This is a genomic window from Streptomyces sp. NPDC037242 (assembly GCF_055604165.1).
In genome coordinates, this window is record NZ_JBVJUY010000002.1 from 196,370 (window position 1) to 250,826 (window position 54,457).

Consider the following 54,457-nt stretch of genomic DNA (forward strand, 5'->3'; position numbering starts at 1 on the left):
TCACCGTGCAGGCCCAGGTCATGGACCTGCTCGCCGAGCTCCAGCGCGAACTCAACATGGGGCTCATCCTGATCACCCACGACCTGGGCGTGGTCGCCGACGTCGCCGACAAGATCGCCGTCATGTACGCCGGCCGGATCGTCGAGGCGGCCCCGGTCCACGAGATCTACCGCGCGCCCGCCCACCCGTACACCCGGGGCCTGCTGGACTCCATCCCGCGCCTGGACCAGAAGGGCCAGGAGCTGTACGCCATCAAGGGGCTCCCGCCGAACCTGCTGGCCATCCCGCCCGGCTGCGCCTTCAACCCGCGCTGCCCGATGGCGCAGGACGTCTGCCGCAGCGACGTCCCGCCGCTGGCGCCGGTCGCGCCGGACCGCAGCAGCGCCTGCTTCTTCTGGAAGGACTGCCTCGGTGCCTGAAGCCATCCTCGAAGTCCGGGACCTGGTCAAGCACTACCCGCTGACCCGGGGCATCCTCTTCAAGAAGCACGTCGGCGCGGTCAAGGCCGTGGACGGGGTCTCCTTCGACCTGGGGGCCGGCGAGACCCTCGGCATCGTCGGCGAGTCCGGCTGCGGCAAGTCCACCGTCGCCAAGATGCTGGTCAACCTGGAGCGCCCGACCGCCGGCGCGATCCGCTACAAGGGCGAGGACCTCACCAAGCTCTCGGGCCGCGCCCTGAAGGCCGTCCGCCGCAACATCCAGATGGTGTTCCAGGACCCGTACACCTCGCTGAACCCGCGCATGACGGTCGGCGACATCATCGGCGAGCCGTACGAGATCCACCCCGAGGTGGCCCCCAAGGGCGACCGGCGCCGCAAGGTCCAGGACCTGCTGGACGTGGTCGGCCTGAACCCGGAGTACATCAACCGCTATCCGCACCAGTTCTCCGGCGGCCAGCGCCAGCGCATCGGCATCGCCCGCGGCCTCGCCCTGCAACCGGAGATCATCGTCGCGGACGAACCCGTCTCGGCCCTCGACGTGTCCGTCCAGGCCCAGGTCATCAACTTGCTGGAACGGCTGCAGAACGAGTTCGACCTCTCCTACGTCTTCATCGCCCACGACCTCTCGATCGTGCGGCACATCTCCGACCGGGTCGGCGTGATGTACCTGGGGCGGATCGTCGAGATCGGCACCGACGCCCAGATCTACGACCACCCGACCCACCCGTACACCCAGGCGCTGCTCTCCGCCGTCCCCGTCCCGGACCCGCAGGCCCGCGCGCACCGCGAGCGGATCATCCTGACCGGCGACGTGCCCTCCCCGGCCAACCCGCCCTCGGGCTGCCGCTTCCGCACCCGCTGCTGGAAGGCCCAGGAGCGCTGCACCGTGGAGGTGCCGCTGTTGGCGGTGCCGGAGGTCTTCCCGTCGGGGCCGGCGGCCCACCCCTCGGCCTGCCACTTCGCGGCTGAGAAGCAGGTGGTCCCGCAGGCGGCTCCGCCCGAGCCCCCGCCGCCGCCTCCCACTCCGCCCCCGACTCCGCTGACCAAGGAGTAGCGCTCCGGGGCTTCAGGGTCATGTCGGCCATACGGGTGGTTTCATCCCGTACCCGGCGCAACGATGACAACGCCGGACCGGGGCGGCCGCTCATTTCTGGCCACCCCTCAGAACCCGCTCCGAAAGGCACCGGTACCACCGCAACGCGGTTTACACGTAGGCAACTTGACCGTTTCTGCCCCGAGATCTGGGGCGGGCAGCCTGGAGGCTGTGCGGCCGTGCGGGTGCCGACAGCCGGCCGGGGAGGCGTACAGACTCCCCGGCCGGCGTTTTCGTGCCCCCGGGCGTGCGCGGCATGCGCCCCTCGTGCTGCCGGAATTCGATCGATGCGCTGGTACGGATAGTTATGATCCGTAGCGCACGGTGGGTATGAGTCTGCCGAGCACGGAGTACGCGTACCGATATCCGCTCGACGTGGAGGTGAAACGCCGTGGCACTCTCGATCTCGGCCGTGGTGCTGCTGGCGGTCATCGTCTTCCTACTGGTCCGCAGGTCGGGCCTGAAGGCGGGACACGCGGTGGTCTGTGTATTGCTCGGGTTCTACCTGGCGAGCTCGACGGTCGCTCCGACGCTCGACCAGCTCACCACGAATGTGGCCAGCATGATCAGTGGCCTCAAGTTGTAGGACCCGCCTCGTAGTCTTGGCCCCATGAACGGTCTTCCCGCCCGGCGCCTCCTCCTCGTGCACGCGCACCCGGACGACGAGTCGATCAACAACGGCGTCACCATGGCCAAGTACGCGGCCGAGGGTGCGCACGTCGCCCTGGTGACCTGCACCCTCGGCGAGGAGGGCGAGGTCATCCCGCCCGGCCTCGCCCACCTGGCGGCCGACCGCGACGACGCCCTCGGCGCGCACCGCATCGGCGAGCTCGCCGCGGCGATGGCCGAACTCGGGGTCACCGACCACCGGTTCCTCGGCGGCCCCGGCCGCTTCCGGGACTCCGGGATGATGGGCGCCGAGCAGAACCGCAGGCCGGGCGCCTTCTGGTCCGCCGACGTGGACGAGGCCGCGGCGTACCTCGTGGAGGTGATCCGCGAGCTGCGCCCGCAGGTCCTGGTCACCTACGACCCGGACGGCGGCTACGGGCACCCCGACCACATCCAGGCCCACCGCGTCGCCATGCGGGCGGCCGAGCTGGCGGCGGAACCGACGTACCGCCGCGACCTCGGCGCCCCGCACACGATCGGGAAGGTCTACTGGAACCGCGTCCCGCGCTCGGTCGTCGAGGAGGGCTTCGAGCGGCTGCGCGCGGCCGGGGCGAAGGTGCCCTTCCCGGGACTGGCCGAGCCGGACGACGTGCCCGGGGTGGTGGCCGACGAGCGGATCACCGCCGAAATCGCGGCGGACGAGGCCGTCGTGGCGGCCAAGGCGGCCGCGATGCGCGCCCACGCCACCCAGATCGCCGTGGACGGCTCCTTCTTCGCGCTCTCCAACGACCTGGCCCAGCCGCTGTTCGCCCGCGAGTACTACGAGCTGGTCGAGGGCCGGCCGGGCGCCCCGGCGGGCGAGCGCGAGCGGGACCTCTTCGCGGGGGTGCAGGCATGAACGGGATGATGACCCCGGGCCGGATCGCGGTCCTGCTGGGGGTGTTGGCCGCGGGCGTGCTCACCGGGGCGGCCGGCTGGCTCGTGGTGGACCTGTGGTTCCCCGGCGGGCTGCTGCTGGCGCTGCTGGCCCTCTTCGGGCTGTTCCTGGGCGGCCGGATCGCCGTCGGGACCGGGCTCGGGGTGGGCGTGGGGGTGATCGGCTGGTTCCTCGCGTACGTGATGCTCAGCGTGCCGAGGCCGGAAGGGGACTTCCTGCTCAGTTCTGCCGGAATCGGTATGTATGCCTACCTTTTGGGCGGGGCCGTGCTCGCTGTGATCTGCGCCACGATGCGCGGTGCGGAGGATCGGCCGGTTTCGGCCGCGCGGCCCGGCAGGTGACGTGCCGTTGAACTCCGCCGGAGTACGCGTTGACGGAGGGTCGGGGGCGGCTCGGGAGGCACTTGGAAGGGGTCAAGGGGAACCCTTCATTCCCGGGGGTCAGTTGCGGGCGGGCGTCGGCCAGTATGGTGGACGGGCCGCCGAGCTGCCCGCGCACGGTATGACGGGCGGCGGAGCCAACCGGGAGAACCTGCCTTGAGTCGTGAAACTGACAGTTCGTCCTCCGGGCCCAAGGGGCACGGTGGAGCCGCTTACCCCTCGGGGACGCCGCCGTATGGAACCGGCCAGTATCCGTCCACGGACGCTTCCGCGACCGCCCCGGAGGAGAACTCTGTGACTGCCAAGCCGTCCACGCCCGATTCCGACGGGCCGAAGACCGAGACCACTCTGACGACCCGGATCCGGATCAACATCCCGGGTTCGCGGCCGATTCCGCCCGTGGTCGTACGCACACCGGTCGCGGCGGCCGCCGAGCCGGCCCCCGAGCCTGCGCCCGAACCCGTTGCGGAGCCCGAGCCGGCCTCGGCGCCGGCCGCGCAGGAGGAAGCGGCCAGCAACTGGTTCGCCCCGCGCAAGGCGGCCACGCCTCCGCCGCCGGGGGTGGGCCCGGGTGCGGGTGCGGGTGCCGGTGCTCCCGCGGGCGCGCGTCCGGGTACTCCGAGCATGGGCGCTCCCGCGATGGGCGCCCCCGCGATGGGCGCGCCCGCGATGGGTGCTCCGAGCATGGGCGCCCCCGGGGGTGCTCCGTCTGCGGGCGGTCCCGCCATGGGTGCACCGGCGATGGGCGCTCCCGCGGCGGGTGCTCCGAGGATGGGTGCGCCCGCGATGGGTGCGACGGCTGCGGGTGCTCCCGTGATGGGTGCTCCGAGCATGGGCGCTCCCGGGGGTGCTCCGACTGCGGGTGCTCCCGCGATGGGTGCCCCTGCGATGGGCGGTCCCGCCATGGGTGCCCCTGCGATGGGCGGTCCCGCCATGGGTGCTCCGAGCATGGGTGCTCCTGCCATGGGTGCGCCGACTGCGGGTGCGGCGATGGGCGCTCCGAGCATGGGCGCTCCCGCGATGGGTGCCCCCATGGCTCCGGCCGTGGGTGGGCCGGGGCGCGGTCCCGGCGGCGGCCCCTCGGGGCAGCGTCCGGGTGCCCCGGCGGGGCCCGGTTCCGGCCCGCGGTTCGACCCGGCGGGTCCCTCCGGCCCCGGTTTCACCTCGGCTCCGGCCGGCGGCGACCCGGGCTACGGCCCCGGCCCCGCCGGGCCCGTCTTCGACACCCCCGCCCAGGGGTTCGCGACCCCCGCCGCACCCGCACCCGCACCCGGCTCCCGGCCGGTCGGCGGGCCCGGGGTCGGCACCACCCAGGGCTTCCCCGCGTACGGGAACGGCCGCCCGGGCGACGCCCCGAACGGCCCCACCGGCGGCCCCGCGCTCGGTACCGTCCCCGTCGACGAGCAGCAGCCGCCCCGCTGGCCCGGCCCCGAGCTGGACACCCCGGGCCGCCCGGCCCCGGCCCCGCGGCCGGTACCCACCCGGATCACCGCCGAACCGGAGCCGGCCGCGCAGGCCCCCGCGCCGGCCAAGGCGGCCGCCACCGCCAAGCCCGCCAAGAAGGGCCGCAACAAGCTGGTCCTGCTCGGCGGCGCCGTCTTCGCCGTGCTCGGCCTGGCCTACGGCGCCGGCCTGCTCCTGAACCACTCCGACGTCCCCAAGGGCACCACCGTCCTCGGCGTCGACATCAGCGGCAGCCGCGACGAGGCCGTCTCCAAGCTCCAGACGGCCTTCGGCAACCGCGCCGCGGCCCCCCTGCAGCTCAGCGTCGGCGGCAAGCAGATCGAGCTGAAGCCCGACAAGGCCGGCCTGGTCCTGGACACCCAGACCACCGTGCGCAACGCGGCGGGCAGCGACTACAACCCCGTCACGGTCATCGGCTCGCTCCTCGGCAACGAGCGCGTCGCCGACCCCGTGATGCCGGTCGACGAGGAGAAGCTCCAGGTCGCCCTCCAGGAGCTCGCCGGCGCCGCCGGCTCAGCCACCGAGGGCACCATCACCTTCGACACCGGCAAGGCCGTCGCCGTACCCGGCAAGGCCGGCTCCACCCTGGACGCGGACGGCTCCGTCAGCCTGGTCAAGAAGGCCTTCCGCGACATGGTCGCCACCGGCCAGGCCGCCCCGGTCGAACTCCCGGTCGCCACCAAGCAGCCGGTCATCGACCAGGCCGAACTGGACCGGGCCATGAAGGACTTCGCCGAACCCGCGATGTCGGCGACCGCCACCGTCAAGGCGGGCGCCAAGTCCATCCCCTTCGGCGCCAAGTCCCTGCCCAAGATCCTCAGCATGCAGGCGGTGGACGGCCACCTCGTCGAGAAGTACGACCTCGAAGCCCTCAAGGCGACCTACGGGAGCACCTTCGACGGCGTGCTGATCATGCGCGGCAACGGCCAGAAGACGGCCGTCACCCCGCAGGACGTGGTCGGCGCCCTCGGCAAGGCCCTGCGCGGCAAGACCCCCGCGGAGCGCATCGTCACCATCGACACGAACCCGAGCTGACGCTCGCGCCCGCAGGTCGGAGTCGGAGCCCCTTCCCGGACCCCCGGGGAGGGGCTCCGTCACGTCTCCCGCATGACATCCGTCATCCGCCCTTGACGACGGTCGACACTGCCGCGCGTACCCGCGTACGGGCGAATCTTGAGCCATGACGACGACGACCGCGAAGTACTCCACGGCCGCCACGGACACCGCCTCCGGGACCGTGGTGAGCTTCCGAAACGTGACCAAGAGCTACGGCTCGGTCCGGGCGGTCGACGGCCTCTCCCTCGAACTCCACCCGGGCGAGACCGTCGCACTCCTCGGCCCGAACGGGGCCGGCAAGTCCTCCACCCTCGACCTCCTGCTGGGCCTGCGCCCCGCCGACTCCGGCTCCGTCAGCCTCTTCGGCCGCGCCCCGCGCGAGGCCGTCGCGGCCGGCCGGGTCGGCGCCATGCTCCAGACCGGCGGCCTGATGGAGGACGTGACCGTACGGGAACTCGTCGCGCTCGCCTGCGCCCTGCACCCGCGCCCGCACCCGGTCGACCAGGTCCTCGGCCTCGCCGGTGTCGCCGACATCGCCGGCCGCATGGTCAACAAGCTCTCCGGCGGTCAGGAACAGCGCGTCCGCTTCGCGCTCGCCACCGCCGGCCACAGCGACCTGATCGTGCTCGACGAGCCGACCACCGGCATGGACGTGACCTCCCGCCAGGCCTTCTGGGCCACGATGCGCCAGCAGGCCGCCGAGGGCCGCACCGTCCTGTTCGCCACGCACTACCTGGAAGAGGCGGACGCCATCGCCGACCGGGTCATCGTGCTGCACAAGGGCCGCGTGCTCGCGGACGGCACCGCGGCCGAGATCAAGGCCAGGGCCGGCGCCCGCCGGATCGCCTTCGACCTCGCGGAGGGCTCCTTCGACGAGGGCGCCCTGCGCGCGCTCCCGCACCTGACCCGCTACGAGCGGCACGGCGAGACCGTACGCCTCCAGTCCGCCGACGCCGACGCCACGGTCCACGCCGTCTACGCCCTGGGGCTCCGCCCCCGCAACCTGGAGGTCGCGGGCCTGGGCCTGGAGCAGGCCTTCATCGCCCTCACCGAGGCCGAGGAGGCCGACGCATCATGATCGACAGCGGAACCGCCCAGCTCGTCCGGCTCGAAGTCACCCGGGCCCTGCGCAACAAGAAGTACCTCTTCTTCACCGTCCTCTACCCGGCGGCCCTCTTCCTGATGCTCGGCGGCACCCTGGACGGCACGACGAAGGTCATGGGCACGGACCTGACCATGCCCGCCTTCTACATGGTGGCGATGGCCTCCTTCGGCGCCCTGACGGCCGTCCTGATGGGCAACAGCGAGCGCATCGCCAAGGAGCGGGAGAAGGGCTGGGTCCGCCAGCTACGGCTCACCGCCCTGCCCGGCCGCGGGTACGTCCTCGCGAAGACCGCCAGCGCCGGGGTGCTCTCCCTGCCCTCGATCCTGGTCGTCTTCGGCGTCGCCGCGGCCGTGAAGGGCGTACGGTTCGAGGCCTGGCAGTGGTTCGCCCTGACCGGCGCCATCTGGGCCGGCAGCCTGGTCTTCGCCGCCCTCGGCGTGGCCATCGGATACATGGCGTCCGGCGACAACGTCCGCCCGATCACCATGCTGTGCTACTTCGGCCTCTCGATCCTCGGCGGGCTGTGGATGCCCACGACGAACTTCCCGCAGTGGCTGCGCGACATCTGCGCATGGCTGCCGACCCACGCCTACGCCGGCCTCGGCATGGCCATCGAGCAGGGCGGCGCGCCGCACGCCAGGGACGTCGCGATCCTCGGGGTGTACTTCGTACTGTTCACTGGTGCCGCCGCCTGGCTGTACCGCAAGGACTCGTTGAAGGCATGACGGCCGTGAGTGGGGCGAGAAGACGATGATCGGAGTCCCGCCGCAGACCCGCCGGCACCGGATCGTGAAGTCGCTGTGGATCGGCCTGTGGCTCTTCTACCTCAGCGCACCCGTCACCGACCTGATCAGCGGCGGACACGGCACAGGGGTCCGGCTGCTCGGCGGCCTGGGCCTCGCGGCCTTCGTCGCCTGGTACCTGGTCCTCGTCTTCCGCACCGCCCGGCGGATGCCGGAAGCGAGGGTCCTGGCCTCCGTGGCGGTGCTCTCCGCCCAGGCCACGGTCCTCTCACTGACGCTGGGCCGCGAGTGGCTCGTGCTCTTCGTCTACGTGTCCATCTCCTCCGGCGCCGCGCTGCCCGGGGAGATCGCCCGCTGGACGGTCCCCGGCGCGACCGCGCTGCTGACGGCGACGGCCTTCGCGGTGCCGGGCGGCGACAAGTACCTGGCCGGACTGCTCATCCCGGCCCTGATGGGCGGCTTCGCGATGGTCGGCGTCCGCGCGATGATCCGGACCACCCTGGAGCTGAGCGAGGCGCGCGCCACGGTGGCGCAGCTCGCCGCCAACGAGGAGCGGCTGCGGATGGCCCGGGACCTGCACGACCTGCTGGGGCACTCCCTGTCTCTGATCACGCTCAAGAGCGAGCTGGCGGGGCGGATGCTGCCCGCGGACCCCGGGGCGGCAGCCCAGCAGGTCGCGGACATCGAGCGGGTCAGCCGCCAGGCGCTGGTCGACGTACGGGAGGCCGTGAGCGGCTACCGCCGGCCGACCCTGCCCGGCGAACTGGCCGGTGCGCGGACCGCGTTGACCGCTGCCGGTGTGCAGGCCGCGCTGCCGGCCGAGCTCACGGCGGAGCTGACGGAGGAGCAGGAGAGCGCCCTGGCCTGGTCCCTGCGCGAGGCCGTGACCAACGTGGTCCGGCACAGCGGGGCCAAGCGCTGCACCGTCACCCTGGAGACCCGCCACACACTGGCGGGGCCGGTCGTGGAACTGGCCGTCACCGACGACGGAGCGGGCGGCCCGGCCGCCGCCGGCAACGGCCTGACGGGCCTCACGGAACGCCTGGAGGCGGTCGGAGGCACCCTGTCGGCGGGCCCCGCGGGCAAGACGGGCTTCCGCCTCCTCGCGAGCGTCCCCCTGGGGAGTGTCGTCAAAGTGGCGTCGGCCGCCCGAAGGGCGGGCCCCGCCGGCCAGACGGGACTCTGACGACACGACCTAGGATCGGGCACATGACCCCACGACCCATCAGGATCCTCCTGGCCGAGGACCAGTCGATGGTCCGGGAGGCCCTGGCGGCGCTGCTCGGCCTGGAGCCGGACATCGAAGTGCTGGCCCAGGTCGCCCGCGGCGACGAGGTGGTGGCGGCCGCGCGGGCGCACGACGTGAACGTCGCGCTGCTGGACATCGAGATGCCGGGCATGACCGGCATCGAGGCGGCCGCGGCCCTGCGCGAGGCCCTGCCGGCGCTGCGGATCGTGATCCTGACGACCTTCGGCCGCCCCGGCTACCTGCGCGGCGCCATGGAGGCGGGGGCCTCGGCGTTCCTGGTCAAGGACGCGCCGGCCGCGCAGCTGGCCCAAGCGGTGCGCAAGGTCCTGGCGGGCGAGCGCGTCATCGACCCCACGCTGGCGGCGGCGGCCCTCGCGGAGGGCGCGAACCCGCTGACGGACCGGGAGCGGGAGGTGCTGCGCGCGGCGGAGAGCGGCGCGACCAACGCCGAGCTGGCGGACCTCCTGCACCTGTCCCAGGGCACGGTCCGCAACTACCTCTCGACGGCGATCCAGAAACTGGCCTCCCGCAATCGCGCCGAAGCCGTCCGCACCGCCCGCGAGAAGGGCTGGCTCTGACCGGGCCCGAGCCCTGCCCGACGGGTCAGTTCAGCAGGGCCCGGGCGGCGGAGGCCTCGGCGCGCAGGCGGGACGCCGCGTCGGTGTCCACCGCAGCCACGACCTCGGCGTACGCGTCGAGTTCCGTCGCGCCCTCGACGAACGACCCCCGCTCCACCAGCAGCCGGGCCCGCTCGCAGCGCAGCGACGCCGGGTGCGAGGGCAGCAGCAGGGACAGGTCCAGCGCCCACAGGGCGACCGCCGACTGCTCAGGCCGGGCCTGCGCCCACGCGCGGATGTTGTTCAGGATCCGCAGCACGATGTCCAGCGTCCGCGCGGGCGACCGCGGCCCCTGCGCCAGCTCCGCCGGACCCGCGCCCAGGGAAGCGCCGCCCGCGAACGGGTCCACCACCACCCCGCCCTCCGGATCCCCGAAGCCGACCACGAAGTGCCCGGGCAGGGCCAGCCCGTACACCGGCGCCCCCGCCCGCCGGGCCACCTCCAGCCAGACCACCGACAACAGGATCGGCAGCCCCCGCCGGCGCCGCAGCACCTCGTGCAGCAGCGAGGAGGAGAGCCGGTCGTAGTCCGCCGGGGTGCCGTGGAAGCCGAGCCGCCCGCCCAGCAGCTCCGTCACCGCCGAGGCCCAGGCCCGCCCGTCGCGCAGCCCGTACGGCAGCATCCCGGCCAGCCGGTCCAGCTCGATCTGCGCCCAGTCCATGGCCCGTTCGTCCAGGTCCGGATCCGCCTCCGCGGCGAGCAGCAGGCACAGCACCGCCAGGTCGGGCCGCTCGGACCGGGCCTCCTGCGCGAACTGCTCGCGCACCCGGGGGCTCACCCCGCCGCCGGGCGGTAGTGGTGGTAGGAGTGGTGCGTCGCGAAGCCCATGCCGTCGTACAGACCCCGGGCCTCGGCGTTGTCCGTCTCGACCTGGAGCCACGCCGCCGACGCGCCCTCCTCCAGCGCCCGCGCCGCCAGCGCGGCCATCACCGCCGTCGCCAGGCCGCGCCGCCGGTACGCGGGGTCCACCGCGACCGCCGCGAACCCGGCCCAGCGGCCGTCCACCACGCACCGCCCGACGGCCCGGCCGCCGGCCAGGTTCGCGAACCACACCGACGGGCCCTCCACCAGCATGCGCCGGGCCAGCTCCGGGTCCCGGACCCGCCCGTAGCGGCCGAGCCAGTCCGCGTCCGGGGCGCGGGTCAGGCGTACCTCCGCGGCGGCGGGGGAGTCCACGTCGGCCAGCGGCGCCAGGGCGGCGACCCGCACCTCGGCGGACACCTCGGCCGCCCAGCCGCGGGCCTCCAGCTCCGCGCACAGCAGCTCCTGCGTGCCCGCGGCCCCCGTCGCGGCCTGGATGTAGGCCGGAAGTGCTCGCTCCGCGTACCAGGAGGTCACTCGCGCGAGTGCTTCGTCCAGCGGGACCCCGGGGCCGCCCAGCGGCAGCACGGAGTTGGCCCGGCGGGTGAATCCCCGCGCCGCGCGCAGCGTCCACTCGCCCAGGGGCTCGCTCTCCAGCGGCTGCCAGGACCGCGCGGCGACCCTCGAAAGCTCCTCGAAGGAGGCCGCAGGACCCCTCCGGCGGGCCGGCGCCGCCGGTACGGTTTTGCCCGCGACCAGCGCTGATTCCGCGATACGGACGGACTCACCGGTCTTTCGTGTGATCGTCAGCACACCCTCGTTCCAGGATGTGAGAACGCCTACCGTGTCCGTGAACGCGGGGGACCCGCTCCGCCCGCTCTCCACCCGTCGTACAGACACTCGTTTACCCACGTCAGCAGGGGTAATACGAATCTCCAGCAGCCCGCCGGCAGTGATTTCCACAGCTCTGTCCGCCCCTCCTGTTCGGATCGTGCCCGGGAACGGAGATACTAGGTGCGGGCATCGACGACGCCGCGCTCCCGCGCGATATGGAAAGCCCTACCGAGGAGGAACGAGAGCGTGACCTACGTCATCGCGGAGCCTTGTGTCGACGTCAAGGACAAGGCATGCATCGAAGAGTGCCCCGTCGACTGCATCTACGAGGGCCAGCGGTCCTTGTACATCCACCCGGACGAGTGCGTCGACTGTGGTGCGTGTGAACCGGTATGCCCGGTCGAGGCCATCTTCTACGAGGACGACACCCCGGAGGAGTGGAAGGACTACTACAAGGCGAATGTCGAGTTCTTCGACGAGCTCGGTTCGCCCGGTGGTGCCTCCAAGCTCGGCCTGATCGAGCGCGACCACCCCTTCATCGCCGCGCTTCCCGCCGACATCAACCCCGCTGCTGAGCACTGAGGGTTTACGGCATGAGCGCCCCTCGGTCCCGTCCGGCCTTCCCGCCGCACGGGACCGAGGCGTTTTCCGAACAGCACCCCCGTTTTCGGACAGGCACCCAGAGAGCAGAGAACTTCGTGGCCGCAGTATCCGCCCGTCTTCCCGTCTTCCCCTGGGACAAGCTGGAGCCGTACAAGGCGACGGCGGCGGCCCACGCGGACGGCATCGTCGACCTGTCGGTCGGCACCCCCGTGGACCCGGTGCCCCAGCTGATCCAGAGCGCCCTCGTCGAGGCCGCGGACTCCCCGGGCTACCCCACCGTGTGGGGCACGGCCGCCCTGCGCGACGCGATCACCGGGTGGGTGCGGGGCCGCCTCGGCGCGAGCGCCGCCGAGCACCGCAACGTCCTGCCCGTCGTCGGCTCCAAGGAACTGGTGGCCTGGCTGCCGACCCAGCTCGGCCTGGGCGCCGGGGACAAGGTCGCCTACCCACGGCTCGCCTACCCGACGTACGAGGTCGGCGCGCGGCTGTGCGGCGCTGAGGCCGTCGTCTACGACGACCCGACGGAGCTCGACCCGGCCGGCGTGAAGCTGCTGTGGCTCAACTCCCCGTCCAACCCCACCGGCAAGGTCATCCCCAAGGAAGACCTCGTCCGGATCGTGGCCTGGGCGCGCGAGCACGGGATCCTGCTCTTCAGCGACGAGTGCTACCTGGAGCTGGGCTGGGAGGCCGAGCCCGTCTCCGTCCTCCACGACGACGTGTGCGGCGGCTCGTACGAGGGCATCGTCGCCGTCCACTCCCTGTCCAAGCGGTCCAACCTGGCGGGCTACCGGGCGGCCTTCATCGCGGGCGACGCGGACGTGCTCGGCGAGCTGCTCCAGATCCGCAAGCACGGCGGCATGATGACCCCGGCGCCGGTCCAGGCGGCCACGGTGGCGGCGCTCGGCGACGACGCGCACGTCGAGGAGCAGCGGGGCCGCTACGCCGCCCGGCGCGCGGCCCTGCGCACGGCACTGGAGGCGCACGGCTTCCGCGTCGAGCACAGCGAGGCCAGCCTCTACCTGTGGGTGACCCGCGACGAGCCCTGCTGGGACACGGTCGCCCACCTGGCCGGCCTGGGCATCCTGGTGGCCCCCGGCGACTTCTACGGCGAGGCGGGCGCGAAGTTCGTGCGCGTCGCCTTCACGGCCACCGACGAGCGGGTCGAGGCCGCGGTCAAGCGCCTGGCAGGCTGAGCCGGCGCCGCGCCGCACGGCGCGCGAGAACGCCCGAGGGGCCGGGAGTCCGTACGTACTCCCGGCCCCTCGGCGTTCCCGCGGCGGTCAGCCGCCCAGCGGCCCGACGGGCAGCGTGCTCACCGGCAGGCTGCCGACCGGCAGCGACTGCGCGGCCTGCAGCGCCGACCCGGCCGGCGGCAGCCCGCCGAGCAGGGCCGCGGCGGGGTCGGCGGCCTTGGTGGCGGTGCCGGTGGCGTCCGAGGCCGTGTCGGTGGCGGTGTTCGTCGCCGAGTCCGTGGTGCTGGTCGCGGCACCCGTGGCGTCCGGGGAGGTGAGCGCGCCCAGCTGCGGCAGCTGCGGCACGGACTCCAGGCCCGCGGCGCTGGCCGCGCCGGCCGCACCGACCACGGGAGCTGCCCCGGCTGCGAGCAGCAGCGCGGTACGGGCGATCCGGCGGGTCAGGGGGAGGGACATGATGCTCCTAAGCGGTAGCGGCTGAGTACGCCGTGTACAACCGCTCACGGGGCGGGTGGAGTTGCGGAGCCGGTGGGTAAAGGATCAGTAACGCATCGTTTAATCGGCTTCCGCGACAAGCTCATTGGATGCGCGCCGACCTGCGGTTGTACCCTCTCCCGGCCCCTGCGGCCCGCCGCCCGGGTCACCCCCGCACGGGGGACGCCCCGTACGTCTGAGCGACCCCCGCGTTCGGGATTCCGGCGGGTCAGCGCTTGATGAAGATCCGCACCTGGGACGGCATCGCGTTGCGCGGATCGCCGTCACCGGACTTGCCGGGGCCGCCCTTGTCCTGCCAGCGACCCTTCGCCTCGCCCGCGATCCAGCCCTTCCACGCGTACGAGACCCTGGCGACATTCATGCCGCGGGAATTGGCCACCGCCCACTGGGCCATCACCTGGCTGGTGCGCAGCCCGGCCTCGCCGGAGTCCTGCTTCGCCAGCAGCACGACCTCGGACTCCTTCGTGCCCTCGGCCTCGGGTCCCGCGCTGCCCGGCCCCGGGTCCATCGAGCGCATCGTGTCCTTGCCGAAGATCCGGTCCAGTTCCGCCCGTACCTTCTGCGGGTCGCCGGACTCCTCGGGCGGCGGGCCGCCGCAGCTCACCTCGCCGCTGCCGGCGAGGGCGCCGGTCAGCACGATCGCGTCCGGCTCGTGCTTCGCGTACGCCTGCGGGAAACCGCTGCGCTGCACCTTCTGCGCGGCGACCGTCAGAGGGAGCCTCGAATACCCCTTGATCTCCGCCAGATGGTCGTAGAAGATCCCGGCCGAGTACACCGGGTCCATGATCTGCTCCGGCGTGCCCCAGCCCTGCGAGGGCCGCTGCTGGAACAGCCCGAGCGAATCCCGGTCGCCGTGGTCGAGGTTGCGCAGCGAGGACTCCTGCATCGCGGTCGCGAGCGCGATGGTCACCGCCCGGTCCGGCAGGCCCTTGGCGACGCCCACGGCCGCTATCGTCGCCGCGTTGCCGGCCTGCTCAGGGGTCATCTCGTACGTCCGCAGGGTCCCCTCGCGGCCCGGGTCCGCACCCTCCCGCACCGAGGCCGTGCAGTACGGCGCACCGCCACCGCCGGTCGACTCGCGTTGCACGATGAAGTAGCCGGCGAGCGCGAGCAGCACGAGCAGACCCGCGGCCGAGCGCATCGGCCTACGGCGGCGGGGGCGGGGGCGGGGGATCTCGGACACGCGGCCCACCGTACTTGAGCCATCCGGCGCGTCCACCGGCCGGACGGACACCCCGGTGCCGCACTCCGGGGCATTAGGGTCAGGAGCATGTCCGAATCCGAGCTGGACCTCACCCTGGACGCCGCCGAGCTGACCGCCCGGCTCGTCGACATTCCGTCCGTGAGCGGCGACGAGAAGGTACTCGCCGACCTGGTGGAACACGCGCTGCGCGACCTGCCACACCTCACCGTGGACCGGTACGGCAACAACGTGGTTGCCCGCACGGACCTCGGACGCGCCGAGCGGGTCGTACTCGCCGGCCACCTGGACACCGTGCCCATCGCCGACAACGTGCCCTCGCGCCTCGACGAGAACGACGTCCTGTGGGGCTGCGGCACCACCGACATGAAGTCCGGCGTCGCCGTGCAGCTGCGCATCGCCGCGACCGTGCCGGAGCCCAACCGGGACCTCACCTTCGTCTTCTACGACCAGGAAGAGGTCGCCGCCGACCTCAACGGCCTCGGCAAGGTCGCCGAGGCCCACCCCGACTGGCTGACCGGCGACTTCGCCGTACTGCTTGAGCCGTCCAACGCCGAGGTCGAGGGCGGCTGCCAGGGCACCCTGCGCGTGCTGCTGCGCACGGCCGGCGAGCGCGCCCACTCCGCGCGCAGCTGGATGGGCTCCAACGCCATCCACTCGGCGAGCCCGATTCTCGCCAAACTCGCGGCGTACGAACCGCGCAAGCCGGTCATCGACGGCCTGGAGTACCACGAAGGCCTCAACGCGGTGCGCATCGAGGGCGGCGTCGCCAACAACGTCATCCCCGACGCGTGCACGGTCACCGTGAACTTCCGCTACGCCCCGGACCGCAGCGAGGCCGAGGCACTGGCCCACGTACGGGAGGTGTTCGCGGACTGCGACATCGCCGAGTTCGTGGTCGACGACTCCTCCGGCGGCGCCCTCCCCGGCCTCTCGCACCCGGCGGCCGCCGCCTTCATGGAGGCGGTGGGCGGCCGCGCCATGCCCAAGTTCGGCTGGACGGACGTCTCCCGCTTCAGCGCTCTCGGCGTCCCGGCGGTCAACTACGGCCCGGGCGACGCCCTGCTGGCCCACAAGGTCGACGAACGGGTCGAGACGAAGGCGATCCTGCACTGCGAGGAACGACTCCGCGCCTGGCTCAGCACTCCGCCGCCCGGGCGGTAACGAGCCGTTCCGGCCACGCCAGGAACTTGTCGAGTTCCGTTTGTCGTCACCTCGCTGTGCTTACTCTGGGCCGAACGATCAGCAGGAGGGAGCACGTCATGGGCAACCCCGAAGGTTCGGCTCGTCGGCGGCCCGAGGAGCAGCAGCTCGGGCCGGTGCTGCGCAGGCGGAGCCAGGTACAGGCGGGCAGTACGACGGACCAGCGGCTGCTGGACTCCGCCGGGCCCTCCGAGTGGGTGCACACCGATCCCTGGCGGGTCCTGCGCATCCAGTCGGAGTTCATCGAGGGCTTCGGCACGCTCGCGGAGCTGCCGCCGGCGATCAGCGTGTTCGGCTCGGCGCGGACCCCGGCGGACTCGCCGGACTACGAGGCCGGCGTACGGATCGGGCACGCCCTGGTGGACGCCGGCTTCGCGGTGATCACCGGTGGCGGTCCGGGCGCGATGGAAGCGGCCAACAAGGGCGCGCGGGAGGCCAACGGCATCTCGGTGGGCCTGGGCATCGAGCTCCCCTTCGAGCAGGGGCTCAACCAGCACGTGGACCTCGGGCTGAACTTCCGGTACTTCTTCGTCCGCAAGACGATGTTCGTGAAGTACAGCCAGGGGTTCGTGGTCCTGCCGGGCGGTCTCGGCACGCTGGACGAGCTGTTCGAGGCGCTGACCCTGGTCCAGACCCAGAAGATCACCCGCTTCCCGATCGTGCTCTTCGGCACGGAGTACTGGAGCGGGCTCGTCGACTGGCTCCGGAACACGGTGATCGCGCAGGGCAAGGCCTCGGAGAAGGACCTCTACCTCTTCCACGTCACGGACGACGTGGACGAGGCCATCGCGCTCGTCACGAAGGAAGTCGGGAAGTAGCAGCCGGGAGCGGCCCGGCCGGCCCGGCCCCCGGGTCGGGCCCGGGCCGCGAGCCGGAGCGATCGGCTAGGCGAGACCCCGGCGGGCGACCGCCGGGGGGCGGTGGCCCTGGATGGACGCGACCATGTCGACGATCTGCCTCGTCTCCGCGACCTCGTGGACGCGGTAGACCTGGGCGCCCAGCATGGCCGAGACGGCCGTCGTGGCCAGGGTGCCCAGCAGGCGCTCTTTGACCGGCTTGTCGAGGGTCTCGCCGACGAAGTCCTTGTTGGACAGGGAGACCAGCACCGGCCAGCCCGTCTGCGCCATCTCGCCGAGCCGCCGCGTGGCCTCCAGGGAGTGGCGGGTGTTCTTCCCGAAGTCGTGGCCCGGGTCGATCATGATCGCGTCGCGCCGGACGCCGAGCGCGGCCGCGCGCTCCGCCAGCCCGACCGTGACCCGCAGGATGTCGGCCATCACGTCGTCGTACTCGATCCGGTGCGGCCGGGTGCGCGGCTCCACGCCGCCCGCGTGGGTGCAGACGATGCCGGCGCCGTAGCGCGCGGCGACCTCCGCCAGCCGGGGGTCCACCCCGCCCCACGCGTCGTTCAGCACGTCGGCCCCCGCCTCGCAGACCGCCTCGCCGACCTCGTGCCGCCAGGTGTCGACGCTGATCACCACGTCCGGGTGGCGGCGGCGAACCTCCGCGACGAAGCCGACCGTACGCCGGACCTCCTCGGCCGCGTCCACGTGCTCGCCCGGGCCCGCCTTGACACCGCCGATGTCGATGATCGCGGCGCCCTCGGCGACGGCCAGCTCCACCCGGTCCAGCGCGGGGGCGTCGCGGAACGTCGCGCCCTGGTCGTAGAAGGAGTCAGGGGTCCGGTTCACGATGGCCATGATCACCGGCTCGTGGGTGTCGAACTCGCGCCTGCCCAGTCGCAGCATCCTGCTCTTTCCTCCTTCGGCGGCCCTTGCGCCTCGCCTGCGACCTTACGACCTGGGGAGCGATAACGCCCGGCGCCCCGGCGTCCGGTGCGGCCGCCCGCCGCGTTGCCGAAATGCCCAAGTAGCTCCGCTACGAGGATATTTAGGTGCCTTGCGGTCGACCGCACCGGACGCCGCTCCTTCTCCCGGGCGCCATCGCCCCCCAGGTCGTTAACCTGGTGGCCGGAGTCTCTCAGGGGAGTTGATCGTGTTCTGGTTCTTGCTGATCGCGCTGGTCGTGGTCGTCGCCGCGGTCACCCTCGCGGTGGTCGGCGGCGGCTCGGAGGCCGTGCTCCCGGAGTCCGACCCGGACCGGGTGGCCGACGGCCTGCCGGAGAACCGCCCCGTCGTACGGGCGGACATCGACGCGCTGCGGCTCCCGGTCGCGCCGCGCGGGTACCGGATGGCCGAGGTGGACGACGTACTGGAGCGCCTCGCGGCCGAGCTGGCGGAGCGCGACGCCCGGATCGCCGAGCTGACGGCGGGCCCGGCCCGGGGCGTGGACCTGGGCAAGGCCGGGCAGTGACCGGCGGAGCGCTCGCGGGTCCGGACGGCGGGCTGCGGTGCCCGTGGGCGCTGTCCACCGAGGACTACATCGCGTACCACGACACGGAGTGGGGACGTCCGGTCCACGGGGACGACGCCCTGTACGAGCGACTGTGCCTGGAGGCGTTCCAGTCGGGGCTGTCGTGGCTGACGATCCTGCGGCGCCGGGAGGGCTTCCGGAAGGCCTTCTCCGGTTTCCTGATCGCGGAGGTCGCGGAGTTCGGCGACCGCGACGTGGAGCGGCTGCTGGCGGACGAGGGCATCATCCGCAACCGGGCCAAGGTCGAGGCGACGCTGGCGAACGCGAAGGTCCTGGCGGGCTGGGAGCCGGGCGAACTGGACACGCTGGTCTGGTCCCACGCACCCGGGCCGGGCCGGGCCCCGAAGAGCACCACCGAGATCCCGGCGGTGACCCCGGAGTCCACGGCCCTGGCCAAGGCGCTGAAGAAGGCCGGCATCCGCTTCGTCGGCCCGACGACGGCCTACGCCTTGATGCAGGCCTGCGGCCTGGTCAACGACCACCTGGCCCGCTGCGTGTCCCGCGGGCCGGCGTGACCGTACGGAGGGCTCAGCGGCCCAGGTAGCGCGGGGGCTGCTTCGCGAGGAAGGCCTGGACGGCGATGGAGTGGTCCTCGGAGGCGCCCGCGCGGGTCTGGAGGGTGTCCTCGTGCTCCAGGGCCTCGCGCAGCGAGTGGTCCGCGCCGTACGCCAGGGACTCCTTCAGGGCCGCGTAGGCGACCGTCGGGCCCTCGGCGAGGCGGCGGGCCACGGCCTCGGCCTCGGCGCGCAGGGAGTCCGCGGGGACCAGGCGGTTCACGATGCCCAGGTCGTAGGCCTCCTGCGCCTTGAGCGAGCGGGGAAAGAGCAGCAGGTCGGAGGCGCGCGAGGCGCCGATCAGGCGGGGCAGCGTCCAGGAGACGCCGGAGTCGGCGGTCAGGGCGACGCCGGCGAACGAGGTGTTGAACGACGCGGTGTCCGCGACGACGCGGAAGTCCGCCGCCAGCGCGAAGCCGAAGCCGGCCCCGGCCGCGACGCCGTTCACGCCCGCCACGACGGGCTTCGGCATCTCGGTGAGCGCCCGCACGATGGGGTTGTAGTGCTCGGAGACCGTGCTCATGGTCAGCTCGGATCCGCTCTCGCGGTCCGCCGCCAGGTTCCCGATGTGCTCCTTGAGGTCCTGGCCGACGCAGAAGGCCCGGTCGCCCGCCGCCGTCAGCAGGACGGCCCGTACCGCGGGGTCGCCGGCCGCGGCCTGGACCGCGTCGCGCAGGGCGACCTTCGCCTCGGTGTTCATGGCGTTCATGGCGTCGGGACGGTTGATCGTGATGATCGCGAGTCCGTCGGTCACTTCGTAGAGCACGCTGTCGGCCATGGCAGGGGGTCCCCCTTCGTCGCGGGCTTGGCTACCGGCCGGTACTGGCCGGTACAAGGGTCAGCATGGCGGACCGGAGGGGGCCCGCACATGTGATGTGCGTCAAAGAAACCGGACGCCGTTCTCCGGGAGCAGCGGCGAAGTATCGCAGGCCCGTCCCCGAAATGAGTGGTTTTGGTCGAGCGCGTTGCGCAAGCGTTCCCGGCCGATGTTGGTCATCGGGTCCTGACATGCGGGATAATGGCCAAGAAGCAATGTGTTCGATGCCGGGCACTAGGCGCCTGAATGGGGCCGTCGGCTGACGATGAACTGGTTTCAGGAAGGGGAACGAGCATGGCGGCCATGAAGCCGCGGACGGGCGACGGCCCGCTCGAGGTCACCAAGGAGGGGCGGGGCATCGTCATGCGCGTACCGCTCGAGGGCGGCGGTCGGCTCGTCGTCGAGCTGACTCCGGACGAAGCGGACGCCCTGGGTGACGCCCTGAAGAAGGTCGTCGGCTGATCAGTCGGCGCCAACTGGAATCTCTGCACTGCCCCGGTCGCCCATGGCGGCCGGGGCAGTGTTGTTTCCGCGGTCGCCTCCGCGGTCGCCTCCGCGGCCGCCTCCGCGCGCGGCGCTAGCGCCGGACCGCGCACAGCAGGCCGTCGCCCACCGGCAGCAGCGCGGCCTCCAGGGCCGGGCTCTCGCGGACGCTGCGCAGCAGCTCGCGGACGCGGAGCACCTCCACCGGCTGGGCCGCGGAGTCGACCGTACGGCCGTCGGAGAAGACCCCCTCGAAGCACACCAGTCCGCCGGGGCGCAGCAGGCGCAACGATTCAGCGAGGTAGTCGAGGGACTCGGACGGGTCGCCGTCGCAGAAGACGAGGTCGTACCCGCCGTCGGCGAGACGGGGGAGCACGTCGAGGGCGCGGCCCGGGATGAAGCGGGCCCGGTTGCCCGCGAAGCCGGCGGCGCGGAAGGCCTGGCGGGCGAAGGCCTGCCGGTCGGGCTCGGGATCCACGGTGGTCAGCACCCCGTCGGGGCGCATGCCGTGGAGGAGGTGGATGCCGGAGACTCCGGTTCCGGTGCCGATCTCCGCGACCGCCTTGGCGTCCGCGGTGGCGGCGAGCAGGCGCAGCGCGGCCCCGGTGCCGGGGGAGACCGAGCGCAGGCCCGCCTCCCTGGACCGGTCGCGGGCCCACCGCAGAGCGTCGTCCTCGGCGACAAACGCGTCGGCGAACGCCCAGCTCGTCTGCCGGTTGCCGGTAATGACCCTCTCCTGTCCCCATAGTTGGCGCAACGGTGACTGTATCCGCTGGAGTCGGGAACCCGCAGATGGGACCGGGCGTTGTGAGCAGTAGAGGGACGATCGAGGCGGGATAGACGGGACGCTGCCGGGCAGATCGACGGCCGGGGACCGTTCCGGGGCCTCGGACCCGTGCAAAGTTACTGCAAAAATGCTTATCCGGAGCTGACGGAGGGGGTGGCTATGGTAGGGACTCCACTGGACACCACCAGAGCCGACAGGGGAGGTGCGGCTGCGCCTGTGGATCGTGGAGGCGTCTTCGGACGTCTCTTCTGGTCGGCGGGTGAGCCGAAATCCGTGACCTACATTGCTGACCGCTTCCACACCGCAGACACCGCAACCACCGCGACCTTTGCCGCCGATGCGGGCTCCCAGGCGTGGACCCCTCCCTCGTGGGAGGAGATCGTCAGCACGCACAGTGCCCGGGTCTACCGTCTCGCCTACCGGCTGACGGGTAACCAGCACGACGCCGAGGACCTGACGCAGGAAGTCTTCGTCCGCGTGTTCCGCTCGCTGTCCACGTACACGCCCGGGACGTTCGAGGGCTGGCTGCACCGGATCACCACGAACCTGTTCCTGGACATGGTCCGCCGCAAGCAGCGCATCCGCTTCGACGCGCTCGCCGACGACGCCGCCGAGCGGCTGCCGAGCCGTGAGCCGTCCCCCCAGCAGGTGCTGCACGACACCCACTTCGACGCGGACGTGCAGCAGGCGCTGGACACCCTCGCCCCCGAGTTCCGCGCCGCCGTCGTGCTGTGCGACATCGAGGGCCTGTCCTACGAGGAGATCGCCGCGACACTCGGCGTGAAGCTCGGCACCGTGCGCAGCCGTATCCACCGTGGCCGCTCGCACCTGCGCAAGGCGCTCAAGCACCGGTCCCCCGAGGCCCGTGCGGAGCAGCGCGCGCTGGCGGGAGTGGCGGTGGGCGCGCCGGGCGCCGGGGGAGAGGGCGGAGCCGAGTGAGCGGAGCCAGTGCGTCCCCGTCGCCCGCCGAACAGCATCTCGGCGACCGTCTCGCCGCCCTGGTGGACGGAGAGCTGAGCCATGACGCGCGCGAGCGGGTGCTGGCCCACCTGGCCACCTGTGCCAAGTGCAAGGCCGAGGCCGATGCGCAGCGCCGTCTGAAGACCATGTTCGTGGAGAGCGCGCCGCCGCCGCTGTCGGCGGGACTGCTGGCGCGCCTTCAGGGGCTGCCCGGCGGCGGCCTCGACGGCCCTTCCGGCCCGCCCGGTCCCCCCGCGCCCCCGGGGGCCGATCCGTTCGCCTCCTTCCGGTACCCCGTGCCGATCACCCCGCAGCAGCAGGGCTTCCGGATCCATGAGGTGGGCCGCCCGCGGCGCCGCTTCGCCTTCGTGGCGGCCGGGGCCGTGTCGCTGGCCGCCATCGCCCTGGGCGGCTCGCTGCCGCCCGACACGCTCGACCCGAACGTGCGGGGAGAGGCCCCGGCCTCGCGGCCCGGTCCCGCGGTGCCGCTGTCGGTGCCGGTGACCGATGCCGTGGCCCGGGACCGGCTGCCGAGCCCCGGGGGCGTGCCGACCCTCGTACGCTCCGCGGAGGCGCTCCCGCCGGTACAGCCGTCTCCGTCCACGTCGGCCCGTCCGGTGTCCCTCTCGCGCTGACTCCCGCGGCGCCGCCCGCCGCCCGCCGCCGCCCCCTCGTGGCCCGGACCCCAAGGCTCCGGGCGACGGTGGTGCGGGACCTGATTGAATCGGCGGGCAGAAGCGATACGCACGCGGGGAGCGGCCATGTCCGACAGTCAGCAGACCGATCCGGCTCCGGCGCAGGCTCCGGGCCCTCGGTGGTGGAGCCGCCCCGACGAGCCCGTGGACGCGGCCCGGGCGCCCGAACCGGACCGGGACCAGCCGCTGTCGCCTGACCTCCCCGCCCCGCGGACCGCGCCGCGCTACGACCCCTGGGCCGACCGGCCGCTCCAGGTGGTGGACACCGGCCGGCCGCACCGCGGCTTCCGCCTCTGGCAGGTCCTGGCCCTCGCCCTCGGTACGGCCCTCCTCGCCGGCGGCATCGGCGGATACGCCGGGGTCCTCGCCGAGCGGGAGGCCAACACCCGCCTGGAGCTCCCGCAGGCCGCCGCCGTCGCCGACAAGGGCCGGGCCCCCGAGAGCGTGGCCGGGATCGCCGCCACCGCCCTCCCCGGCGTGGTCACCCTGCACGTCAACGGCGGGGAGAGCAGCGGCACGGGCACCGGCTTCGTACTCGACCAGCAGGGGCACATCCTCACCAACAACCACGTCGTCGCCGGCGCCAAGCAGATAGCCGTCACCTTCAGCACCGGCGACAGCGTCACGGCCGAGCTGGTGGGCAGCGACACCGGCTACGACCTCGCCGTGGTCAAGGTGAGCGGCGTACGGGGCTTGCAGCCCCTGAGCCTCGGCAACTCCGAGAACGTCAAGGTCGGCGACCCGGTCGTGGCGATCGGCGCCCCGTTCGACCTCTCCAACACCGTCACCGCCGGCATCATCAGCGCCACCGGCCGCCCGATCACGGCCGGCGGCGACAAGGGCGACGGAAGCGACATCAGCTACGTCGACGCCCTGCAGACGGACGCCCCCATCAACCCCGGCAACTCCGGCGGTCCCCTCCTCGACTCCGCCGCCCGGGTGATCGGCATCAACAGCGCCATCCGCGGCGCCGACAAGGGCGGCGACAGCGGCGACGGGGCCCGCCAGAGCGGCAGCATCGGCCTCGGCTTCGCCATCCCGGTCAACCAGGGCAAGCGCGTGGCCGAGGAGCTCATCCGCACCGGTCGCGCCACGCACCCCGTCATCGGCGTCACGCTCGACATGCGCTACGAAGGCGACGGGGCCCGCGTCGAGGAGAAGGGCGAGGGCGGCAAGCCGGCCGTCACCCCCGACGGGCCGGGCGCCAGGGCGGGCATCCAGCCGGGCGACGTGATCACCAAGGTCGACGGGCAGCGGGTGCACGGCGGCGACGAGCTGATCATCAAGATCAGGGCCCACCGGCCGGGCGACCCGCTGCGCCTCACCGTGCTCCGGGACGGCCGGGAGCGCACCCTGGACCTGGTCCTCGGTTCGGCGAACGGATCATGACGAGCAGGTGAAAGCAGAGCTGAGCCGCCATTGAGCCGGTACTGGTGTATTGGCCTGCGGACAACCCCGGGTACCGTGGGTCGGGCCTGAAGTGAAGAGAGCCGAGGAGCGGCAAGGTGTTCAACGACATAGGCGCACTCGAGCTGGTCACGATCGTGGTGCTCGCCATTCTCATCTTCGGCCCGGACAAGCTGCCCAAGGTCATCCAGGACGTCACGGGCTTCATCCGGAAGGTCCGTGCGTTCTCGGACAGCGCCAAGCAGGACATCCGCTCCGAACTGGGCCCCGAGTTCAAGGACTTCGAGTTCGAGGACCTGAACCCGAAGACCTTCATCCGTAAGCAGCTGTCGGAGAACGAGGACGTCAAGGAGATCCGCAACAGCTTCGATCTCCGCAAGGAGCTGAACGACGTCACCGACGCCGTCAACGGCCGGGAGAGCGACGCCGCGCCGGCCGCCCCCGCGTCCGCCACGCCCGCCGGTACCGGCCAGGACCTGCTGAAGAAGCCCGCCGCTCCGGCCTCTGACCAGCGCTCTCCCTTCGACGCCGACGCCACCTGAGTTCCAGCCTGCCCGGGGATCCGGGGTCGGATGGCTATCCTCCATCTGTCCGGACGCAGGACGCCCGAGGGAGGGGGTCCCCCCAGCGCAGCGAGGGGGAGGGCCGCTCCGGACCCCACGGAACGAGAGGCCGCTCAGATGGAGACGACGAGCAGTAGCCGGGTAGGGGCGCAAGCCCCCGAAGCCCCGGCACCCGCCGCCGCACCCCCGCCGGCAGAACCGGCACCCCCGCAGCCCCAGGAGGCCGCCGCGCCCGTCCCGGCGGCCCGCCGGGCGGTCGAGGGGTACCTGCGGGCCGATTTCCCCTGGTACGGGCTGGACGGGGCCTTCACCGGCCCCCGTTGGCTCATGCAGGTCGGCACCGGCGCGGACGGCACCGTGGAGCACGGCTCCACCGGCCACGGGGACGAGCCCTCCGCGCGCGGCGAGATCGCCACGGGCGAGAAGGAGCGCTTCGCGGTGGTCGTCACGGTGGCGAGCAACCCGCTGCGCCGCAGCGGGGACGGTACGGGCGTCCTGGAGGCCACGTCGGTCTCCTCGGCCGCCTGGCTGGCCGGCTCGGGGCTGCTGGCCTACAGCTGGCCCGGGCAGATGGACCACACCCTGCGCGACGACTGGCTCGACCAGCAGACCGAGGCCGCCTGGGAGCTCGCCGACGCGCTCGACGGCGAGGACTGGTCGACGCTGTCACTGCCGGTCGACGGTGAGCCGACGCCGTTCCACTACCGCGAGTCCGAGTTCGGCTGGGTCCTCGCCGGGTCCACCCGGGGCGGGGTCCACCTGGGCGCGTACGGGCGGGGCATGAGCGCGTACGGGCTCGGCTTCTCGGTCATCGGGGACCTGACCCCGTACGAGTGACGAGCCGCGCGTGAGCAGCAGCGCGAAGGGCCCCGCCGATACGTCGGCGGGGCCCTTCGCGCTGGCTACTGCCTCAGAACTTGTTGCGCGGCGTGATGCCGAGCGACATGCCCGCCAGGCCGCGTGCGCGGCCGCCGAGCTTGCCCGCGATGGCGCGCAGCGCGGCGCCGGCCGGGGAGTCGGGGTCGGACAGGACGACCGGCTTGCCGTCGTCGCCGCCCTCGCGCAGCCGGACGTCGATCGGGATCGAGCCCAGCACGGGCACCGTCGCGCCGACCGTCTTGGTCAGGCCGTCGGCGACCTTCTGGCCACCGCCGGAGCCGAACACGTCGACCATCTCGTCGCAGTGCGGGCAGGGCAGCCCCGACATGTTCTCGACCACGCCGACGATCTTCTGGTGCGTCTGCACGGCGATCGAGCCGGCCCGCTCCGCGACCTCGGCCGCGGCCTGCTGCGGGGTGGTCACGACGAGGATCTCGGCATTGGGCACCAGCTGGGCCACGGAGATCGCGATGTCGCCGGTGCCCGGCGGGAGGTCCAGCAGCAGCACGTCCAGGTCGCCCCAGAAGACATCGGCGAGGAACTGCTGGAGCGCGCGGTGCAGCATCGGTCCGCGCCACACCACCGGCGCGTTGCCCGGGGTGAACATGCCGATGGAGATGACCTTCACGCCGTGCGAGGACGGCGGCATGATCATGTTCTCGACCTGCGTCGGGCGGCCCTCGACGCCCAGCATGCGCGGCACGCTGTGGCCGTAGATGTCCGCGTCCACGACGCCGACCTTCAGGCCGTCGGCGGCCATCGCCGCCGCCAGGTTGACGGTGACGGAGGACTTGCCGACACCGCCCTTGCCGGACGCGACCGCGTAGACGCGGGTCAGCGAGCCCGGCTTGGCGAAGGGGACCTCGCGCTCGGCGGTGCCGCCGCGCAGGGTCGCCGCCAGGTCCTTGCGCTGCTCGTCGCTCATCACGTCGAGGGTGACGGAGACCGAGGTGACACCGGCGACGCGCTCGACGGCCTCGGTGACGTTCTTGGTGATGGTCTCGCGCATGGGACAGCCCGACACCGTCAGGAAGACGGTGACGGCGACCGAGCCGCTGTCGCCGATCTCGACCGATTTGACCATGCCGAGCTCGGTGATGGGCCGGTGGATCTCGGGGTCGTTCACCGTCGCGAGCGCGTCCAGGATCGCGTCCTGCTCGGGCACGGCGGCGGCGTCGGCGGAGCTTGTGTCGATAGCCATGCCCCGATGGTACGGCTCGGTAGCGTGCCGCAGGTAAGGCCGCTAGCGGTCGCCTTCGTCACTCTCGAGCGGGAATAGACGACGCTCGTCCATCTCCTTGATCAGGTCCTGGAACTCCGACCTGATCCAGTCGCGCGTGGCGACCTCGCCCAGGCCCATCCGCAGGGCCGCGATCTCCCGCGTCAGGTACTCGGTGTCGGCGAGGGAGCGCTCGTTCTGCTTGCGGTCCTGCTCCAGGTTGACCCGGTCGCGGTCGTCCTGCCGGTTCTGCGCGAGCAGGATCAGCGGAGCGGCGTAGGAGGCCTGGAGCGAGAGCATCAGCGTCAGGAAGATGAACGGGTACTGGTCGAAGCGCAGGTGCTCCGGCGCGAAGATGTTCCACAGCACCCAGACGATGATGACGACCGTCATCCATACGATGAAGCGCCCCGTGCCGAGGAACCGCGCCACCCGCTCCGACAGCCGTCCGAACGCCTCCGGGTCGTACTCGGGCAGCAGCCGCCGGCGCGCCGGGCGCGGCTGGTCGAGGCGGACCCGCGAGCGCGTCAGCGCGCTCGACCCGGTGGACAGGCCGGCCTTCGCCCGCTCGCTGCGCTCGAAGGAGGAACGTTCCGCCCGCTCCGCGGCCGCCTCCGCCAGCCCGGCCTCGCGCGCCTGCGCCCGCGCCTGCTCGCGCCGCTCCCGGATCTGCTCCCGGCGCCGTTCGCGCGACTGGTCGCCGCGCCCCCGTTCAGTGGCCACGCACGGCCTCCTCGGAATGGAAGTCCGTCTCCCGCCAGTCGTCCGGCAGCAGGTGGTCCAGCACGTCGTCGACGGTGACCGCGCCCAGCAGGGAGCCGCTCTCGTCGACCACGGGCACCGCGACCATGTTGTACGCGGCGAGGTAGCTGGTCACCACCGGGAGCGAGGCGTCCGGCCGCAGCGGCGGCAGGTCCGTGTCCACGATCGAGCTGACCAGGGTGAACGGCGGGTCGCGCAGCAGCCGCTGGAAGTGCACCGTGCCCAGGTACTTGCCCGTCGGCGTCTCGTCCGGCGGCCGGCACACGTACACCTGCGCGGCCAGCGCCGGCGACAGGTCCGACTGCCGTACGCGGGCCAGCGCGTCCGCGACGGTCGCGTCGGGCCGCAGCACGATCGGCTCGGTGGTCATCAGACCGCCCGCCGTCCGCTCCTCGTACGACAGCAGGCGGCGCACGTCGGCCGCGTCGTCCGGCCGCATCAGCGTCAGCAGCCGCTCCTTGTCGTCCTCCGGCAGCTCCGAGAGCAGGTCGGCCGCGTCGTCCGGGTCCATCGCCTCCAGGACGTCGGCGGCGCGCTCCTCCTTCAGCTTGCCGAGGATCTCCACCTGCTCGTCCTCGGGGAGCTCCTCCATGACGTCCGCGAGCCGGTCGTCGTCGAGGGCGTTGGCCACCTCGGCGCGCCGCTTGGGCGTCAGGTGGTGCAGTACGTTCGCCACGTCGGCCGGGCGCATCTGCTCGAAGGTGGCCACCAGGTTCTCGGCGCCCTGCCCGTGCTCCTCCAGGGAGAAGCCCGTCACCGCCGACCACTCCACCGTCAGCGTCTCGCCCCGTCGGCGCAGCGCCCCCGACTTGCCCTTGCGTACGAAGATCCGGTCGATCTCCCAGTCCCGGCGGGCCGGCAACTGCTGGATGGCCACGTCCAGGACGGTGACCTCCTCGTCGTCCGCGACCAGCCGCACCCGGCGGTCCAGCAGTTCGCCGAGGATCAGCCGCTCGGTGGGCCGCTGCTCGAAGCGGCGCATGTTGACCACGCCGGTGGTGATGACCTGGCCGGACTCGACGCCCGTCACCCGGGTCATCGGCAGGAAGATGCGGCGGCGGCTGACGACCTCGACCACCAGGCCCAGCAGCCGCGGCGGGCGGCCGCCGACCCGGAGCATCGCCACGAGGTCGCGGACGCGGCCGACCTGGTCGCCATTGGGGTCGAACACGGGCACACCCGACAGATGCGAGACGAAGATCCGCGGGGCGCCTGCAGCCATCCGAGCGCCTCCTAGAGCGTCAATCAACAGTCGTGCCGCCCCTCAGGCTAGCCCTTGGCGCACGAGGGTGCGCTGGTGGGGCGGTCCGCTCAGGTGTCCCCACGCGGGCGCGGCCGCCCCCGTACGTGCGGGTACGCTGCCTGCTGCCCGCAGACGACCGACGAGAGGCACCCGCCCGTGACCGCCTACTTCCCTGCCGCCCGGCTGCGCAGGGCCGCCTTCGTGGGCGCCCTGTGCGCGGGCCTGGCCGTCGCCGGCACGGGCTGCGGGGCGGACCCCGACGAGGGCACGAACGGGATCGGCAAACTCTCCGCCGAGCAGATCGAGGACAAGGCCAAGGAAGCGGCCACCGGGGCCGACTCGGTGCACCTGTCCGGCACGCTCGTCAGCGGCGGCAAGTCCTTCACCCTCGACATGCGGCTGAAGTCCGACGGCGGCTCCGGCGAGGTGAAGTCGCAGGACGACACCTTCCAGCTGCTGCGGGTGGGGGAGCAGCTCTACCTCAAGGCGAGCGCCGCGTTCTGGGGCCAGTCCGAGGCCGCGGGCAAGCTCGGCGACAAGTACGTGAAGGTGCCCGAGGGCGACCCCTCCTACAAGCAGTTCCGCGGCTTCACCGACATGGACGTCCTGCTGGACGGGCTCCTCGGACTCGACGGGAAGCTCGCCAAGGGCGACTACACCAAGGTCGGGCCCACCCGCGCGGTCCAGGTCACCGCCGACGAGGGCAAGGGCGGCAAGCTCTCGGTCTCCCTGGAGGGCACCCCCTATCCGCTCCTCATGGAACGCGCGGGCGGCGCCGGCCGCGTGGTCCTCGCCGAGTGGGGCAAGGCCTTCCCGCTCGCCCCGCCCGCACAGGACCAGACGGTGGACTACGGCTCCCAGCTGCCGACCACCAAGGAGCAGCAGGACCAGGAAGGCGCGACCAAGCCCTCCGCCACCCCCAAGACCTCCGGCGGCCAGGGAGCCTCCCCCGCCAAGCGGTAACGGGAGCGGGCGGCGACCGCGGCGGGGCGGTCCCCGCCGGACACCCCCTAGCGGGCCGCCTTCTTGCGCTTCAGCAGCAGCTTCGGCAGGCCCGCCGGTACCGGCTTGCGGGTCGTCGCCGGGGAGGCCAGCGGGGCCGCGGCCAGCGACCCGCCCGGCAGCTGCGTGCGCACCGACTCCGGCTCCAGGCGCAGCAGCCGGCACTCCCGCGCCCAGCGCGCGGTCATCTCGTCCGAGTCGGGCGCGTTCAGCCGCTTGCCCTTGAGCTCGGCGACCGCGGCCTCCCACTGCTCACCGCCGGGCACGAGCTGGCGTACGGTCGCGGTCCAGGCGACGAGCCGCCCGCCCTTGTCCTTGCTGCGCACGGTCACCTCGGCGGGCGCCCCGTCCGCGAGGTCCGGGAACGGCTGCTCGCCGGGGCCGTCGCCCAGCACGTGGGCCGCGCCGTCCACCCAGGCGTGCCACAGGGCACGGTCGGCCCCGCTGCCGCGGACCCAGATGAGACCGGACTTCTTGGTGGCCTCCTCGACGAGGGCGAGGTCGAGCGCGCTGAGAGTCATGCGCACAGGGTAGGGGGTCCCCCTGGAGTCCCTACAGCCAGCCGTGGCGCCGCAGGGTGCGGTGGATGGTGAAGCAGATGCCGACGATCGAGGCCATCACCATCGGATAGCCGTACCGCCATTGGAGCTCCGGCATGTGCTCGAAGTTCATCCCGTACACGCCGCAGATCATCGTGGGCACGGCGATGATCGCCGCCCAGGAGGTGATCTTGCGCATGTCCTCGTTCTGCGCGACCGTCGCCTGCGCCAGGTTGGCCTGGAGGATCGAGTTCAGCAGCTCGTCGAAGCCGACGACCTGCTCGTGCACCCGCGCCAGGTGGTCGGCGACGTCGCGGAAGTACTTCTGGATGGCCGGGTCCACCAGCCGCATCGGCCGCTCGCTGAGCAGTTCCATCGGCCGCAGCAGCGGGGCGACGGCCCGCTTGAACTCCAGCACCTCGCGCTTGAGCTGGTAGATGCGCCCCGCGTCGCCGCCGCGCGCGGCGCCCTTGGCGGGAGCGGCGAAGACCTCGCTCTCCACCTCGTCGATGTCGTCCTGCACGGCCGCGGCCACCGCGATGTACCCGTCGACGACGTGGTCGGCGATGGAGTGCAGTACGGCCGAGGGGCCCCGCGAGAGCAGTTCGGGGTCGTCCTGGAGGCGGTGGCGCAGGCTCTTGAGGGAGCCCTGGCCACCGTGCCGGACGGTGATGACGAAGTCGGGGCCCGTGAAGCACATCACCTCGCCGGTCTCCACCACCTCGCTGGTGGAGGTCAGTTCGGCGTGCTCGACGTAGTGGATCGTCTTGAAGACGGTGAACAGCGTCTCGTCGTAGCGCTCCAGCTTCGGTCGCTGGTGCGCGTGCACCGCGTCCTCGACGGCGAGCGGGTGCAGCCCGAAGGTGGCGGCGATCCCGGCGAACTCGGCCTCGGTCGGCTCGTGCAGGCCGATCCACGCGAAGCCGCCGTACTCGCGTACCCGGCGCATCGCCTCACGGGGCGTCAGGCAGGCCGCGCCCGGCTCCCGCGCGTCGCGCCGGCCGTCGCGGTACACGGCGCAGTCGACCACGGCACTGCTGACCGACGGGTCGCGGGTGGTGTCGTAGCCGGGCTGTACGGGGGTGGACCTGCGCAGCGCCGGGCGGACGGCGGCACGGAGGTAGGGCAGCATCGACATGGCAGGCTCCTTCGCACGCACGGCTGCGGACCGTACGGGTGGGAGACCCTCCTGGGCTGTCGGCGGGCAGGCCTGGGCAGCCGGAGGGAAGCAGGACGGGAGGACAAAGTTCTGCCGTCGCTCTTCTACTGATCAGAAGATCACAGGGGGCGCGAATCGCCCGACAGGGAAGTGGAAGAGCGATTGGTACTGCACGATCGACTTCGATCCACCGCAGCCCCACCTCCTCCGGCCGGTCCCCCGTGGAGGACGTCCTGTTGCCGCGGGCCCCGCTGCGTGCGGCCCCGGCCAGCTGTCAACACTAACAGCCGACGGATGGTCAAGACCCGCGCTTTACCCGGCTGATACGAGTTCTATGCTCGCTCCATGGCAGAAATTCTGGCTCTCGTCGAGGCCCGGCTGCGCACCGCGTTCGGCGAACCCGACGCCCGCGCCGCCGTCACCTTCCTGGGCACCGACCGCATCGAAGTCCTCCGCTTCGCGGAGGGCGACCTCGTGCGGTACGCGACGCTCGGCATGTCCGCGCACCCGATGACCGACCCGACGGCCGTGGTCGCCGACCCGGTGCGCGGACCGCGCGCCGAGCTCGTGCTGACCGTACGGGCGGGGCTGGCGGCCACCGACAAGCTGCTGCGGCCGCTCGCGGTCCTGGCGGCCTCGCCGATGGTCGAGGGGCTGATCGTGGCCCCGGGAGCCTCGCTCGACGTGGGCGAACCGCTGTGGGAGGGGGCGCCGTTCAGCTCGGTGCTCGTGGCGGAGCCGGGCGGGCTGGTGGAGGACCTGGAGCTGGACGACCCGATGGACCCGGTGCGCTTCCTGCCCCTGCTCCCGATGACGGCCAACGAGGCGGCGTGGAAGCGCGTGCACGGCGCGGCCGCCCTCCAGGAGCGCTGGCTCGCGCGCGGCACGGATCTGCGGGACCCTCTGCGCAGCGCGGTCGCTCTGGACTGAGCGGTGTCCGGCCCCCGGACGGGTGATCGCGTCTTGACGGGGCGCCGGGCGGGGAGGAACGTGGCTTCTTATGAGGGGCGAACCAAGTTGCCCGAAGTGCGGTGGCCGGGTCAGGGCGCCCGGGCTCTTCGCCGACTCCTGGCAGTGCGCGGTGCACGGTTCCGTGCACCCCTTGCAACCCGTCATCCCACCGAGCGTCGAAGGCCTGGGCGTGGTGGTGCACCGGGCCCAGGTGCCGGTCTGGATGCCGTGGCCACTGCCGGTCGGGTGGCTGTTCACCGGGGTCGCGTCGGCCGGTGACGACCGCAGCGGGGGCCGGGCCACGGCCGTGGCCTGCTCCGGACCCGGGCCGCTGGGCGGCATCGGCGAGCTGCTGCTGATCGCGGAGGAGCTGGGCGTGGGCCTCGGCGCGCGGTACGCGGGCATCGACGGCCCGGACCCCGGCACGTACATGGACGTATCGTCGCCGCCGCACGCCAAGGTGGTCGCGGCGGGCCGGCCGACACCGCTGTGGCACGTCAAGGGGGCCCCCGACGACCGGGCCGTCTTCGCGGGCGAGGCGCGCGGACTATGGCTCTGGGCCATCCTCTGGCCGGAGCAGTCCGGCCTGCTCATGTACGACGAGCTCGTCCTCACCGACCTGCGTGACGCGGGAGCCGAGGTCGAGCTCCTTCCGTGCGGGGCGCTGAGCCCGCGGGTGCTGGGCCCGGCCTAGGGAGTGGCGTCGGCCGCCCGAAGGGCGGGGCAGGCCCCGCCGGCCAGACGGGACTTTGACGACACGACCTAGTGCCGTGACCGGCAAGGCTCACCGGGGCGCGGGGACCTTGAGGACCTTGGGCCCGGTTATCCTGGAGCGTCCCCCCGTTCGACCGAAACACCCTGGAGCTCGGCTGTGCGCATCGACCTGCACGCCCACTCCACGGCTTCCGACGGGACCGACACCCCCGCCGAGCTGGTGCGCAACGCCGCGGGGGCCGGGCTGGACGTCGTCGCGCTGACCGACCACGACACCGTGCGCGGGTACGCCGAGGCCATCGCCGCGGTGCCCGCCGGGCTGACGCTGGTGACCGGCGCGGAGCTCTCCTGCCGGCTCGACGGGGTCGGGCTGCACATGCTCGCGTACCTCTTCGACCCCGAGGAGCCCGAGTTCGCGGCCGAGCGGGAGCTCGTACGGGACGACCGCACGCCCCGCGCGCAGGCCATGGTCGGCAAGCTCCAGGCGCTGGGCGTCGGCATCACCTGGGAGCAGGTGGCCCGGATCGCCGGTGAGGGCTCCGTGGGCCGCCCGCACATCGCCACCGCGCTCGTGGAGCTCGGGGTCGTCCCCACCGTCTCGGACGCCTTCACTCCCGACTGGCTCGCCGACGGCGGCCGTGCCTACGCGGAGAAGCACGAACTCGACCCCTTCGACGCCATCCGCCTGGTCAAGGCGGCCGGCGGTGTCACCGTCTTCGCGCACCCGGCCGCCGTCAAGCGCGGCCAGTGCGTCCCCGAGGACGCGATAGCCGCCCTCGCCGCGGCCGGTCTCGACGGCATCGAGGTCGACCACATGGACCACGACGCCGCCACCCGCGCCCGGCTGCGCGCCCTGGCCGCCGAGGTCGGGCTGCTGACCACCGGGTCCAGCGACTACCACGGCAGCCGCAAGTCCTGCCGTCTCGGGGAGTACACGACCGACCCCGAGATCTACGGCGAGATCACGCGCCGGGCCACCGGGGCCTTCCCCGTTCCCGGCGCGGGCGGACGTACCGGCGCCTGAGCGAGCGCCGCCGCCCCCACCCGCCCTTTTCTTCGTAACACCCCTCTCCTGCAAGGCATCACTGTGTTCGATTTCGCCGTCTTCGGATCCCTATTTCTCACGCTTTTTGTGATTATGGACCCCCCGGGGATCACGCCCATCTTCCTCGCCCTGACCTCGGGCCGTCCGGCCAAGGTGCAGCGCCGCATGGCCTGGCAGGCCGTCTGCGTGGCCTTCGGGGTCATCGCGGTCTTCGGCCTCTGCGGCCAGCAGATCCTGAACTACCTGCACGTCTCCGTCCCGGCCCTGATGATCGCCGGTGGTCTGCTGCTCCTGCTCATCGCGCTCGACCTGCTCACCGGCAAGACCGACGAGCCGAAGCAGACCAAGGACGTCAACGTCGCCCTCGTCCCGCTCGGCATGCCCCTGCTGGCCGGGCCCGGCGCGATCGTGTCGGTCATCCTGGCGGTGCAGAAGGCCGAGGGGTTCAGCGGCCAGGTCTCCGTGTGGACCGCGATCGTCGCCATGCACGTGGTGCTGTGGGTGGTCATGCGGTACTCGCTCGTCATCATCCGCGTCATCAAGGACGGTGGCGTCGTCCTCGTGACCCGGCTGGCCGGCATGATGCTCTCCGCCATCGCCGTCCAGCAGATCATCAACGGCGTGCTCCAGGTCATCCGCACGTCCTAGTGCGCACGGCGCACAGCGCAGTGCGCCACGCATGCGAACGCCCCCGCACCGGATCGGTGCGGGGGCGTTCGTCGTCGTGTGCCAAGCGTCAGGAGGACGCACTCTCGGCCGGTCGGATCAGAATGCGCTGGCCGACGGCTGCGGCCTGCTGCACGATCCGGTTGACGGAGGCCGCGTCCACGACGGTGCTGTCCACGGCGGATCCGTCGACGTCGTCCAGGCGCAGAATCTCGAAGCGCACGGGGCTTCTCCCTTCGTCAGTGTTCTCCTTGCACAGGGTTAACGAAGTGTAAGCCGCAAACATTCCCTACGCTAAGGAAATTTTTTCACTGGCTAACTACTACCGGGTACAGGAGTCCCAGAACGCCGCCAGCGCAGCGGCCGTGGCCGCCGGATCCTCGGCGTTGGGGGAGTGCTCCGTACCCGGGACGACCACCCGCTCCGCGCCGAGCCGCTCGGCCATGGAGTCCATCACCGAGACCGGCCACACCGGGTCCGAGACCCCGGACAGCACCAGCTTCGCCAGTCCGGGCGCCGCGAGCACCAGGTCGTCGATCCGGTCGGGCTCGCCGATCAGCAACCGCCCGGTGGCGATCAGCTGCTCTGGCACGGTGCCCAGCCAGCGCCTGCGCAGGAAGTCCATGAGCTCGGGCGACTCGGGCGGCGCGTCGCGCGGGTCCTGGGCGCGCATGGCGGCCCAGATGCCCGGCATGTCGTCGCGCATCGCCTCCAGCGCGGCGACCAGCAGCTTCGTACGGGCCTGCTGCTCCTCGCAGACGGCGCCGGGGCCGGTGCTCATCAGCGTGAGGCTCGCGAACGGTCCCGGCTCGCGCACCACGGCGGCCCGCACGATCAGCCCGCCGAGCGAATGCCCCAGCAGGTGGAGCGGACCGCTGCCCAGCGCGGCCGCCTGGGCCAGGACGTCACGCGCCAGCTCCTCCAGCGCGTACGGGGCCTCCGTACGCGCGCCGGGGGTCTCGAACTGCCCGCGCCCGTCGACGGCGACCACCCGGTACCCGGCGGCCGCCAGCGGCTCCAGGAGGCCGATGAAGTCCTCCTTGCTGCCGGTGTACCCGGGGACCAGCAGAGCGGTGCCGCGCACCGGCTCACCGGCCTCCTGTACGGCGAACTCGCCGCGGGCCGTGCCCAGGCGGTACGTGCGGGCGTCGGGCGGCAGGGTGAGGCGCGGCGGCTTGCTCATGGCGCTCACGTTACTGGCCGGTCGGGGTGTCCGGGAACGCCGACGGCCCGGCCCCCTGGACGGGGAGCCGGGCCATCGGGACGTGCTCGGGCGGTTACGCCTCGGGCGCCGCCGCGGCCTTGCGGGTACGGGTGCGCTTCGGCTTGGCCGGAGCCTCCTCGGCGACCGGGGCGGACGCGGCGGCCGGAGCCGCCTCGGCGGCCTTGCGGGGCCGGGCGGCCCGGCGGGCCTTGACCGGCTCCACGGGCGGGGCCATCTGGAAGTCCGGCTCCGGGGCGGTCTCGGCGACCTTGCGGATCCGCGGACGCCGCGGCCTGAGCGGGGCCTCCTCGGCCTCGGCGACCGGGGCCGGCGCCACGGGGGCCTCGGCGACGGCGGCGACGGCCTTGCGGGTACGGGTCCGCTTCGGCTTGGCCGGAGCCTCCTCGACGACCGCGACCGGGGCGGCGACAGCGACGGCGACCGGAGCCTCGACCACGGCGGCCTCGACCACGGCGGCCTCGGCCACGGCGGCGGCGGCCGCGGCACCGGCGGCCGCGCGGGTCCGGCGACGGCGCGGCTTGCGCGGCTCGTCGGCGGCCGGGGCCTCGACGGCCTCCGCCACCGGGGTCACCGGCGCGAGCGCGGCCTCGGAGCCCAGCTCCGAACCGCCGCGCGTACGGCGGCGCTGGCGCGGCGTACGGGTACGGGCCGGACGCTCCTCGACCACCGGGGCAGCGGCGGCCGGGCCGCGACCGCCACGGCCACCGCGGCCGCCGGTCTCGCCCAGGTCCTCCAGCTCCTCGGCCTTCAGGCCGGCCCGCGTGCGCTCGGCGCGCGGCAGGATGCCCTTGGTGCCGGCCGGGATGTTCAGCTGCTCGAACAGGTGCGGGGACGTGGAGTACGTCTCCTCGGGCTCGTGGAAGTCGAGCTCCAGCGCCTTGTTGATCAGCTGCCAGCGCGGGATGTCGTCCCAGTCGACCAGGGTGACGGCCGTGCCCTTGTTGCCCGCGCGGCCGGTACGGCCCACGCGGTGCAGGAAGGTCTTCTCGTCCTCGGGCGTCTGGTAGTTGATGACGTGGGTCACACCCTCGACATCGATACCGCGCGCGGCGACGTCGGTGCAGACCAGCACGTCGACCTTGCCGTTGCGGAAGGCGCGCAGCGCCTGCTCGCGGGCGCCCTGGCCCAGGTCGCCGTGGACGGCGCCGGACGCGAAGCCGCGCTTCTCCAGCTGCTCGGCGATGTCGGCCGCCGTGCGCTTGGTACGGCAGAAGATCATGGCGAGCCCGCGGCCCTCGGCCTGCAGGATGCGGGAGACGAGCTCCGGCTTGTCCATGTTGTGCGCGCGGAAGACGTGCTGCGCGATGTTGGCGACCGTCGCGCCCTCGCCGTCCTCGGAGACGGCGCGGATGTGGGTCGGCTGCGTCATGTACCGGCGGGCCAGGCCGATGACCGCGCCCGGCATGGTCGCCGAGAACAGCATCGTCTGACGCTTCGCCGGGAGGTGGCTCATGATCTTCTCGACGTCGGGCAGGAAGCCCAGGTCGAGCATCTCGTCGGCCTCGTCCAGGACGAGCGCCTTGACGTGCGAGAGGTCGAGCTTCTTCTGACCGGCCAGGTCGAGCAGGCGGCCCGGGGTGCCGACGATGACGTCGACGCCCTTCTTGAGCGCCTCGACCTGGGGCTCGTACGCGCGGCCGCCGTATATGGCGAGGACGCGGACGTTGCGGACCTTGCCCGCGGTCAGGAGGTCGTTGGTGACCTGGGTGCACAGCTCGCGGGTCGGAACCACCACGAGGGCCTGCGGGGCGTCGGTCAGCTGCTCGGGCTTGGCCCGGCCGGCCTCGACGTCCGCGGGGACGACGACCCGCTCCAGCAGCGGAAGGCCGAAACCGAGCGTCTTGCCGGTTCCGGTCTTCGCCTGGCCGATGACGTCCGTGCCGGAAAGGGCGACGGGGAGGGTCATCTCCTGGATCGGGAAGGGGGACACAATGCCGACGGCCTCGAGGGCTTCGGCCGTCTCGGGAAAGATCCCGAGGTCTCGGAACGTAGTCAGGGTGCTGCCTCTTCTGTGAGACGCGGCGCGAGGCGGCGAAAGGGGGGTCGTACCGTGCCTGGCTTGCAGTACTGCGACGTACCGACAAAGCTGCGCGGGACCACGAGCCTTCGCTCAAGCGCTTGTGCCGCTGAGGGGGCCCCTCGTGGGAGGCGGTACGCATGAACGTACGCATCACGCCGAGGGCGGTCGGGTTGGAGCCGATCGGGCCACCGACCGGGCATCCTCATTCGGATGGCCCGCCGAGTATTCGGCAGGCGCATTACCACTGTACCCCGGAATCGCGCAGGTGTGTCGGGTGAATTCACCAGGTAGGCGCGTTTAGGTGGACTGACCAGGTGGTTCACTGTCCCTTTCGGCGGGCTATTGTGCGGAGCATGTCGACCGTAGAAAACGCATCGCCCGCCGATGACAGCTCCCCCGTCGAGGCGGCCGGTATCGCCGCCCAGGACTGGGCCACCGCCTCCGCCTCGCCCCAGTACCGGGCCGCCGTGGTGGACCTGCTCGGCGCGCTGGCGTACGGAGAGCTCGCGGCCTTCGAGCGCCTCGCGGAGGACGCGAAGCTCGCGCCCACCCTCGACGACAAGGCCGAGCTCGCGAAGATGGCCTCCGCCGAGTTCCACCACTTCGAGCGCCTGCGCGACCGGCTCGCGGCGATCGACGCCGAGCCCACCGCCGCCATGCAGCCCTTCGCGAAGGGCGTCGACGACTTCCACCGCCAGACCGCGCCGTCCGACTGGCTGGAGGGCCTGGTCAAGGCCTACGTCGGCGACTCGATCGCCAGCGACTTCTACCGCGAGGTCGCCACGCACCTGGACACCGACACCCGCGCGCTCGTCGTGAGCGTGCTGGACGACACGGGCCACGGCGGCTTCGCCGTCGAGAAGGTCCGCGCCGCCATCGAGGCCGACCCGCGCTGCGGCGGCCGGCTCGCGCTGTGGGCCCGCCGGCTGATGGGCGAGGCGCTCTCGCAGGCCCAGCGCGTGGTCGCCGAGCGCGACGCGCTCTCGACCATGCTGGTCGGCGGCGTCGACGGAATGGCGGCGGGCTTCGACCTCGCGGCCGTCGGCGAGATGTTCACCCGCATCACCAAGGCCCACACCAAGCGCATGGCCGCGCTGGGCCTGGCCGCCTAGCTCTGCCCTCGGGCCCTGGAGCCCGTACGTCGGCCCCGGCCGCGGAAGTGACCGCGCCGGGGCCGAGGTGTGTCCGGAAGGGGGCTACTCAGCCCCTCGTCGGGACCGAAAACGGAGTCCGGGGGGACGGCCTCCCGGTGCGGCGCCCGGGGCGCAGCAGCAGCGACAGGACCACCGCCGCCACCAGCAGCCCGCCGCCGAAGGTCGCGAAGAGGGTGTTGTGCCCCGGGCCGAGCGCGGTGTGCGTCAGATAGGCCCCGAAGAGCGCGCCCAGCACCCCGCTGACCAGCACCACCCGCGGGGAGGGCAGCCGCTGCCCGACCACTCGCACGGCCGCTCCCGACAGGGCCAGGCCCACCAGAGCAGAGCCGAGCGCTTCGATCAGCAGCATGGGGTTCCTCCCATACGTCGGGGCAAACCGGGTCACTGCGGTCCTACCCGAAGCGGAGGAACGAGAAACGGCCCGGTGGGATCAACCACCGGGCCGTTCTCTTCGACTTCTCTTCGACTTCTCGGAAGTCCGGTCGAGTGCTCAGAGAGCGCCGAAACCGACCTTGCGCGCGCTGGGCTCGCCCAGGTCCACGTACGACAGGCGGTCGGCCGGAACCAGCACCTTGCGGCCCTTGACGTCGGTCAGGCTCAGCAGCGCCGACTGGCCGGACAGAGCGGCGGCGACGATGCTCTCCAGCTCCTCGGCGCTCAGGTCGCTCTCCAGAACGATCTCCCGGGGTGCGTGCTGCACGCCGATCTTGACCTCCACGGCCTTGTCCCTCCGACGGTCCGGTTCGCGCGATCAGCCGCGCCGTTACCCGGTCCACATTAGCCCGGAGAGAGGACGTGTCCGCCGCACGGCGGACACGCTCGCAGCGAACAGGCGCCCGTCAGGGCCGGTCAGCGGCTCAGACGTCCGTCGGGTGCAGCGGGAAACCGGCGATTCCGCGCCATGCCAGCGAGGTCAGGAGCCCCACCGCGGTGTCCCGGGCGACCGGGCTCTCGCTGGAGAGCCAGTACCGGGCGACGACCTGCGAGACGCCGCCCAGGCCCACGGCCAGCAGCATCGACTCGTCCTTCGACAGGCCGGTGTCCTCGGCGATGACGTCGGAGATGGCCTCGGCGCACTGGAGGGACACGCGGTCCACGCGCTCGCGCACGGCCGGCTCGTTCGTCAGGTCGGACTCGAAGACCAGCCGGAAGGCGCCGCCCTCGTCCTCCACGTACGCGAAGTAGGCGTCCATGGTCGCCGCCACGCGCAGCTTGTTGTCGGTCGTCGACGCGAGCGCGGTGCGCACGGCGAGCAGCAGGGCCTCGCAGTGCTGGTCCAGCAGCGCCAGGTAGAGGTCGAGCTTCCCCGGGAAGTGCTGGTACAGAACCGGCTTGCTGACCCCGGCGCGCTCGGCGATGTCGTCCATCGCCGCGGCGTGGTAACCCTGCGCGACGAAGACCTCCTGGGCCGCGCCCAGCAGCTGGTTGCGCCGGGCTCGGCGCGGCAGTCGCGTGCCCCGCGGACGCGCTGCCTCGGTCTGCTCGATGGCTGTCACGCCGCCTCCCACTTTCTCTAAGAACACAGTGCGCTCTGCGCCGCGCCGCCATCGTACTTTTCGGTAACCGAATCTGGAGGGTTCAAGCCGAGTTTTCTCGCGGTACGGACCGGTCGGACCTGCTGGTCAGGGGGTAGTCGGCGCGGGTCATCGGTAGTCGTCCTCGTCCAGGGGCACCACCCGGGCCTGCTCCGCGGCGTCACCGTCCGCGGCCTCGCCCCGCTCCGGTGCGGCGACCGGGTCGTCCTCGCTCTGCTGCAGGTCGGTCCGCTGCTCGGCCGCATCCGCCTCGGGTGCCTCGACGTCGGGTGCCTCCCGGAGCTGTTCCTGGAAGGTTTCCGGTTCTGCGGGGTCGACAGTCATGGGGCTCCCCTTCTTCTCTCATTACGAGCGTAGGAGGATCGCGAATACCCCGCTACGCGGGTCCGCATGCCTGCGTGATGCGGCTGTGACGGCGAACACAAGAGCCCCGACGTGATCGTCTCGTAACATTGCCCCCATGTCTTCGACCGAGCTGCCGGGTGTGCGGTCCGCCGCCGAGCCGTCCTCCCAGGTGGGAGCCGTTCGGATGGCCGAGGGTGAGCAGCTGCGCACCGACCGGCTGCCCGGACTCGACCTGACCGTCCGCGTGCGCCCGCCGCTGCGCACCGGCCTTCCGCCGGCGCTATTCGTACACGGGCTCGGCGGGTCTTCGCAGAACTGGTCCGCACTCATGGCGCGGCTCGCCGACACCGTCGACGGGGAGGCCCTGGACCTGCCGGGCTTCGGCTGGTCCCCGCCGCCCGCCGACCGGGACTACTCCGTCACCGGGCTCGCCCGCGCCGTCATCCGCCACCTGGACGCCGCCGAGCGCGGACCCGTGCACCTGTTCGGCAACTCCCTCGGCGGGGCCGTCTCCACCCGCGTCGCGGCCGTCCGGCCCGACCTCGTGCGCACCCTGACGCTGATCTCGCCCGCCCTGCCCGAGCTGCGCGTGCAGAAGTCGGCCGTGCCGACCGCGCTGCTCGCGGTGCCCGGGGTGGCCGCGCTCTTCGGCCGCCTGACCCGCGACCTGACCGCCGAGCAGCGCACCCGCGGGGTGATGGGCCTCTGCTACGGGGACCCCTCCCAGGTGACCCCGGAGGCCTTCCGGTACGCGGTCGAGGAGATGGAGCGGAGGCTCGCCCTCCCGTACTTCTGGGACGCGATGACCCGTTCCTCGCGCGGCATCGTCGACGCGTACACCCTCGGCGGGCAGCACGGGCTGTGGCGCCAGGCCCAACGGGTTCTCGCCCCCACGCTCTTGGTCTACGGTGGCCGGGACCAACTGGTCTCGTACCGCATGGCCCGCAAGGCCGCGTCGGCCTTCCGGGGTTCGCGGCTGCTGTGCCTGCCCGAGGCCGGGCACGTGGCGATGATGGAGTACCCCGAGGTGGTCGCGGCCGCCTTCCGGGAACTGCTCGACGACGAAAACGGCAAGGGCTGAGGACGACCGTGGGACGACATAGTCGCAAGGACCCCGCTCCTGCCGCGGCGCCCGCCCCCGCAGCGGCTGCGCAGGCCCCGGTCCACCCGTACGAGGAACCCCGCGGGCGCCAGCACCCCGAACCCACCGTCACCCACCAGGGATACGTGCCCCCGGCGCGCGTCGCGTACGGCGCGCGCGGCGGCCACCCCCAGCACCGCGAACCCGGCGGCGCCTGGGGCGCCGGTCCGGGCTCCGGGTCCGGCGCGGTGTACGGGGACTGGCGCGGAGTGCCGCGCGACAGCGACACCCCGGCCTTCGGCACCCCCGCGGTCGGCTTCCCGCAGGTCACCCTGGATCCGCCGCGGCCCGCCCCGGCGGCGCCCCGGCCCGCGTCCGACCCCCTCACCTCCACCGGCTCGCACCGGCGGGTGCCCGCGCCCCGCAAGCCGGCCGACGACGCCGCCGCGCAGCGGCCCGGCTCCGGCCGCGGCGCCAAGGTCCGTACGTACACCGGCATGGCGGCCGCGGCCGTCACCACCGTGCTCGCCGTCGTCGTGGCCGGCCAGGTCGCCACCGACGGCGACTCGGGCAAGGCCGACGCGCGCGCCGCCGACGACGGCCGGGTCCGCGCCGCCCAGGGCAATTCCGCCGCCTCCCGGTCCGACGGCCGCCCGACGCCGGCCGCGTCGGGGGGTGCGAACGCCGCCCCGGCGGCGCCGGCCGCGCCCGAGCCGACGTACGAGCAGCGGATGGCGCAGCAGCTCCCGATCGACGAGAAGCTGAAGGGCCCCGGCACCTTCGACACCGTGCCCGGGGTGGCTCCGGCGCCCGGCAAGGGCAAGCTGATCCGCTACCGCGTCGATGTGGAGCAGGGGCTCGGCCTGGACGGGCAGCTCTTCGCCGAGGCCGTCCACCGCACCCTCAACGACCCGCGCAGCTGGGGCCACGGGGGCACCAAGACCTTCGAGCGGGTGCCGGGCGGCGAGGCCGACTTCGTGATCACGCTCGCCAGCCCCGGGACCACCGGCGTCTGGTGTGCCAAGTCCGGCCTGGACACCACCGTCGACAACGTCTCCTGCGACTCGGCGTCCACCGACCGCGTGATGATCAACGCGTACCGCTGGGCTCAGGGCTCCGCGACGTACGGCGCGGACCAGATGTTCGCCTACCGCCAGATGCTCATCAACCACGAGGTCGGGCACCGGCTCGGGCACGGCCACGTGAACTGCCAGACGCCCGGCGCGCTCGCGCCGATCATGCAGCAGCAGACGAAGTCCCTGGACATCGGCGGAATCCAGTGCAAGCCCAACCCGTGGGTGTTCCCCGGTAGTTGACCGGAGCCCGGCACCGGGGTGCCGGAACCTGTCGTCGCTGCCGCGCCCTTTCTAGCGTGCTCGAACGCGAACCGTACGGGAAAGTTACGACTCTTCACCCCTTCCGGTGGCGCGACGGACAACCGTCCGTCGCGCCTTCGGCATATCCGCTTGAGTTCTCCCGCGGCGGGTCGCCGGACCGACGGCGACCGCCCAAACGGGAGATCGGGGGTGCCACTCGTGCGGATCGGACTGCTCACGGAAGGTGGTTATCCGTATGCGACGGGAGAGGCGAGGCTCTGGTGCGACCGGCTCGTGCGCGGGCTCCCGCAGCACGAGTTCGAGCTCTACGCGCTGAGCCGCAGCGCCGAACAGGAGGAGCGCGGCCGGGTGCCGCTGCCGGACCACGTGACCCGGGTCCGCACCGCCCCCCTGTGGGCCCCCGCCGACGACGGGCGCAGCTACGCGCGGCGCGAGCGGCGGCGCTTCGCCGACTGCTTCACCGCCCTGGTCCGGGGGATCTGCGCGGGTGAGGCCGAGCCCTTCGCGGCCGGGCTGTACGGTCTGGCCGAACTCGCCGGCGAGCAGGGCGGGCTGTACGCGGCCCTGCGCTCCGAGACGGCCGTGCGCGCCGTGGAGTCCGCCTGCCGGGCCCCGGGCGCGAGCCGCTCCGTACAGCCGGCGCAGGTGCCGGACCTGCTGGCCTTCGTGGACGAACTGGAGCGCAGGCTGCGGCCGTTGTCCCTCGACTGGCACCAGGAGCAGGCCCTGGGCGCGGCCGACGTGTGCCACGCCGCATCGGGCGGGGTGGCGGCCCTCCCCGGACTGCTGGCCAAACGCTTCTTCGGGGTGCCGCTGCTGGTCACCGAGTACGGGGTCCAGGTCCGGGCCCAGTACCTGGCGCACCACCTCGCGGCGGACGGCCCCGGCGAGCGGCCCGCGGTACGCGCCCTGCTCGCCGCCTTCCACCTCCGGCTGGCCGGTGAGATCTACGCCGGGGCCGACCTCCTCACCCCCGGCAACGCCCACTCCCGGCGCTGGCAGGAGCGGTGCGGGGCGCCGCGGGAGCGGCTGCGGACGGTCTACCCGGGTATGGAGGCGGACCGATTCGCCACCGTCGGGGAGGACCCCGACTGCGGGGACCCGGACACGCTCGTGTGGGTCGGCCGGATGGAGCCGGCCAAGGACCTGATCGGCCTGCTGCACGCCTTCGCCGAGGTGCGCCGCGCCGAACCCCGGGCCCGGCTGCGGATCTTCGCGGCGGCCGCGGCACCGGGCGCCGAGTCACCGCACTACGCCGCCGACTGCCGCTCGCTGGCCGCGCAGCTGTTCCCCGACGAGGCCGCCGACGCCCGCACCGTCGGGGAGAACCCCGTCACCTTCGAGGAGATCGGCGGACCCGAGGCCCCCTCGCCCGCCGATGCCTACGGCGCCGGCCGGGTGGTCGTGCTGTCCTCCGTCATCGAGGGCTTCCCGATCACCCTGGCCGAGGCGATGTTCTGCGGCCGCGCCACCGTGTCCACGGACGTCGGCGCGGTGTGCGAGGTGATCGGCGGTACCGGGCTCGTGGTCCCGCCGCGCAACCCCCGGGCACTCGCCGACGCCTGCCTCGCCCTGCTGCGGGACCCCGAGCGGGCGCAGCGGCTCGGTGCGGCCGCCCGGGCTCGGGCCCAGGAGCTCTTCACCGTCGAGCAGAACGTGAACGCCTTCCAGGAGAGCTACCTCCACCTCCTCGCCCGCGGATCGGCCCGGCCCGACGGGGAGGTCCCCTTCGCCCAGCCGGCCGAGGCGCGGGTGCCGGGGCACTGGACCAGCCCGACGTGGGCCGCGGCTCCGGAGGTGACCGTATGACCACCGCGGGCGAGACCGACACCGCCAGGCGGCGCCGGGCCGGCGGGGACCCCGTCAAGGCGCTGCTCCACCGGCACCGGGAGCTGTGCGAGCGGGCGGTCGACCCGCTGGAGGTCGCCGCCGGACTGGAGGCGCACGGCATCACCGACCGCACCGCCGCCCGCTTCCGGCACCGGGACGTCTTCTCCCTCGCCGAGGAGCTGTACGCCCGGACCCCGCGCGGCGAGGCACCGCCCGCCGCGCCCGCCGGTCCCGCCGCCGGGCCCCGCGCGGTACGGGGCTTCGGCTACTCGCTGCTGCCCGGGGCCCTCGCGCTCGGCGCGGCCGCCGCCGGGGTGCCCCGGGCCGGAGCCGTCGCCGCGCTCGTCACCGTCGCCGCCCTGGTGTGGCCCGGGCGGAGCGGGGCCGGCGGGGGGCGCCTCGCGGCGCTGCCGTACCTGCTCGCCGCGGCCGCCGTCGGATGGGCCGGCCACCGCCACGGGGTCCCGCTCGCCGTCGCCCTCGCCCTGGCCGTCGCCCCCGGGCACCTGGCCGCCGCCGTGTTCGCGGCCCGCGCCCGGCGCAGGCTCGCCGGGAGCCGGGCCCTGGAGGACTTCGCCGACGGGGTACGGCCGCTGCTGCTCGGGGTGGCCCTGCTGTTCACCGCGGCCGCCGCGGGGGCCGCCGCCCTCGTCGGCGCACCGCTCGCCGAGGCCGTACCGCTCGCGGTGCTGCTGTTCCTGACCCGGCTGCTGCTCGTGCACGGCGCCTCCCGCGGGCCCGTCTCCGCCGCACTGGCCCTCGCCCTGCTCCCGACCCCGGCGGGTCCGCTCGCCGCCGCGGCAGGGCTCCTCGTACACGCGGTGCTCGCGCTCTCCCGGGCGTCGGCACACGCGGCCCGGCCGTAGGACCGCCCTACGGAGCCGACGCCGAAGCGCCCGCGTACCCCTATCCACCCATCCAGCAAGGAGAAACAGGACATGACCGGCCAGCCAACCAACCAAGGGGCCGCGCGATGAGGGTGCTGCTGATCGGAGCCAACGGGTACCTCGGCCGCTATGTCGCGGACCGGCTCCTCGCCGACCCCGCCGTCCAGCTCACCGCGCTCGGCCGAGGGGACGACGCCGACGTGCGCTTCGACCTCGCCACCGGGAGCCCCGGCGCGCTCACCCGGTTCCTCGACGCCGTCCACCCGGGCGTCGTCATCAACTGCGCGGGCGCCACCCGCGGTGGCGCCCGCGAGCTCACCCGGCACAACACCGTCGCCGTCGCCACCATCTGCGAGTCGCTGCGCCGCAGCGGCTGCGGAGCCCGGCTCGTCCAGCTCGGCTGCGCCGCCGAGTACGGGCCCAGCCAGCCCGGATCGTCCACGGCCGAGGACGCCGTGCCGAGACCCGGCGGACCGTACGGGGTCAGCAAACTGGCCGCCACCGAGCTGGTGCTCGGCTCGGGACTCGACGCCGTCGTCCTACGGGTCTTCTCGCCCGTCGGCCCCGGCACCCCGGCCGGCTCCCCGCTCGGCCGGCTCGCCGAGGCCATGCGGCGCGCCATGCAGTCCGGGGACGGCGAGCTCAAGCTCAGCGGGCTCGGCGTGCAGCGCGACTTCGTGGACGTACGGGACGTGGCGCGGGCCGTGCACGCCGCCTCGCTGTCGGCCGCCCAGGGGGTCGTCAACATCGGCACCGGGCGCGCGGTCCGGCTGCGCGACGCGGCGGCCGTGCTGGCGCGGGTCGCCGGGTACGGAGGCTCCCTGCACGAGCTGGACGTACCGCACGGCGGACCGCAGCAGTCGCACGGGCACCCCGGCCGCCCGACGGGCCTGGCCGCCATCGGCTCCCCGCGCTCCGAGGCGACGCCCGAACAGCTCGCCGCAGCGGCCCCGCCGCCGTACCCCTACCCGGACGGCTGCGGTGCCTGGCAGCAGGCCGACGTGCGCACCGCCCGCGACCGGCTCGGCTGGCGGCCCCGGATCAACCTGGAGGAGTCCCTCGCGGACATCTGGATGGAGGCGGCGTGCCGTATCTGACCACCCCGCCGGGGATCGCCGCGGCGGCCGCGACCGAGGCCGGCCGGCTCGGCCTCGGCATCCCCGGGTACGCGCACCCGCTGCTGGCACCGGTGGAGTGGGCGGAGCTGACCCGCCCCGGGACCCCGCTGCACTGGGCCGTGCTCAACGTCACGGACGGCCCGGGAGGGCGGCCCGACCCGCACTGCACGGAGGCCGCCCGGAAGCTGCGCGGCGCGGGCGGCACCGTGCTCGGCCATCTCGCCATGCGAGACGGCGAGCGGTCCTTCGGCGAGCTGGTCTCCGACGCCCACCGCTTCCGGGACTGGTACGGGGTCGGCGGCTTCTACCTGGCCGGCGCACCGGCGGGCCGGGCGGAGCTGGCCGAGGTGCGCCGGGTGACCGACACCCTGCGCGGGCTGGGCGAGGACGTACGGATCGTGCTCGGGCACGGCACCCACCCGTACGAGGGCTACGCGGAGGCCGCCGACCAACTGGTCACGTTCTCCGGGGCCTGGGCCGACTACCGCTGGTCCCAGGTGGCGGAGTGGACCGCGGAGTACCCGGCGGAGCGGTTCTGCCACCTCGTCCACGGAGTGCCGCGCACGCACCTGGAGGAGGCCGTCCGGATCGCCCGCTGGCAGGGCGCCGGGACCATCTGGTTCACGGACCGGCAGGGGGCCGGGGACCGGGACCCGTGGGCCTCGATGCCCGGGTACTGGGACGAAATCGTCTCGCGGATCGGACCGGGTGTCTCGGAATGAAGAAGGGCGTGGCAGTGTTACGGGAAGAACCACCGTTAAGACTTAACCATCTACGGAGTCCCCGTGTCGCTGCCACCCCTGGTCGAGCCAGCTGCTGAGCTCACCGTTGACGAGGTCCGTCGGTACTCCCGCCACCTGATCATCCCGGATGTCGGGATGGACGGCCAGAAGCGCCTGAAGAACGCCAAGGTGCTGGCCGTGGGCGCGGGCGGCCTCGGCTCGCCCGCCCTCATGTACCTGGCCGCGGCCGGCGTCGGCACGCTGGGCATCGTGGAGTTCGACGAGGTCGACGAGTCGAACCTCCAGCGCCAGATCATCCACAGCCAGGCCGACATCGGCCGTTCCAAGGCCGAGTCGGCCCGTGACAGCGTGCTGGGCATCAACCCGTACGTGAACGTGGTCCTTCACGAAGAGCGGCTCGAAGCCGAGAACGTGATGGAGATCTTCAGCCAGTACGACCTCATCGTCGACGGCACGGACAACTTCGCCACGCGCTACCTGGTCAACGACGCCTGCGTGCTGCTGAACAAGCCGTACGTGTGGGGTTCGATCTACCGCTTCGACGGCCAGGCCTCGGTCTTCTGGTCCGAGCACGGCCCGTGCTACCGCTGCCTGTACCCGGAGCCCCCGCCGCCGGGCATGGTCCCGAGCTGCGCCGAGGGCGGCGTGCTGGGCGTGCTCTGCGCGTCCATCGGGTCCATCCAGGTCACCGAGGCCATCAAGGTCCTCACGGGCGTGGGCGAGCCGCTGGTCGGCCGCCTGATGATCTACGACGCCCTGGAGATGCAGTACCGCCAGGTCAAGGTCCGCAAGGACCCCGACTGCGCGGTCTGCGGTCCGAACGCGACCGTCACCGAGCTCATCGACTACGAGGCCTTCTGCGGCGTCGTGTCGGAGGAGGCCCAGGAGGCGGCGCTCGGCTCCACGATCACTCCCAAGCAGCTCAAGGAGTGGATCGACAACGACGAGCCGATCGAGATCATCGACGTCCGCGAGGTCAACGAGTACGAGATCGTCTCGATCCCCGGCGCGAAGCTGATCCCCAAGGGCGAGTTCCTGATGGGCACCGCCCTCCAGGACCTGCCGCAGGACAAGCGCATCGTCCTGCACTGCAAGACGGGTGTCCGCAGTGCGGAGGTCCTCGCGGTCCTGAAGTCCGCGGGCTTCGCCGACGCGGTCCACGTCGGCGGCGGCGTGATCGGCTGGGTCCACCAGATCGAGCCGGAAAAGCCGGTCTACTAGCAGCAGAGCAGCAGCAGGAAGGGGCCGCACCCACCGGGTGCGGCCCCTTCCGCGTGCTCAGGCGGTGGTGCAGACCGTGTTCGCGCCCGGCACCTTCCCGTCCAGCAGATAGGAGTTCACCGCCTCCTGCACGCACTTGTCACCGCTGTTGTACGCGCCGTGCCCCTCACCCTTGTAGGTCAGCTCCACGCCGACGCCGGGGCCGAGCCGCTCCACCATCTTGCGCGCGCCCTCGTACGGGGTCGCCGGGTCGCCGGTGTTGCCGATCACCAGGATCGGGGCGGCCCCGGGGGCGGAGACGTCCGGGGTGTCCCAGACGCCCGCTACCGGCCAGTCCGTGCAGCTCATCAGGCCCCAGCCGAGGAAGTCCCCGAAGACGGGCGAGGCCGAACGGAAGCCCGGGAGCTTGGACTTGGTCTGCGCCAGGGAGTAGCGCTCCTTGGAGTCGGCGCAGTTGATCGCGGTGTTCGCGGCGCCGATGTTGCTGTACCTGCCCTGCTGGTCCCGGCCGTTGAGCGCGTCGGAGAGGGCGAGGAGCAACTGCCCCTGGCCGCCTTCGGCCTCGTCGAGCCCCTGCTCCAGCAGCGGCCACAGCTCCTTCGAGTACAGGGCCTGGGCGATGCCGTTGGTGGCCGAGGTCTCGGTGAGCTGCCGGCCGCCGATGCCGGGGATCGGCTTGGCCGCCAGGTCCTTCTGGAGCTTGATGACGTTGTTCTCGATCTCCTTGGCGGTGCTGCCCTGGAGCCTGCAGGCGTCGCCGCGGTTCACGCAGTCCTGGGCGAAGTTGCCGAGGGCCAGCTGGAAGCCCTTGGCCTGGCCCAGTGCCCCCTCCTCGGAGGTCTTGGTGGGGTCGACGACGGCGTCGAACACGGCCCGGCCGACGTTCTTGGGGAAGAGGTGGGCGTAGACCCCGCCGAGCTCGGTGCCGTAGGAGATGCCGAAGTAGTGGAGCTTGTCGTCGCCGAGGGCCTGGCGGATCCGGTCCAGGTCGCGGGCCGCGTTGGGTGTGCCGACGTGGGGGAGCACCTTGCCGGAGTTCTGCTCGCAGGCCTGCTGGTACTTCTGGATGTTGTCGACGAACACCTTCTCCTGCTCCGGTGTGGACGGGGTGGAGTCGGCGGCGTAGTAGGCGTCGAGCTGCTTGTCGTCCTCACAGCGGACGGGGGCGCTGCGGCCCACTCCGCGGGGATCGAAGCTGACCAGGTCGTACCGCTCGCGCAGGGCCGCGTACTCGGTGGCCGCGCCGGGGAGGGTGCTGATGCCGGAGCCGCCCGGTCCGCCGAAGTTGAAGACGAGGGAGCCGATGCGCCGGTCCTTGTCGCGGGCCTGGGCGCGGATCAGGGCGAGCGGGATCGTCTCGCCCTCCGGCTCGGCGTAGTCGAGGGGCACGTCGAGGGTGGCGCACTTCCAGTCCTTGCCGGGAGTCTGGCCGCCGCCCTGGTCGACGGTGGGCGCCTCGCAGTCCCCCCACTTGAGGGGTTTGGAGCCCCGGGCACCGCCGTCCTTCGTCTTCGTGTCCTTCTCCCCGCTGTCGGAACAGGCACCGGCGGTCAGCAGCGCGGTGGCGACGGCGGCGGCAGCGGTGATCCGAAGGGCGTTTCGCGGCATGCCCCCATCCTGTGGGCCCGCCGCTCAGGCCGCCCGCGCCGTGGGCCGAACGGGTCTGGCGGGCGGGCGGGCTCGACGGGCTCGACGGGCCGGGGGCCGGGGCCGTCAGGCCGGGGCCAGGATCTGCTTCGCCGCGCTGCGGCCGGTGGCCACGCAGGCGGCGACGCCCACGCCCTCGTACGCCGCTCCGCACAGGGCCAGGCCCGGGAGCTTGGCGGCGGCCTCGCGGATGCGGGCGACGCGCTCGCGGTGGCCGACGCCGTACTGGGGCAGGCCGCGGTCCCAGCGGGTCACGCGGGCGGCCAGGGGTTCGCCCATCGGCCCGACCGCGTGGTGCAGTTCGGCGATGGCCGAGCGGACCAGGTGGCGGTCGGGGCGGCTCAGCAGCTCCTCCTCGCCGATCCGGCCGACGGAGGCCCGCAGGACGAAGGTGTCGGGGGCCGAGGAGTCCAGCCAGGACCACTTGTTGGAGAGGAAGGAGGCGGCCTTGAGGATGTGCCCGTCCACCGGCGGGACCAGGAAGCCGTTGCCCTCCGGGAGGAAGTGGGCCCGGGCACGGGAGAACGCCATCGTGATCACGGCGGTGGACGCGTGCGGAATGGCCGACAGCTCGTCCTCCGCCATCGGGGAGTGCGGGCGCAGCAGCTCCGCCGCCGCGTAGGCGGGGAGCGCCAGGATCACGCCGTCCGCCTCCATGGTCAGGGGGCCGTCGTCGGTCATGGCCTGCACCCGCCAGCGGTCCCCCGCGGTCCGCTGGAGCGAGCGGGCGGCCGTACCGGTGAGGATCCGGGCCCCGCAGGCCTCCGCGACCGCCTGCGGAAAGCGGCCCGTACCGCCGACCACGCCCTGGACGGCCACGGCCGCCGAGCGCGGGGCGCCGGCCGCCCGCATCCGGCGCAGGGCGGGGAGCAGGGGGGTGCCCGCTTCCGCGAGGGCCGCGATGCGCGGCATGGCGGCGCGCAGCGAGAGCCGGTCGGCGCGGCCGGCGTAGACGCCGCCCAGCAGCGGTTCGATCAGCCGGGCCACGGCCTCCCGGCCGAAGCGGGCCGCGAGGTAGTCGGCGACCGAGCAGTCCTCGGTCAGGGGGGAGGCGGGCAGCTTCTCCTCGGCGGCCACACGTGCCACGCCCTCGGGGGAGAGCAGGCCGGTGCCGGCGAGGGCGGCGGGGTCGGTGGGGACGCCCATCACATGGCCGGCGGGCAGGGGGCGCAGGGCGCCGTTGGTCCAGATGGTGGTGGGGGCCTTCGCGGGGTCGCACAGGGCGTCGCCGAGTCCGACCGCGGCGGCCAGTTCCACGGCCTCGGGCCGCAGGGCCATGAGGGATTCGGCTCCCTCGTCCACGGCGATTCCGGCGATGGTGCCGGTGCGGAGCTTGCCGCCGACCTTGGCGAGGCTCTCCAGGACGGTGACGTCGGCCTGGCCGCGCAACTGCCATGCGGCGGCCAGACCGCTGATGCCGCCGCCGATGACGATCACTGAACGCATTGTCTTCTCCCGCGACCGATTTGTTCCCATATAGAACATATGGGGGTGCGCTGTGTCAGCGCCTCATGCTTTCGGCCAGAGCCTCCAGCTCCGCCCGGTACGGGAAGCTGCCCGGCTCGTACGCGCAGTACGGGTCCGCCTCCAGCACGTCGCGCGTGAAGCCGTACGCCCGCGAGCGCGACCCCCCGCACACCGTCTTGAACTCGCAGGCCCCGCACTTCCCGCGCAGCAGCGAGGGATCCCGGAGCTTGGTGAACAGCGCCGAGCCCCGGTAGATGTCGGTCAGCGGATGGTTCTTCACGTTGCCCGCCGAGACGGGCAGGAAGCCGCTGGGGTGGACCTCGCCGGTGTGCGAGATGAAGACGAAGCCGCGCCCCGAGGAGACGTCCATGGGCGGCCGTCGCACCGCCCGCCGCTCCCCGTCGAAGACCCCCAGCTCGCGGGCGCGGGCCGACAGGCGCCCGTACAGCTCGCCGAGAACGGGCCGCTCGCCGCGCGCGTCGAGCACCGTCCGCTGGAGCGCGACCCGCCGGAAGTGGTGGCCCTCCGTGGTCTTGGTCGCCATGACCGCACCGCAGTCGTAGAGGAAGTGCAGCACGTCCTCGATCTCTTCTGCGGTGAGCGCGTCCAACTGCTCCCCGCGCCCCGTCGGCACCAGGATGAACCCCGACCACAGCATCGCGCCCTCGCGCCCGACCAGCGCCGCGATGTCGGCGAGGTCCTCCAGGCAGTCCCGGGTGACCGTCGTGTTGATCTGCACCTTGAGCCCGAGCTCGCGGGCCGCCCGCCAGCCGTCCAAGGTCCAGTCGAACACCCCGGGCACGCCCCGGAAGGCGTCGTGCCGCCGGGCGGTCGAGCCGTCCAGGGACAGGGACAGGGCGACGGCTCCCGCGCCCTGGACCGCCACCAGGTTCTCCCGCGTCAGCGTGGGCGTACCGGAGGGGGAGACCGCGACCCGCAGGCCGAGCGAGGTCCCGTACGCGATGAGGTCGGTGAGGTCGGCGCGCTGGAAGGGGTCCCCGCCGGTGATCACGAACAGCGGGCTCGGCCGGCCGAAGGCGGCGATCTGGTCCATCACCCGGCGGGCGTCCGCCCCGTCGAGCTCCTGCGGGTGGCGGGCGGTCTGCGCCTCGGCCCGGCAGTGCAGGCAGGCCAGCGGGCAGGCCCGCGTCGCCTCCCAGATCACGATGAAGGGCCGCTCGGAGACGTCGTGCCGGGGCCGGCGTACGACGGTGGGCGCGGGGCGGCTCACGACACGCGCTCCCAGCCCCGCTTCTGCGGGCGGTTCGCCAACTGCTCCGGATCCCGCCTGCGGTAGACCACGTAGGGCCGGAGCACGTACTTCAGCGGCGCCGAGAACATGTGCACCAGCCGTGAGTACGGGATCAGCGCGAAGAGCGTGAAGCCGAAGAGGATGTGCAGCTGGAAGACGAGCGGGGCGCCCGCCATCAGGTGGTAGTCCGGGTCCAGGGTGAACAGGCTGCGGAACCAGACCGAGATGCCTTCGCGGTAGTTGTAACCGTCCGTCTGGCCGGTGGAGTTGAGGACCGTGGCCGTCAGGCCGAGGACCATCGCGCCCAGCAGGAACGTGTACATCAGGTGGTCGCTCTTCAGCGTGGCCCTGCGGACGGCGGGGACCTTGAAGCGCCGGTGGACCAGGATGCCGATGCCCACGGCGGCCGCAAGGCCCGCCACCGCGCCGGTGGAGACGGCGAGCAGGTGGTACGCGTGGTCGCTCAGACCCACCGCGTCCGTCCAGCTCATCGGGATCAGCAGGCCCACGACATGGCCCAGGACCACGAACAGCATGCCGAAGTGGAAGAGCGGCGAGCCGATGCGCAGCAGCCGCGACTCGTGCAGCTGCGAGGAGTGGGTGGTCCAGCCGAACTTGTCGAACCGGGCCCGCCAGACCGTGCCCGCGATCAGCAGCGCGACGGAGACGTACGGGAGCACGCCCCACAGGAGGAGGTCCATCAGGCGCTCTGCCTTTCGGGTGCGGTGGGCCAGGGGAGGTCGACGGGCGGGTCGAT

At 72.8% G+C, this 54,457-nt stretch carries 60 protein-coding genes (2 of these 60 cut by a window edge); 35 read left to right on the forward strand and 25 right to left on the reverse strand.

Annotation, left to right across the window (positions count from 1 at the left end; genetic code table 11):
• From ACZ7GJ_RS03715 to ACZ7GJ_RS03735, 5 genes are all read left to right on the forward strand, one after another.
• Nucleotides 1-419: the final stretch of an ABC transporter ATP-binding protein gene (locus ACZ7GJ_RS03715; protein WP_470749073.1), read on the forward strand. 556 nt of this gene lie to the left of the window's left edge; 419 of the gene's 975 nt are visible here — the last part of the coding sequence; its start codon lies off the left edge, out of view; its stop codon occupies nt 417-419.
• A complete protein-coding gene (locus ACZ7GJ_RS03720) occupies nt 412-1,494 on the forward strand; it encodes an ABC transporter ATP-binding protein (RefSeq protein WP_470749075.1) in 1,083 nt (360 codons plus the stop codon). The genes ACZ7GJ_RS03715 and ACZ7GJ_RS03720 overlap by 8 nt, the downstream gene beginning before the upstream one ends.
• A 430-nt stretch (nt 1,495-1,924) precedes the next feature.
• Nucleotides 1,925-2,119, forward strand: coding sequence for a hypothetical protein (locus tag ACZ7GJ_RS03725; protein WP_385230466.1), 195 nt, complete (start codon nt 1,925-1,927; stop codon nt 2,117-2,119).
• Nucleotides 2,120-2,143: 24 nt separating this feature from the next.
• Nucleotides 2,144-3,040, forward strand: a complete 897-nt coding sequence (gene mshB / locus ACZ7GJ_RS03730) for an N-acetyl-1-D-myo-inositol-2-amino-2-deoxy-alpha-D-glucopyranoside deacetylase (protein WP_470749077.1) — start codon at nt 2,144-2,146, stop codon at nt 3,038-3,040.
• Entirely contained in the window at nt 3,037-3,420 is a 384-nt protein-coding gene (locus ACZ7GJ_RS03735; protein WP_470749079.1) for a DUF6113 family protein, read from the forward strand. The genes mshB and ACZ7GJ_RS03735 overlap by 4 nt, the downstream gene beginning before the upstream one ends.
• Before the next feature lie 251 nt (nt 3,421-3,671).
• Here ACZ7GJ_RS03735 and ACZ7GJ_RS03740 read toward each other — a convergent pair whose 3' ends face one another.
• Nucleotides 3,672-4,145 (reverse strand): hypothetical protein, encoded by a 474-nt coding sequence (locus ACZ7GJ_RS03740; protein WP_470749081.1) that lies wholly within the window; start codon nt 4,143-4,145, stop codon nt 3,672-3,674.
• A gap of 277 nt (nt 4,146-4,422) precedes the next feature.
• Here ACZ7GJ_RS03740 and ACZ7GJ_RS03745 point away from each other — a divergent pair, with 277 nt between their 5' ends.
• The 5 genes from ACZ7GJ_RS03745 to ACZ7GJ_RS03765 all read left to right on the forward strand — a co-directional run bounded on the left by ACZ7GJ_RS03745 (nt 4,423) and on the right by ACZ7GJ_RS03765 (nt 9,654).
• Complete coding sequence (locus ACZ7GJ_RS03745) at nt 4,423-5,958, forward strand: peptidoglycan binding domain-containing protein (protein WP_470749083.1); 1,536 nt, start codon at nt 4,423-4,425, stop codon at nt 5,956-5,958.
• A gap of 145 nt (nt 5,959-6,103) precedes the next feature.
• Nucleotides 6,104-7,057, forward strand: a complete 954-nt coding sequence (locus ACZ7GJ_RS03750; protein ID WP_470749085.1) for an ABC transporter ATP-binding protein — start codon at nt 6,104-6,106, stop codon at nt 7,055-7,057.
• Complete coding sequence (locus tag ACZ7GJ_RS03755; protein ID WP_470749087.1) at nt 7,054-7,809, forward strand: ABC transporter permease; 756 nt, start codon at nt 7,054-7,056, stop codon at nt 7,807-7,809. The genes ACZ7GJ_RS03750 and ACZ7GJ_RS03755 overlap by 4 nt, the downstream gene beginning before the upstream one ends.
• Nucleotides 7,810-7,834: 25 nt before the next feature.
• Entirely contained in the window at nt 7,835-9,013 is a 1,179-nt protein-coding gene (locus tag ACZ7GJ_RS03760) for a sensor histidine kinase (RefSeq protein WP_470749089.1), read from the forward strand.
• A 23-nt stretch (nt 9,014-9,036) separates the two neighbouring features.
• Nucleotides 9,037-9,654 (forward strand): response regulator transcription factor, encoded by a 618-nt coding sequence (locus ACZ7GJ_RS03765; protein ID WP_470749091.1) that lies wholly within the window; start codon nt 9,037-9,039, stop codon nt 9,652-9,654.
• Nucleotides 9,655-9,679: 25 nt separating this feature from the next.
• Here the strand turns inward: ACZ7GJ_RS03765 and ACZ7GJ_RS03770 are convergent, their stop codons facing one another.
• Complete coding sequence (locus ACZ7GJ_RS03770; RefSeq protein WP_470749093.1) at nt 9,680-10,459, reverse strand: transglutaminase-like domain-containing protein; 780 nt, start codon at nt 10,457-10,459, stop codon at nt 9,680-9,682.
• Between the two features lie 8 nt (nt 10,460-10,467).
• Nucleotides 10,468-11,457 (reverse strand): GNAT family N-acetyltransferase, encoded by a 990-nt coding sequence (locus ACZ7GJ_RS03775; RefSeq protein ID WP_470749095.1) that lies wholly within the window; start codon nt 11,455-11,457, stop codon nt 10,468-10,470.
• Nucleotides 11,458-11,574: 117 nt separating this feature from the next.
• On the opposite strand from ACZ7GJ_RS03775, the gene fdxA reads away from it, so the two are divergent.
• Nucleotides 11,575-11,910, forward strand: coding sequence for a ferredoxin (gene fdxA, locus ACZ7GJ_RS03780; protein ID WP_365918743.1), 336 nt, complete (start codon nt 11,575-11,577; stop codon nt 11,908-11,910).
• Between the two features lie 116 nt (nt 11,911-12,026).
• Nucleotides 12,027-13,124: a succinyldiaminopimelate transaminase gene (dapC, locus tag ACZ7GJ_RS03785; protein WP_470749096.1), complete on the forward strand. Its 1,098-nt coding sequence runs from the start codon at nt 12,027-12,029 to the stop codon at nt 13,122-13,124.
• A gap of 87 nt (nt 13,125-13,211) precedes the next feature.
• Here dapC and ACZ7GJ_RS03790 read toward each other — a convergent pair whose 3' ends face one another.
• Both ACZ7GJ_RS03790 and ACZ7GJ_RS03795 read right to left on the reverse strand, forming a co-directional pair.
• A complete protein-coding gene (locus ACZ7GJ_RS03790) occupies nt 13,212-13,580 on the reverse strand; it encodes an ATP-binding protein (protein ID WP_470749098.1) in 369 nt (122 codons plus the stop codon).
• Nucleotides 13,581-13,827: 247 nt separating this feature from the next.
• Nucleotides 13,828-14,760 (reverse strand): hypothetical protein, encoded by a 933-nt coding sequence (locus tag ACZ7GJ_RS03795; protein ID WP_470749632.1) that lies wholly within the window; start codon nt 14,758-14,760, stop codon nt 13,828-13,830.
• A gap of 129 nt (nt 14,761-14,889) precedes the next feature.
• Here ACZ7GJ_RS03795 and dapE point away from each other — a divergent pair, with 129 nt between their 5' ends.
• Both dapE and ACZ7GJ_RS03805 read left to right on the forward strand, forming a co-directional pair.
• Nucleotides 14,890-15,984 (forward strand): succinyl-diaminopimelate desuccinylase, encoded by a 1,095-nt coding sequence (dapE, locus tag ACZ7GJ_RS03800; RefSeq protein ID WP_470749100.1) that lies wholly within the window; start codon nt 14,890-14,892, stop codon nt 15,982-15,984.
• A 98-nt stretch (nt 15,985-16,082) separates the two neighbouring features.
• The gene (locus tag ACZ7GJ_RS03805; RefSeq protein ID WP_365918733.1) at nt 16,083-16,841 is read left to right on the forward strand and encodes an LOG family protein; all 759 of its coding nucleotides are present in this window, start codon (nt 16,083-16,085) and stop codon (nt 16,839-16,841) included.
• A gap of 66 nt (nt 16,842-16,907) precedes the next feature.
• Here ACZ7GJ_RS03805 and folP read toward each other — a convergent pair whose 3' ends face one another.
• Nucleotides 16,908-17,768: a dihydropteroate synthase gene (gene folP / locus ACZ7GJ_RS03810; RefSeq protein WP_470749102.1), complete on the reverse strand. Its 861-nt coding sequence runs from the start codon at nt 17,766-17,768 to the stop codon at nt 16,908-16,910.
• A 247-nt stretch (nt 17,769-18,015) separates the two neighbouring features.
• Here folP and ACZ7GJ_RS03815 point away from each other — a divergent pair, with 247 nt between their 5' ends.
• Nucleotides 18,016-18,333, forward strand: a complete 318-nt coding sequence (locus ACZ7GJ_RS03815; RefSeq protein WP_365918729.1) for a DivIVA domain-containing protein — start codon at nt 18,016-18,018, stop codon at nt 18,331-18,333.
• Nucleotides 18,330-18,908: a DNA-3-methyladenine glycosylase I gene (locus tag ACZ7GJ_RS03820; protein WP_470749104.1), complete on the forward strand. Its 579-nt coding sequence runs from the start codon at nt 18,330-18,332 to the stop codon at nt 18,906-18,908. Before ACZ7GJ_RS03815 ends, ACZ7GJ_RS03820 begins: the two co-directional genes overlap by 4 nt.
• Before the next feature lie 13 nt (nt 18,909-18,921).
• Here ACZ7GJ_RS03820 and chcB read toward each other — a convergent pair whose 3' ends face one another.
• Nucleotides 18,922-19,725: a 2-cyclohexenylcarbonyl CoA isomerase gene (gene chcB, locus ACZ7GJ_RS03825; RefSeq protein ID WP_470749106.1), complete on the reverse strand. Its 804-nt coding sequence runs from the start codon at nt 19,723-19,725 to the stop codon at nt 18,922-18,924.
• Nucleotides 19,726-20,058: 333 nt separating this feature from the next.
• On the opposite strand from chcB, the gene ACZ7GJ_RS03830 reads away from it, so the two are divergent.
• Nucleotides 20,059-20,226, forward strand: coding sequence for a DUF3117 domain-containing protein (locus ACZ7GJ_RS03830; protein WP_003966491.1), 168 nt, complete (start codon nt 20,059-20,061; stop codon nt 20,224-20,226).
• Between the two features lie 115 nt (nt 20,227-20,341).
• Here ACZ7GJ_RS03830 and ACZ7GJ_RS03835 read toward each other — a convergent pair whose 3' ends face one another.
• Nucleotides 20,342-21,004 (reverse strand): O-methyltransferase, encoded by a 663-nt coding sequence (locus ACZ7GJ_RS03835; protein ID WP_329379577.1) that lies wholly within the window; start codon nt 21,002-21,004, stop codon nt 20,342-20,344.
• 189 nt (nt 21,005-21,193) lie between these two features.
• Between ACZ7GJ_RS03835 and sigE the strand changes: the two genes are divergently transcribed.
• The 5 genes from sigE (at nt 21,194) to ACZ7GJ_RS03860 (ending at nt 25,496) form a co-directional block, all read left to right on the forward strand.
• Complete coding sequence (sigE, locus tag ACZ7GJ_RS03840) at nt 21,194-21,973, forward strand: RNA polymerase sigma factor SigE (protein WP_470749109.1); 780 nt, start codon at nt 21,194-21,196, stop codon at nt 21,971-21,973.
• Nucleotides 21,970-22,629 carry an anti-sigma factor family protein gene (locus ACZ7GJ_RS03845; protein ID WP_470749111.1) on the forward strand — a complete coding sequence of 220 codons (660 nt, stop codon included), beginning with the start codon at nt 21,970-21,972 and terminating at the stop codon, nt 22,627-22,629. Before sigE ends, ACZ7GJ_RS03845 begins: the two co-directional genes overlap by 4 nt.
• 126 nt (nt 22,630-22,755) lie before the next feature.
• A complete protein-coding gene (locus ACZ7GJ_RS03850; protein WP_470749113.1) occupies nt 22,756-24,078 on the forward strand; it encodes a S1C family serine protease in 1,323 nt (440 codons plus the stop codon).
• 116 nt (nt 24,079-24,194) lie between these two features.
• Nucleotides 24,195-24,638: a sec-independent translocase gene (locus ACZ7GJ_RS03855; protein ID WP_470749114.1), complete on the forward strand. Its 444-nt coding sequence runs from the start codon at nt 24,195-24,197 to the stop codon at nt 24,636-24,638.
• A gap of 138 nt (nt 24,639-24,776) precedes the next feature.
• Nucleotides 24,777-25,496, forward strand: a complete 720-nt coding sequence (locus tag ACZ7GJ_RS03860; protein ID WP_470749116.1) for a hypothetical protein — start codon at nt 24,777-24,779, stop codon at nt 25,494-25,496.
• A gap of 73 nt (nt 25,497-25,569) precedes the next feature.
• On the opposite strand, the gene ACZ7GJ_RS03865 is transcribed toward ACZ7GJ_RS03860, so the two are convergent.
• The 3 genes from ACZ7GJ_RS03865 to ACZ7GJ_RS03875 all read right to left on the reverse strand — a co-directional run bounded on the left by ACZ7GJ_RS03865 (nt 25,570) and on the right by ACZ7GJ_RS03875 (nt 28,741).
• Entirely contained in the window at nt 25,570-26,685 is a 1,116-nt protein-coding gene (locus ACZ7GJ_RS03865) for an Mrp/NBP35 family ATP-binding protein (RefSeq protein ID WP_470749634.1), read from the reverse strand.
• Nucleotides 26,686-26,781: 96 nt separating this feature from the next.
• Entirely contained in the window at nt 26,782-27,309 is a 528-nt protein-coding gene (locus tag ACZ7GJ_RS03870) for a DUF1003 domain-containing protein (protein ID WP_470749636.1), read from the reverse strand.
• 160 nt (nt 27,310-27,469) lie between these two features.
• Nucleotides 27,470-28,741: a magnesium transporter MgtE N-terminal domain-containing protein gene (locus ACZ7GJ_RS03875; RefSeq protein WP_470749117.1), complete on the reverse strand. Its 1,272-nt coding sequence runs from the start codon at nt 28,739-28,741 to the stop codon at nt 27,470-27,472.
• Between the two features lie 177 nt (nt 28,742-28,918).
• Here ACZ7GJ_RS03875 and ACZ7GJ_RS03880 point away from each other — a divergent pair, with 177 nt between their 5' ends.
• Nucleotides 28,919-29,725, forward strand: coding sequence for a hypothetical protein (locus ACZ7GJ_RS03880; protein ID WP_470749119.1), 807 nt, complete (start codon nt 28,919-28,921; stop codon nt 29,723-29,725).
• Between the two features lie 47 nt (nt 29,726-29,772).
• Here the strand turns inward: ACZ7GJ_RS03880 and ACZ7GJ_RS03885 are convergent, their stop codons facing one another.
• On the reverse strand, nt 29,773-30,285 hold the full coding sequence (locus ACZ7GJ_RS03885) for a hypothetical protein (protein WP_470749120.1): 513 nt from the start codon (nt 30,283-30,285) through the stop codon (nt 29,773-29,775).
• Between the two features lie 31 nt (nt 30,286-30,316).
• On the reverse strand, nt 30,317-31,441 hold the full coding sequence (locus ACZ7GJ_RS03890; protein WP_470749121.1) for a magnesium and cobalt transport protein CorA: 1,125 nt from the start codon (nt 31,439-31,441) through the stop codon (nt 30,317-30,319).
• Between the two features lie 366 nt (nt 31,442-31,807).
• On the opposite strand from ACZ7GJ_RS03890, the gene ACZ7GJ_RS03895 reads away from it, so the two are divergent.
• The 4 genes from ACZ7GJ_RS03895 to ACZ7GJ_RS03910 all read left to right on the forward strand — a co-directional run bounded on the left by ACZ7GJ_RS03895 (nt 31,808) and on the right by ACZ7GJ_RS03910 (nt 34,820).
• A complete protein-coding gene (locus ACZ7GJ_RS03895) occupies nt 31,808-32,392 on the forward strand; it encodes a suppressor of fused domain protein (RefSeq protein ID WP_365918708.1) in 585 nt (194 codons plus the stop codon).
• Nucleotides 32,393-32,462: 70 nt separating this feature from the next.
• On the forward strand, nt 32,463-33,107 hold the full coding sequence (locus tag ACZ7GJ_RS03900; RefSeq protein ID WP_470749124.1) for a DUF6758 family protein: 645 nt from the start codon (nt 32,463-32,465) through the stop codon (nt 33,105-33,107).
• Nucleotides 33,108-33,284: 177 nt separating this feature from the next.
• On the forward strand, nt 33,285-34,151 hold the full coding sequence (locus tag ACZ7GJ_RS03905) for a PHP domain-containing protein (RefSeq protein ID WP_470749126.1): 867 nt from the start codon (nt 33,285-33,287) through the stop codon (nt 34,149-34,151).
• A 63-nt stretch (nt 34,152-34,214) separates the two neighbouring features.
• Nucleotides 34,215-34,820 carry a MarC family protein gene (locus ACZ7GJ_RS03910; protein WP_365918702.1) on the forward strand — a complete coding sequence of 202 codons (606 nt, stop codon included), beginning with the start codon at nt 34,215-34,217 and terminating at the stop codon, nt 34,818-34,820.
• A gap of 88 nt (nt 34,821-34,908) precedes the next feature.
• Here ACZ7GJ_RS03910 and ACZ7GJ_RS03915 read toward each other — a convergent pair whose 3' ends face one another.
• From ACZ7GJ_RS03915 to ACZ7GJ_RS03925, 3 genes are all read right to left on the reverse strand, one after another.
• Complete coding sequence (locus ACZ7GJ_RS03915) at nt 34,909-35,061, reverse strand: hypothetical protein (protein WP_166663124.1); 153 nt, start codon at nt 35,059-35,061, stop codon at nt 34,909-34,911.
• 99 nt (nt 35,062-35,160) lie between these two features.
• Nucleotides 35,161-36,021 (reverse strand): alpha/beta fold hydrolase, encoded by an 861-nt coding sequence (locus tag ACZ7GJ_RS03920; protein WP_470749128.1) that lies wholly within the window; start codon nt 36,019-36,021, stop codon nt 35,161-35,163.
• A gap of 94 nt (nt 36,022-36,115) precedes the next feature.
• Nucleotides 36,116-37,969 carry a DEAD/DEAH box helicase gene (locus tag ACZ7GJ_RS03925; protein WP_470749130.1) on the reverse strand — a complete coding sequence of 618 codons (1,854 nt, stop codon included), beginning with the start codon at nt 37,967-37,969 and terminating at the stop codon, nt 36,116-36,118.
• A gap of 467 nt (nt 37,970-38,436) precedes the next feature.
• Between ACZ7GJ_RS03925 and ACZ7GJ_RS03930 the strand changes: the two genes are divergently transcribed.
• A complete protein-coding gene (locus ACZ7GJ_RS03930; RefSeq protein WP_470749132.1) occupies nt 38,437-39,195 on the forward strand; it encodes a ferritin-like fold-containing protein in 759 nt (252 codons plus the stop codon).
• An 88-nt stretch (nt 39,196-39,283) separates the two neighbouring features.
• Here the strand turns inward: ACZ7GJ_RS03930 and ACZ7GJ_RS03935 are convergent, their stop codons facing one another.
• The 4 genes from ACZ7GJ_RS03935 to ACZ7GJ_RS03950 all read right to left on the reverse strand — a co-directional run bounded on the left by ACZ7GJ_RS03935 (nt 39,284) and on the right by ACZ7GJ_RS03950 (nt 41,096).
• Entirely contained in the window at nt 39,284-39,586 is a 303-nt protein-coding gene (locus ACZ7GJ_RS03935; protein WP_470749134.1) for a hypothetical protein, read from the reverse strand.
• Between the two features lie 141 nt (nt 39,587-39,727).
• Entirely contained in the window at nt 39,728-39,955 is a 228-nt protein-coding gene (locus ACZ7GJ_RS03940; RefSeq protein ID WP_470749136.1) for a DUF3107 domain-containing protein, read from the reverse strand.
• A gap of 139 nt (nt 39,956-40,094) precedes the next feature.
• Nucleotides 40,095-40,733, reverse strand: a complete 639-nt coding sequence (locus tag ACZ7GJ_RS03945; RefSeq protein WP_365918689.1) for a TetR/AcrR family transcriptional regulator — start codon at nt 40,731-40,733, stop codon at nt 40,095-40,097.
• 147 nt (nt 40,734-40,880) lie between these two features.
• Nucleotides 40,881-41,096, reverse strand: a complete 216-nt coding sequence (locus tag ACZ7GJ_RS03950; protein ID WP_470749138.1) for a hypothetical protein — start codon at nt 41,094-41,096, stop codon at nt 40,881-40,883.
• 136 nt (nt 41,097-41,232) lie between these two features.
• Between ACZ7GJ_RS03950 and ACZ7GJ_RS03955 the strand changes: the two genes are divergently transcribed.
• The 7 genes from ACZ7GJ_RS03955 to moeZ all read left to right on the forward strand — a co-directional run bounded on the left by ACZ7GJ_RS03955 (nt 41,233) and on the right by moeZ (nt 49,334).
• Nucleotides 41,233-42,198 carry an alpha/beta fold hydrolase gene (locus ACZ7GJ_RS03955; protein ID WP_470749140.1) on the forward strand — a complete coding sequence of 322 codons (966 nt, stop codon included), beginning with the start codon at nt 41,233-41,235 and terminating at the stop codon, nt 42,196-42,198.
• 8 nt (nt 42,199-42,206) lie between these two features.
• The gene (locus ACZ7GJ_RS03960; protein WP_470749142.1) at nt 42,207-43,514 is read left to right on the forward strand and encodes a DUF3152 domain-containing protein; all 1,308 of its coding nucleotides are present in this window, start codon (nt 42,207-42,209) and stop codon (nt 43,512-43,514) included.
• A gap of 219 nt (nt 43,515-43,733) precedes the next feature.
• Nucleotides 43,734-45,344 carry a GT4 family glycosyltransferase PelF gene (gene pelF / locus ACZ7GJ_RS03965; RefSeq protein WP_470749638.1) on the forward strand — a complete coding sequence of 537 codons (1,611 nt, stop codon included), beginning with the start codon at nt 43,734-43,736 and terminating at the stop codon, nt 45,342-45,344.
• Complete coding sequence (locus ACZ7GJ_RS03970) at nt 45,341-46,231, forward strand: hypothetical protein (RefSeq protein WP_470749144.1); 891 nt, start codon at nt 45,341-45,343, stop codon at nt 46,229-46,231. Before pelF ends, ACZ7GJ_RS03970 begins: the two co-directional genes overlap by 4 nt.
• A 107-nt stretch (nt 46,232-46,338) precedes the next feature.
• Nucleotides 46,339-47,349 (forward strand): NAD-dependent epimerase/dehydratase, encoded by a 1,011-nt coding sequence (locus ACZ7GJ_RS03975; RefSeq protein ID WP_470749146.1) that lies wholly within the window; start codon nt 46,339-46,341, stop codon nt 47,347-47,349.
• Nucleotides 47,337-48,092 (forward strand): spherulation-specific family 4 protein, encoded by a 756-nt coding sequence (locus ACZ7GJ_RS03980; RefSeq protein ID WP_470749148.1) that lies wholly within the window; start codon nt 47,337-47,339, stop codon nt 48,090-48,092. Before ACZ7GJ_RS03975 ends, ACZ7GJ_RS03980 begins: the two co-directional genes overlap by 13 nt.
• 63 nt (nt 48,093-48,155) lie before the next feature.
• The gene (gene moeZ, locus ACZ7GJ_RS03985) at nt 48,156-49,334 is read left to right on the forward strand and encodes an adenylyltransferase/sulfurtransferase MoeZ (protein ID WP_470749150.1); all 1,179 of its coding nucleotides are present in this window, start codon (nt 48,156-48,158) and stop codon (nt 49,332-49,334) included.
• Nucleotides 49,335-49,391: 57 nt separating this feature from the next.
• On the opposite strand, the gene ACZ7GJ_RS03990 is transcribed toward moeZ, so the two are convergent.
• The 5 genes from ACZ7GJ_RS03990 to narJ form a co-directional block, all read right to left on the reverse strand.
• The gene (locus ACZ7GJ_RS03990) at nt 49,392-50,942 is read right to left on the reverse strand and encodes an alpha/beta hydrolase (RefSeq protein ID WP_470749152.1); all 1,551 of its coding nucleotides are present in this window, start codon (nt 50,940-50,942) and stop codon (nt 49,392-49,394) included.
• 105 nt (nt 50,943-51,047) lie between these two features.
• On the reverse strand, nt 51,048-52,427 hold the full coding sequence (hemG, locus tag ACZ7GJ_RS03995) for a protoporphyrinogen oxidase (protein WP_470749154.1): 1,380 nt from the start codon (nt 52,425-52,427) through the stop codon (nt 51,048-51,050).
• Between the two features lie 55 nt (nt 52,428-52,482).
• Nucleotides 52,483-53,679, reverse strand: a complete 1,197-nt coding sequence (locus ACZ7GJ_RS04000) for a TIGR04053 family radical SAM/SPASM domain-containing protein (RefSeq protein ID WP_470749156.1) — start codon at nt 53,677-53,679, stop codon at nt 52,483-52,485.
• Nucleotides 53,676-54,401: a respiratory nitrate reductase subunit gamma gene (gene narI / locus ACZ7GJ_RS04005; RefSeq protein WP_470749158.1), complete on the reverse strand. Its 726-nt coding sequence runs from the start codon at nt 54,399-54,401 to the stop codon at nt 53,676-53,678. The genes ACZ7GJ_RS04000 and narI overlap by 4 nt, the downstream gene beginning before the upstream one ends.
• Nucleotides 54,401-54,457, reverse strand: partial view of a nitrate reductase molybdenum cofactor assembly chaperone gene (narJ, locus tag ACZ7GJ_RS04010; protein ID WP_470749160.1) — the end only. It continues 603 nt past the right edge of the window; 57 of the gene's 660 nt are visible here — the last part of the coding sequence; the start codon falls outside the window, past its right edge; the stop codon is at nt 54,401-54,403. The genes narI and narJ overlap by 1 nt, the downstream gene beginning before the upstream one ends.

Bases quoted from the DNA above. Each gene is read 5' to 3' on its own strand.
- ACZ7GJ_RS03950 (WP_470749138.1), bottom strand. From the start codon at position 41,096: ATGACTGTCGACCCCGCAGAACCGGAAACCTTCCAGGAACAGCTCCGG.
- ACZ7GJ_RS03830 (WP_003966491.1), top strand. From the start codon at position 20,059: ATGGCGGCCATGAAGCCGCGGACGGGCGACGGCCCGCTCGAGGTCACC.
- ACZ7GJ_RS03760 (WP_470749089.1), top strand. From the start codon at position 7,835: ATGATCGGAGTCCCGCCGCAGACCCGCCGGCACCGGATCGTGAAGTCG.
- ACZ7GJ_RS03975 (WP_470749146.1), top strand. From the start codon at position 46,339: ATGAGGGTGCTGCTGATCGGAGCCAACGGGTACCTCGGCCGCTATGTC.
- ACZ7GJ_RS03885 (WP_470749120.1), bottom strand. From the start codon at position 30,285: ATGACTCTCAGCGCGCTCGACCTCGCCCTCGTCGAGGAGGCCACCAAG.
- ACZ7GJ_RS03875 (WP_470749117.1), bottom strand. From the start codon at position 28,741: ATGGCTGCAGGCGCCCCGCGGATCTTCGTCTCGCATCTGTCGGGTGTG.
- ACZ7GJ_RS03795 (WP_470749632.1), bottom strand. From the start codon at position 14,760: ATGCGCTCGGCCGCGGGTCTGCTCGTGCTGCTCGCGCTCGCCGGCTAC.
- ACZ7GJ_RS03735 (WP_470749079.1), top strand. From the start codon at position 3,037: ATGAACGGGATGATGACCCCGGGCCGGATCGCGGTCCTGCTGGGGGTG.
- sigE (WP_470749109.1), top strand. From the start codon at position 21,194: ATGGTAGGGACTCCACTGGACACCACCAGAGCCGACAGGGGAGGTGCG.
- ACZ7GJ_RS03930 (WP_470749132.1), top strand. From the start codon at position 38,437: ATGTCGACCGTAGAAAACGCATCGCCCGCCGATGACAGCTCCCCCGTC.
- ACZ7GJ_RS03935 (WP_470749134.1), bottom strand. From the start codon at position 39,586: ATGCTGCTGATCGAAGCGCTCGGCTCTGCTCTGGTGGGCCTGGCCCTG.
- ACZ7GJ_RS03765 (WP_470749091.1), top strand. From the start codon at position 9,037: ATGACCCCACGACCCATCAGGATCCTCCTGGCCGAGGACCAGTCGATG.
- ACZ7GJ_RS03920 (WP_470749128.1), bottom strand. From the start codon at position 36,021: ATGAGCAAGCCGCCGCGCCTCACCCTGCCGCCCGACGCCCGCACGTAC.
- hemG (WP_470749154.1), bottom strand. From the start codon at position 52,427: ATGCGTTCAGTGATCGTCATCGGCGGCGGCATCAGCGGTCTGGCCGCC.
- ACZ7GJ_RS03990 (WP_470749152.1), bottom strand. From the start codon at position 50,942: ATGCCGCGAAACGCCCTTCGGATCACCGCTGCCGCCGCCGTCGCCACC.
- ACZ7GJ_RS03750 (WP_470749085.1), top strand. From the start codon at position 6,104: ATGACGACGACGACCGCGAAGTACTCCACGGCCGCCACGGACACCGCC.
- folP (WP_470749102.1), bottom strand. From the start codon at position 17,768: ATGCTGCGACTGGGCAGGCGCGAGTTCGACACCCACGAGCCGGTGATC.
- ACZ7GJ_RS03925 (WP_470749130.1), bottom strand. From the start codon at position 37,969: ATGACCCTCCCCGTCGCCCTTTCCGGCACGGACGTCATCGGCCAGGCG.
- narI (WP_470749158.1), bottom strand. From the start codon at position 54,401: ATGGACCTCCTCCTGTGGGGCGTGCTCCCGTACGTCTCCGTCGCGCTG.
- ACZ7GJ_RS03890 (WP_470749121.1), bottom strand. From the start codon at position 31,441: ATGTCGATGCTGCCCTACCTCCGTGCCGCCGTCCGCCCGGCGCTGCGC.
- ACZ7GJ_RS03900 (WP_470749124.1), top strand. From the start codon at position 32,463: ATGAGGGGCGAACCAAGTTGCCCGAAGTGCGGTGGCCGGGTCAGGGCG.
- ACZ7GJ_RS03955 (WP_470749140.1), top strand. From the start codon at position 41,233: ATGTCTTCGACCGAGCTGCCGGGTGTGCGGTCCGCCGCCGAGCCGTCC.
- ACZ7GJ_RS03850 (WP_470749113.1), top strand. From the start codon at position 22,756: ATGTCCGACAGTCAGCAGACCGATCCGGCTCCGGCGCAGGCTCCGGGC.
- dapE (WP_470749100.1), top strand. From the start codon at position 14,890: ATGTCCGAATCCGAGCTGGACCTCACCCTGGACGCCGCCGAGCTGACC.
- ACZ7GJ_RS03745 (WP_470749083.1), top strand. From the start codon at position 4,423: ATGGGTGCGCCGACTGCGGGTGCGGCGATGGGCGCTCCGAGCATGGGC.
- ACZ7GJ_RS03740 (WP_470749081.1), bottom strand. From the start codon at position 4,145: ATGCTCGGAGCACCCATCGCGGGCGCGCCCATCGCGGGGGCGCCCATC.
- ACZ7GJ_RS03860 (WP_470749116.1), top strand. From the start codon at position 24,777: ATGGAGACGACGAGCAGTAGCCGGGTAGGGGCGCAAGCCCCCGAAGCC.
- ACZ7GJ_RS03790 (WP_470749098.1), bottom strand. From the start codon at position 13,580: ATGTCCCTCCCCCTGACCCGCCGGATCGCCCGTACCGCGCTGCTGCTC.
- ACZ7GJ_RS03755 (WP_470749087.1), top strand. From the start codon at position 7,054: ATGATCGACAGCGGAACCGCCCAGCTCGTCCGGCTCGAAGTCACCCGG.
- mshB (WP_470749077.1), top strand. From the start codon at position 2,144: ATGAACGGTCTTCCCGCCCGGCGCCTCCTCCTCGTGCACGCGCACCCG.
- ACZ7GJ_RS03895 (WP_365918708.1), top strand. From the start codon at position 31,808: ATGGCAGAAATTCTGGCTCTCGTCGAGGCCCGGCTGCGCACCGCGTTC.
- ACZ7GJ_RS03970 (WP_470749144.1), top strand. From the start codon at position 45,341: ATGACCACCGCGGGCGAGACCGACACCGCCAGGCGGCGCCGGGCCGGC.
- ACZ7GJ_RS03805 (WP_365918733.1), top strand. From the start codon at position 16,083: ATGGGCAACCCCGAAGGTTCGGCTCGTCGGCGGCCCGAGGAGCAGCAG.
- chcB (WP_470749106.1), bottom strand. From the start codon at position 19,725: ATGGCCGACAGCGTGCTCTACGAAGTGACCGACGGACTCGCGATCATC.